This is a genomic window from Streptomyces sp. NPDC052101 (assembly GCF_040680235.1).
Classification (GTDB): Bacteria; Actinomycetota; Actinomycetes; order Streptomycetales; family Streptomycetaceae; genus Streptomyces.
This window is the reverse complement of sequence record NZ_JBFAWH010000006.1, coordinates 1-56,389: the sequence shown is the minus strand read 5'-3', so window position 1 is coordinate 56,389 and position 56,389 is coordinate 1. Positions and strand designations below refer to the sequence as shown.

Here is a 56,389-nt window from a genome sequence, read left to right as displayed (position 1 = left end):
GGAATTCCTTGCCGTTCGGGCCGTGATTTCGGTGGTCCTTCTCGCCTGCCGCCCGTCCGAGTGGCCCGGCTCACCACGCCAAACTGACGCGATCGGGAGGTTCGGCCGTCCTGCTACCCTGCGGAGGCGTCCGACTACGTCGCGTGAGGGAGCCCGTCCATGACCGTGCCCGACTCGTTCGACCAGACCTCATCCGGCTACAGCCTGCGGCGCGCCTACTGGCTCGCCCGCGCCGCCGATCTCGCCTACAAGGACCGCGCCACCATCGAGGCCCAGGCCGCGAACTGGGGCTTCGGCACCGTGCGGCACCACGAGACCCGGTTCACCCCGCCGTTCCCGCTGCAGGACACCCAGGCGTACACGATGGCCGGCGACCGGATGATCGTCACCGCGTTCCGCGGCACCGAACCCGCGCAGATCAAGGACTGGCTCTCCGACGCCACGACCCCGCCCAGCCCCGGGCCCGGCGGCAACGGGTATGTCCACCACGGCTTCGCCGAGGCCCTGCGCTCGGTGTACCCGGAGGTCGCCGACACCCTTGCGGAACTGCGCACCGACGGCCAGAGCGTCTACTTCACCGGGCACAGCCTCGGCGGCGCCCTCGCCATGCTGGCCGGCGCCCGGATGTATCTGGAGGACCCGCACCTGGCCGCGGACGGCGTGTACACCTACGGCCAGCCGCGCACCTGCGACCGGCTGCTCGCCGACGCTTTCCACCAGGGATTCGGCGGCCGTATGTACCGCTTCGTCAACAACAACGACATCGTCCCCCAGCTGCCGCCCGAGCCCGTCTTCACCCATGTCCGGGCGCTGCGCTACATCGACTCGGGCGGCAGGCTGCACGAGAGCATGCCCATGTTCTCGGCCCTCGCGGACCGGGCCAAGGGGCTGACCGCCGACGCCTTCGCGCCCGCCTCCGACGGCATCCGCGACCACTTCATGCACAACTATCTGGCCGCCCTGGAGAAGAACCTCGGCTGAGCGCCCCGCGCCGGTACGGAAATCATTGGTGAATGGCAATTCACTCGGTAGGGTGAATCGCCATTCACCACGCAGCCGTGCCGCCGACAGGAGCGCCGATGGACCAGCCCGCCCCGATACCCAGGCCACCCGCCGTCACCTCCCGACTGCGGGACCGGCTCACCATCCCGGTGCTGGCGTCGGGCGGCATCCTCATGGCGGTCATGCAGACCGTCGTCGTCCCCCTGCTGCCGGACCTGCCCCGGCTCACCGGCGCCTCCGCCGCGACCGTCTCCTGGACGGTCACCGCCACCCTGCTCTCCGGCGCCGTCCTCACCCCGGTGCTCGGCCGGGCCGGCGACATGTACGGCAAGCGGCGGGTGCTCATCTGCGCGCTCGCCCTGATGACCATCGGCTCGGTGCTGTGCGCACTGACCTCGGACATCGGCGTGCTCATCGCCGCCCGCGCACTCCAGGGCGCCGCCGCCTCCGTCGTCCCGCTGTCGATCAGCATCCTGCGCGACGAACTGCCGCCGCAGCGGCGCGGCTCGGCGGTGGCGCTGATGAGTTCCACCGTCGGCATCGGCGCGGCCCTCGGCTTGCCGCTCGCCGCGCTGGTCGTCCAGTACGCCGACTGGCACACCATGTTCTGGCTGACCGGCGCCCTGGGCGCGCTGGGCGTCGCGGCGACCTGGTGGGCGGTCAAGGAGTCGACGGTACGCGAGCCCGGCCGCTTCGACGTGCTCGGCGCGCTGGGTCTCGCCGCCGGTCTGGTCTGCCTGCTGCTGGGCGTGTCGCAGGGCGGCACCTGGGGCTGGGGGAGCGCACGGGTGCTCGGGCTGTTCCTGGGGGGCGCCGTGGTCCTCGCCGGCTGGTGGTGGCAGCAACTGCGCGCCGAACGGCCGCTGGTCGACCTGCGGTTGGTCTCCCGGCCACGGGTGGGCCTGTCGCATGTGGCGGCCCTGCTGACCGGGTTTGCCTTCTACGCCAACTCGCTGGTCACCGCCCAGCTGGTGCAGGCGCCGAAGGCCACCGGCTACGGCCTCGGCCTGTCGATCGTGGCCACCGGTCTGTGCCTGCTGCCCGGTGGCGTGACCATGCTGCTGCTCTCACCGCTGTCGGCCCGTATCTCGGCCGCGCGCGGCCCGCGGATCACGCTCGCGCTGGGCGCCGCCGTCATCGCCTGCGGCTACGCGCTCCGCATCGCCGACAGTCGCGACCTGTGGATGATCATCCTGGGCGCCACCGTCGTGGCGACCGGGACCACGCTCGCCTACTCGGCGCTGCCGACGCTCATCCTGCGGGCCGTCCCGGCCGCGCAGACCGCCTCCGCGAACGGCGTCAACGTCCTCATGCGCACCATCGGCCAGGCCGCCTCCAGCGCCGCCGTCGCCGCCGTCCTCGTCCACCACAGCAGCCCGGTCGGCGGCATCCCGGTCCCCACCCTGCACGGCTACCAGCTCGCCTTCGCGACGGCGGGCGCCGTCGCCCTCGCCGCCTGCGCCGCCGCCCTGTCCATCCCCGGCGACGGCAGCTCGGACGGCACCCGCCGCGCCGAGGGCACCGCCCGGGACGCCCGCGACGAGGAGATGGAGGGAGCATGAGGGGTGTGAGCACTCCACCCGCACCGAGCCTGTCCGCCCGCCGCGACGCCGAGGCCACCAAGGCGGCCATTCTCACCGCGGCCCGCCACCTCCTCGCCCGGCACGCGCACGCCGACATCACGCTGAAGGCGGTCGCCGAACGCGCCGGTGTCAGCCCGCCGCTGATCGTGAAGTACTTCGGCAACAAGGACGCCCTGTTCGCCCGTGTCATGTCCTTCGACACCGACGCGGACGCCTTGCTGGACGCACCGCTCGCCGGCCTCGGCCGCCACATGGTCCGGCACGTCGTGTCCAGCCAGCGCGAGCGCGGCGCCGACCCGCTGCTGCGCATCGCCTTCGCCCCGCTGCACGGCGACCACGGCGACATCCTGCGCGCCAACTTCCGCGCCCAGGTGACCGATCGCCTCGCCACCCGGCTCACCGGCCCCGACGCGGGCCTGCGCGCCGAACTCGCCGTCGCCGCGCTCGTCGGCCTCGGCGTGATGTACGGCATCGCACGCGGCCCGCGCCTGCGGGAGGCCGGTATCGATGCCATCGCCGACCGCTACGGGCCGCTCGTCCAGGCCCAGTTGACCCCCGGCGGCTGACTCAGCGAGCCTCGTCCGGCCCGGTCAGCAGGGACTGCGCGGCCCTGCGGAAGGCCGCGAGCAGACGGCCGTCGTCGTCGGCCCGGGTCGCCAGGGCGACCTGGCTCGGCGCGACACCGAGCAGCGGGATCGTGGTCAGGCCGGGACGGATGTGAACGCCGGGAACGCCCGCCGTGATCGCCAACACCTGCCCCGAGGCCACGAGTTCGAACTTGTCCTCGAAGCCGTCGACGTACGGACCGTCGGGGGCCGGGCGCCCGTCGGGGCGCGGGTCGATGCGCCAGAACGCGTCCCGGAGCCGGTCCCCGACCCGGGGGAGCGGCTCGTCGGCGATGTCGTCCAGGGTGACCGACTCCTGGCCGGCCAGCCGGTGGCCGGCCGGGACGACGACGACCCGCGGCTCGTCGTAGAGGACCGTCACCCGCAGGCCCTCGGCCGGGATCGGCAGCCGGGCCACGAACGCGTCCATGCGGTGGTCGAGCAGTGCCTCGCGCACCTCCTGCCAGCGCAGATGAAGGGTCCGCACATCGGCGTCCGGAAACCCGCGCCGCAGCTCGCGCACGGCCGGGGTGACGTAGACGCCGGTGGCGTACCCGATGGTGATCCGGCTGGGCTCGGCGGCGGCACGGGCCGCGGCGGCCGCCTGGGCCGCGGCGCGCAGCAGGTCCCTGGCCCGCGGCAGAAAGGCCTCGCCCGCCCCGGTGAGCCGGGTGCCCCGCGGGGTGCGGTCCAGCAGCCGGGCGCCGAGCACCTGCTCCAGCCGTCGCACCTGACGGCTGAGGGAGGGCTGGGTGATGTGCAGAGCGGTGGCGGCGCGCCCGAAGTGCCGGTGCTCGGCGACGACGGTGAAGTACCGAACCAGCCTCAGATCGAGGTCGGGAGTGCCTGCCGGGGCGTCCATCGTGCCAGCGTACGTCCCCCGCCGACCTGGTGTGATGCCTCAGGCGTATCACCTTGTGCGAAACAGGCTTTGGACGCGGTCGGCCGGGCGGACCGACGATGGAATCACTTCCACCCAGCATCACAGGAGCGCCTCACCATGCGTGTTTTCGTCACCGGTGCGACCGGGTTCATCGGCTCCGCCGTCGTCCCCGAACTGATCCGCGCGGGCCACCGGGTCGTCGGACTCGCCCGCTCGGACGACGGCGTGGCCGCCCTGGAGGCGGCCGGGGCCGAGACCCACTGCGGCAGCCTGGACGACCCGGAGGGCCTGGCCCGCGCGGCGGCGCAGGCCGACGGCGTCATCCATCTCGCCACCAAGCACAGCGGCACCGACGCCCATGCCGCGGGCGCCGCCGACCTGCGGGCCATCGAGGCGATGGGCGCCGCGCTCGCGGGTTCCGGCCGGCCCTTCGTGGTCACGTCGGGCACGCTGATCGCCGCGGCGGGCCGCCTCGTCACCGAGGAGGACGGACCGGCCCCGGGCACCCACCGGACCGCCTCCGAGGAGGCGGCCGTCGCGCTGGCCGCAGACGGTGTGCGGTCCTCGCTGGTCCGGCTCGCCCCGAGCGTGCACGGCCGCGGCGACCAAGGCTTTGTGCCGCGCCTGATCGCGATCGCACGCGAGAAGGGCGTGGCGGCCTGTGTCGGTGACGGTGCCAACTGCTGGCCGGGACTCCACCGGTACGACGCCGCCCGCCTGTTCCGGCTGGCCCTGGAGCGGGCACCCGCCGGCAGCAGGCTGCACGGGACGGACGAGGAAGGGGTGCCCTTGCGCGCCATCGCCGAGGTGATCGGCCGGCACCTGGACGTGCCCGTCACCGGGATCCCGCCCGAGCGGGCCCACGAGCACTTCGGCTTCCTCGGCCGGTGGGTCGCGGTCGACAACCCCACGTCGAGCGCGCTGACCCGCAAGCTGCTCGGCTGGGAGCCGCGTGAGCCGGGACTGCTCGCGGACCTGGACGAGGGCCATTGCTTCCAGGTCTAGTGCCCCGGCAGGCAGCGGTCAGCGCAGCAGGCGGTCCAGGAAAGCGTTACCGAACACCCGGTGCGGATCCAGGCGGTCGAGAACGGCGACCGCCCGCGTCCACACCTCCCGGCCGAAGGTAGCGGGCACGGCCGTGCCGAGCACCTCCGCGTCGCTCCAGGCGGCGTCCGCCGTGTACCCCCAGCCCTTGGACCACTCCACACGGGCGAGGGCGTGCCCGCCGTCGTAGCTGTCCAGCAGGAACCGCTCCAGCTCGCGCAGGAACTGCCCGGCGTACGGCGTGCCGGGCAGGGTCAGTACGTCCAGCCACACCGCCGTGTCCCACTCGGGACGGTCCGCGCGCGGCCGCAGCGCGGACAGCAGCGGTGCCTCGGCGCCCGGCACCCCGGCGTCGGCCGGGTCGTCGAGACCGGTGACCCGGATCTCCACCGAGCCGTTGACCGGGAAACGGCCCCGTGCCGCGTACGCGGCCAGCAGCTCCCGGTAGTACCGCGTGAACTCGTGCACCACCCGCTGCACTCCGGCCCGGGTGGTGTGCACCGCGTACCCGTTCGCGGTCACCCGCAGGGTGGTCGGCCGCAGATACAGCAGCGTGTTCTTCGACGGTCCCCACAGGTCGGCGGAGTCCGTGGCCGCGAGCCCCAGGGAGGCCACGGTGAGCTGCGCGGCACCGAGTTCCAGCGCCAGGTACCAGGCCGCGCCCGTCACCAGCCGCCCCGCCAGATCGGCCACGGGCTCCGGCACGCGGTCGGAGAAGGGGTAGTTGTACGGCGCGGTGACCTGTCGCGAGCGGGCCGGCCGGACCGGCGCGACGCTCCACTCCTTCAGCCACGGGAACTCGGTGAAGGCGAACCAGATCGCCTCGACGCGGCCCGAACGCCGCAGGAAGCCCTCCAGGGTGCGGCCGCCGGAGCCGGGCGCCGCGAACAGCTCGCCGGCGGGGATGTCGGTGCGGCTGACACAGCGCAGCCGGGTGTCGGGGCCGACCCGCAGCACCACTTCGGTGACGAACGTCCGGCCGAGATGCGTGAGCAGCGCGGCGCAGTCCGCCTCCGTACGGCGGAACGTCCGCAGCACATACGCCCGGCTGGCCGCGTCCCACACCACCGCCGTCAGCTCCAGTACCCGGTTGCTGAGCGAGCCGTACGTGCTTCCCGGCGGCGGACGTTCGCCGTCGGCCGGTACGGCGGTGCCGTGCGCGTCGATCGCCAGGGCGCCGCCGAGGGTCAGATCGCCCGGCGCGGGCGTCGCGGTGAGGCCCAGCCCGTGCCCCTCCAGGAACGTGAGCAGGGCCTCCAGGGTGACTCCGCTGCCGGCACGGACCGCCGAGTCCGACTCCAGCGTCAGCCCGGTCAGATGCGAGGCCGTGTCCACCAGCAGGACGCGGCTGTCCGCCCGCGTCCCCTCGGTGATCGTGAGCGGCGACCAGCCGTGGGAGCGTCCTCGCGCCCGGACCCGCCAGCCGGCCCGCCATGCCCAGTCGACCACGGCGAGCACCTGCTCCGGTCCCCTCGGCGCACAGGCCCACAGCCCGTCGGCGGTGATCGCACCCGCCCAGTTGCGGTACGCCGAGCGGTAGAGCGCCACCCGCGCCGGAAACCCGGGCAGTTCGGCCGCGGCCAGCGCCGGGTCGGCCGCGATCAGCACCGGTACGGCGGCCAGCGCGGCGGCCCCGCGCAGCAGACCGCGCCGGCTGAGCGGGTCCGAACTGCCGCCCACGGAAAGGAGGTTGTCCGACGAACGATCGATCACGGGGTCACGTTAGGAGGCGCCGCAGGGTTCTCCGCGTTCCATCGACGCATCTCACCCATGTGGGTGACAGACCTACAGGCCGCCCGCCGGAGCGGTCCGTTCCGCGTGCCCCGTCCCGGATGACAGACTGGCGCCATGGACGAACGCGCATTCCGCAGGTCGGGTCAGTGGGCATCGGTGGTCGGTCTCGGCACATGGCAGCTGGGCGCCGACTGGGGCGACGTGGACGACAAGGAGGCCCTGTCCGTCCTGGAGGCGGCGGCCGAGGCGGGGGTCACCTTCTTCGACACGGCCGACGTGTACGGCGACGGCCGCAGCGAGGAGACCATCGCCTCCTTCCTGCGCGGCCGGCCCGACCTGCATGTGCTGGTGGCGACCAAGATGGGCCGCCGCGTCGAGCAGATCCCCGCGAACTACGTCCTGGACAACTTCCGTACCTGGAACGACCGTTCACGCCGCAACCTCGGCGTCGACCGCATCGACCTGGTCCAGCTGCACTGCCCGCCCACGCCCGTCTACTCCACCGACGCGGTGTTCGACGCCCTGGACACCCTGGTCGAGGAGGAACGCATCGCGGCCTACGGCGTCAGCGTGGAGACCTGTGCCGAGGCGCTGACCGCGATCGCGCGGCCGAACGTGGCGAGCGTACAGATCATCCTCAACCCGTTCCGCATGAAGCCCCTGCGCGAGGTGCTGCCCGCCGCCCGCGAGGCCGGCGTCGGCATCATCGCGCGCGTGCCGCTCGCCTCCGGCCTGCTGTCCGGCAAGTACACCAAGGACACGGTGTTCGCCGCCAACGACCACCGCACCTTCAACCGGCACGGCGAGGCCTTCGACCAGGGCGAGACCTTCTCCGGCGTCGACTACGCGACCGGTGTCGAGGCCGCCGCCGAGTTCGCCGCGCTCGCCCCCGAGGGGTACACCCCGGCCCAGCTGGCGCTGCGCTGGATCGTCGAGCAGGACGGCGTGACCACGGTGATCCCCGGCGCCCGTACCCCGGAGCAGGCCCGCGCGAACGCGGCCGCAGCCAAGCTGCCGCCGCTGCCTCAGGAGACCTTCACCGCGATCCGCGAGCTGTACGAGCGGCGGATCGAGAGCCAGGTCGTGCACCGCTGGTAGGCGCCTGGACGCGCGTCGTTTGAACGAACGGCCCGACGGTTACACGCAATCGCATGACGGAGGACGGACGGCGCAGGGGGCGCAACGAGACCGAGGAGGAGCGGGCCGACCGGATGTGGGTCGAACTCATCCAGGAGGTCCGCGTCGCCCAGACGGGTGTGCAGATCCTCTTCGGCTTCCTGCTGACCGTCGTCTTCCAGCAGAAGTACGCCCAGCTCGCCGCCGCCGACCAGGCCATCTACATCGGGACCGTCGTCCTCGGCGCCTGCGCGACCGGAGCCCTCGTCGGACCGGTGTCCCTGCACCGCCTGGTCTCCGGCCGCCGGGTGAAGCCGCAGGCGGTGCGGCTGGCGTCCCGGATGACGTTCGCCGGACTGGTCCTGCTCCTGATGACGATGGCCTCGGCCCTGCTGCTGATCCTGCGGGTGGCCACGCACAGCGGCTATGTGCCCTATCTGGTGGCGGCCGTCGTCGTCTGGTACCTGGTCTGCTGGTACGGCCTGCCCCTGTGGGCCCGGCGCCACCACACCCGGCCGGAGGACCGGGCCGAGCCCCCGGGGCCGGCCGGCGGCGCCGCCGGCCAGGGTCACGCCTAGACGGAGCGACTCCGGAAAGGCGACCACGCCGCCGAACCCGGCGTGAGGAGTACGGCTGTTCAGCCGGCGGCGAGGATCTCGGCCAACAGCTCGTCGACGGGGAAGCGTTCCCGGCCCGGCGGCACGACCCGGTGGGTCTCCCGCAGGAACGCGGCGACGGCTGGCGCCCAGGCGAACACCACCGCGTGGTGCCGGCTGCCGTCCGGCCGGGCGAGGCCGAGGAACTCCATGCGCAGCTCGTGCCACGCACCGGTCGAGGCCGGCCGCAGCCGCACGTCCCCGGCGCCGACCGGCCGCAGCAGACCGTCGCGGAGCATCTCCCGGTCCAGCCGCCAGCAGGCCAGCACATGCCCGTCGTGACCGAAGACGGCGGTGACGGCGAACGGGTCGGCGGCGTCGTAGCCGAGATGGGCGAACACGGGGCAGCGGCCGGTGCCTTCGGCACGCAGCTCCACCAGCAGGGTCGTGTGCACGAACGACTTCATGCGAGGGCCTCCGGCAACGATCGGCTCACGACCCTCTAGTACCCCGTGTCGCCCGGAAAGCTCACTCCTGCGACTGATTCCGGCCGGTTCCGCGCAGTGCGGTCAGGCAGCTGCCGATGGCGTGCTGGAGTTCCTCCAGCCGCTGGACCATGTCGTCCTCGTAGAAGTCCTGGGCGTCGTCGAAGGTCAGCTCCTCGAACGCCTTGGTCGCCTTCTGCAGGCTGCTGTAGAACTTCGTACGCCGCTCCTGGACGCGCAGTTCAGGATCGGCCTCCACGGCCTCCACGACGAGCGACTTCATGGTGTCGTAGGCCTCGGCGGCCCACTCGCCGGTGTCCTCGCCGTCCTCCAGCTCGTCGATCAGCGACAGATGGCGCTCGGCCTCGTCGCGCAGCTCGGCCGGGGCCTCGACGGTCTGCCCGGCCGGGGTCCTGATCTGCCCGGACTCGGCGATCTGCCGGACGTAGCCGATCCGGTCGGCGGCCCGGCTCTCGGTCGCGACGGCCTTCTTCAGGTCGTCGGTCCGTACGACGTCGCGCGCCAGCTCCGCCTGCAGCTCGGGGTCCTCCCGCACCCGGTCCAGCAGGGCGGCGCGGGCCGCGCGGGCGGTCGAGGGGTCGGCGAGGATCGCGGCGCGCAGCGCGGTCGGGTTCTCGGCGACCTCCAGCGCCTTGGTGGGGCGGATGCCCTCGGCCTCGGCGGCCTCGGCGATCGCGGTGCCGCGCTCGGAGGTCGCGCTGTTGCGGGAGACGTAGTAACTCAGCCACACGTCCGCGTCCGGCAGGTCGATCTCCTGGCCCGGCTCAAGGGCCTCGAAGTGCGGCACGAGCCCGTCGTCGGCGGCCCGGTCCCAGGCCTTGTAGTAGCGCATGACCCGTTCCGGGGAGCAGCCGGCCAGCTCGGCGAACTCCTTCGCGGACACCTTCGGCGTCTCACCGGCGGCCTGTCCGCCGGGCCGCACACTGCGGGCCACCATCAGCGCGAAGGCCCAGCTTCCGGTGCGCGCGTAGCCGCCGAAGGCACGGGCGTCGCGCGCCACCGGCTCGGACAGCGGCGGCGCGGCCGGGGCGGACGTCTCGGACGGGTCGATGACCAGGGTCACGGATGACTCTCCTGCGAAGATGCTCAAGGGACCGCACCCGGAAGCGGGCGCGGACAGGAAAGCCTATCCGGGCCCTGGGCCGGTCCCCGTCAGTTCTCCGGCGCCCGGAACGTCTGCAGGAACGTCGTCAGCGCCAGCCGGTTCGCGGCGTCGTCCCAGGCCGCGGCCGGGGTGGTGAAACGCAGGGAGAAGGCGTCGCCGCCGCCGAGCAGGAAGCCGCGCCCGAAGGTGTGCACCCGCGCGTCCCCCGTCCCGGCCAGCCACTGAAGGTCGGCGGCCCGGTGACCCTGGTACATGGTGGCCCGGACGGCGCCGACGCGCTGGTAGCCGGACAGCCGCCGCAGATCCGGTTCGACGTCGTCCTGCCAGACCGCGACCGGGTCCGGGCCCACGTGCTCGCTGTGCGTGACGGCAAGCGTGGGGGAGGCGCCGCCCTGACCGAGGGTGATGCGGTAGGCCCCGGGGACGCGGGAGGTGGTCAGCCGCTTCCAGCCGTCGGGCAGGGCGACGGAGAAGCCCTCCGGGGCGGTGTAGCGCCGGTAGCCGGCCGGCAGGGCGGACGTGGCGGAGGCGGTCGGCGTAGGGCTCGCGGAGGGCGTCGCGGTGCTGCCGCCGCGCCGGCCGGCGGACGTGGCCGGGGCGCCCGGGTGGTCCGGCGCCTGCGCGGTGCCGGTGCCCGGCAGCAGATGAGCCGCGGCGAGGACGGCCGCGGCAACGGTGAGCACGGCCAGTGCGGTACCGGCCGCCAGGGCCGGCCTGCTCCGCCCGCGCCCGGCGAGCCGCACCCCCTGGTACGCGCCGCGCAGCCGGGGTGCCGGGGCCGGCCGCCGGTCGGCGTCGCTGTCCCCGTCGAGGGCCCGGATCAGCGCGTCGCGGACCACCGGCCGGGACAACCGCTCCCGCGAGTTCTTCCGCAGCAGCCCCTGCACGGCCTGGGTGAGCGGGCCCGCGCGCAGCGGAGTGCGCAGCGGCAGCCGGTCCACGGCCTTCAGGGTGGCGTCGGGCCGGCCCCGGTCCCGGAACGGCGGCCGGCCCTCCACCATCGTGTACAGCAGCGCGCCCAGCGCCCACAGATCGGCGGCCGGCCCCAGGCGCTCGTCGCGGGCCTGCTCCGGCGAGGCGTACGACGGAGCCGTCAGCCGCGGCACCAGGGTCGCGCCGGCCAGCCCGAACCCGGTGACGACGACCGGGCCGCTGTCCCGCACGAAGACCTGGCCGGGGCTCAGCTCGCCGTGGGTGATGCCCTCGTCGTGCGCGGCGCGCAGCACGTCGAGCAGCTCCAGACCGATCCGGGCCGCCCGTACCGCGTTGAACGCGCCCTCGCGGTCGAGGAGTTCGGTGAGGGGCGTGCCGTCGATCCACTCGGTGACCGTCCACAGGGCGCCGGCCTCCACCACCGCGTCGACGACCGCGGCGACCTGGCCGGGACACAGCAGCCGCATGGTCTCGCAGGTCCGCACGACGCGGGCCGTGACCCGACGCGCGGCGTCGTCCGCGCAGGACTCCGGCAGGGCGGTCTGGGCCACCAGCCGTGGCTGCTCCGCCGTCACGTCCTCGGCGTACCACCACAGGCGGTTCGTCTCGCGGGCGAAGACCTCCAGGAGCCGGTACCGTCCGGCCACCAACTCGTGTGCGGAGACGTGCGCCTTGACCATGGTCATCCCTCGCTGAGAACCCCTGTTGCGTGTCTCACAGGGGTACGCGGCGCAGGCCGGGGTGTGTTCAAAGAATCCGTGACTCGGGCGCCGTTCCTGCCTTTCATTCAATTCTTCGAAAGGGCTTGCGAGTTTGGGATGGCCGCACCCGGCTGTCGTTCGACCTGCGGGTAACCGAGGGTAATTCCCGGGTGCGGCCCGGTCTCACAGCAGTCCGAACCGCTCGGCCCAGCCGGTCAGTTCGCCCGGCGTCGTATTGCCGCCGCACACCACGAGGCCGATCCGGGCGCCGTCGCCGACCCGTGCCGCCACCTGCCGGGCGGCCGGCAGCAGACAGCCCGCGGCCGGCTCGGCCCAGACCTTGGCGTGCTCGGCGAGGTCCAGGCAGCCCTGCACCGCGTCCCGGTCCGGGACCACCAGCACCTCCTCGACCAGCGCGGACACATGGTCGTACGTCAGCTGGGACACGGCGGGCGCGCTGAGCGTGGTGACCACGGACGACAGGGGCACCTGCACCGGGCCGCCCGCCTTCAGCGCGGCGGACATGGCCTCGGCGCCGGCGGTCTCCACGCCCCACACGCGCACCCCGGGCCGCCTGGCCGCGAGGGCCACCGCGATCCCGGCGATCAGCCCGCCGCCCCCGATGCTGACGACGACGTCCGTGAGGTCCTCCGCGTCCTCGGCCAACTCCAGCCCGACCGTGCCCTGTCCGGCGATCACCACCGGGTCGTCGAACGGGTGGACCAGGGTCAGCCCCTCGTCCCGCAGCCGTGTCACCAGCTGGAACGCACTGTCCATACCGTCGGTCAGCCGTACCGAGGCCCCCGCCTCCCCGGCGAGCGCGACGGAACGCGCGGACGCGGTACGGGGCATGACCACGGTCGCCTTCACATCGAGGGCCGCGGCCATCACCGCGAGGGCGATCCCGTGGTTGCCGCCGCTGACCGCGACCACGCCCGCCGCCCGCTCGGCCTCGCTGAGCGACAGCAGCTTCGCCGTCGCCCCGCGCGCCTTGAACGAGCCGGTGCGCTGGAGCAGTTCGAGCTTGGTGGTGACCGGGACGCCGAGCAGCGCGGTCAGCCCCGGGCTCGCCACGGTGGGCGTCCGCACGACATGCCCGGCGATCCGCTCCGCCGCCGCTTCGATCTCCCTGATGCCGATCAAGGTGCTTCACCCTTCCGGCGCGGGGGGTGAGAGCCGCGCCGATCGCACCCTGACCCGTGCGGACCGCCGGGGTCAACACGGTTTCACCGGGTGACCGCAAGATCACAACTCCCGGTCCACCAGATGGTCCAGCAACCGGAACAGGTCCCCGGCGGAGTCGCCGGCCAGCGGCGCCCGTGCGAGCAGCGCCCGGGCGGCGGCCGTGTGCGCCCGCGCCTCGGCCAGCGCCGCCGTACGGCCGCCCTCCGCCTCGACCAGCGCGGCGGCCTCCGCGGCGCGCTCCGGTGAGCCGAGCAGCTCGGGCAGCCCACCGGCCCGCGGCGAGCCGAGCGCGGCCAGCACGGGATACGTCATCTTGCGCTCCCGCAGATCGCCGCCCACGGGCTTACCGGTGACGGCCGGGTCGCCCCACAGGCCCAGCACGTCGTCGACCAGCTGGAAGGCGACCCCGAGATGCCGTCCGGCCCGGTCCAGCGCGCGGGCCGTGGGCTCATCCGCCCCGCCGAGCACGGCGCCCAGCGCGGCCGCGCAGCCCAGCAGCGCGCCGGTCTTGCCCTCGGCCATCGACCGGTACTCCTCGGGCGTCACCCGCTCCGGGCCGCTGCACGGGCGGGTGGCGAACAGCAGGTCGTCGGCCTGCCCGCGCACCAGGTCGGCGAGGGCCGTCGACAGCAGCCGTACGGCGCCGGCCCCCTGCGGTGTGGCGGCGAGGATCTCCACCGCCAGCGCGAACAGGGCGTCGCCGGCGAGCACCGCGGGGCCCGTGCCGTACACCTTCCACACGGCGGGGCGGCGGCGCCTGGTCGGGTCGCCGTCCATGATGTCGTCGTGCAGCAGCGAGAAGGCATGGACCAGTTCCACCGCCACCGCCGCCGGGACGCCGGCCCGCCCGTCGGCGCCCGCCGCCTCGGCGCCGAGCACCGCCAGCGCCTGCCGTACGCCCTTGCCGCCCGGTGCGGCGGCGGGCGCCCCGCCGACCTCGCACCAGCCGAAGGAGTACCCGGCCATCTCGGCCACCCACGGATGCAGCCGCTCCACCGCCTCCCGCAGCGCCGGACGCACCAGGTCACGGCAGCGGGCGAGGACCTCGGACGCCGAGGGCGGGGCCTGCACCGCGGTCATCGGACGATCTCCGCCGCGAGGCCGAACTCCTCCAGGGCCCGGGCCACCATCTCGCGGGAGTGTTTCAGCCCGCTCCGCTCCAGCGTCCGTGCCAGATCAGCGAGTTCGGCCGCGGTCTCGGCGCGGTCCCGGCCCAGCTGCGCCCGCGACTTGGCGAGGCCCAGCCGGGCCAGCGCCTCGCCGCGCGGCTCGCTCATCACGCGGAACTCCTCCAGCGCCTGCTCGTACAGCTCCCGCGCCTCGGCGTAACGTTCCGCCCGGTACAGGACGTTGCCGCGCATCTTGTGGTTGTAGGCGAGCGCGCTGGTGAGGTTCATCGCCCGGCAGCCGGCCTCCGCCCGCGACAGCAGCTCCAGCGCGCCCTCGGTGTCCTTGTCGCGCACCGAGAGGATGTCGGCGAGTCCGCGCAGCGCCCAGGCGTACCCGCGCCGGTCCTCGGCCTGCTCGGCTATCTGTGCCGCCTCCTCGAACAGCGCGTACGCCCGGTCGTGGTCGCCGGTGTTGCGGTGCATCTGCGCGATGCCCTCCAGCGCCCATACGGTGTGCCGGGCCTCACCGCGCCTGCGCGCCTCGGCCAGCAGCTGTTCGTGCAGCCGGCCGACCGCCGCGTAGTCGCCCTGGATCCGGCCGGTCTCCGCGAGGCCGGCCAGCGAGTAGCCGCGGACGACGATGTCCCCGCCGCGCTCGCCGAGTTCGGCCGCGAGCCCGAGCAGCCGCCAGGCCAGTGGGAAGGCCCCGCGCTGCCGGGCGAGGGTGCCGCCGCTCCACAGGGCCCACGCCATCGCGGCGGTGTCGTCGGCGGCGCGGGCGGCGCGGTAGCTGGCCTTCCAGGCCCGGTCCGCGTCGCCCACGTGGCCGAGCCGCCGGTGCGCCTCGGCGACGGCGAGACCGCAACGGGCGGCCTCGGCGGGGCGCCCGGACCGCTCGGCCTCGCGCAGCTTCTCGGTGCCCTCCGCCAGCACATCGACCAGCGAGGAGTTCACGGACAGGGTGGTCAGGGCGCCCTGGTACTCCGGGGCGAAAGCCTTGCCGTACATGCGTGCCTTTCTATACACCATGTGTATACATCGCGTGTATAGGGTGTGGGAAATTCGCCCCGGCCGAAGCGACCGGGGCGTGTCGGTCTGTTGCCGATCAAGACGCAGGCACGGCGAGCGGGGTTGCCCGTGCGGCGTGGATCACACGCTGCGAGGGTTCAGTGCTGCTGTGCCTTCTGCGGGGTCAGCTCACTCGGCCGCACCACGACGAAGCCCTCGCCCTGGAGCATCAGCTGCACGGTCTCCCCCGAACCGCCGCGCAGCATCGAGCCGATGGACTGGGAGCGGTGCAGCGAGGTCTGCAGATGCGCGGTCCAGCCGACCGCCGCGTCGGTGTCGACGTACACCGGGGACTGCGCGGAGACCGGGATGACCAGCGGATTGCCCTCGCAGACCAGACCGAGCCGGCCCTGCCCGGTGAACACGCTGTTGAACAGTCCGCCGCCGGCGATGCCCGACCCCTTCACCGTCCTGATCTCGTACGACAGCGAGGCGTCGAAGCACAGCACGTTGCGGCCGTTGACCGTGAACTGGTCGCCGGGCTCGACCTCGACGATGAAGCAGTTCTGCGCCTCGTGCGCGAACCAGGCCTCGCCCTCGCCGCGCACCGCCATCAAAGGCAGCCCCTCACCGGTGACCGCGCGCTTCAGCATGCCGCCGACGCCCTGCCCCTTGCGCTCGAACCTGAGGCTGCCGCGGTGGGCGACCATCGCGCCCTGACGCGCGTACATCTCGCCGTTCACGGCGTACCTGATGCACTTGGCGTTCTCGACGGACATGCCCGGCTCCACGGCCGGCCGCACCACGTGCGCACTGGAAAAGAGGTCACCCTTCATGCGGGGCATGGTGACCCGGAGGCGGCCGTTCCGACAAGATCACGGAGCGTGCCCGGTCAGCCACCGAACAGCTGGGCCCAGTAGGTGCCCGCCCGGCCGCCGCCCGCGAAACCGACACCTATGTGACCGAAGTCCCGCTTGAGGATGTTGGCGCGGTGGCCGGGGCTGTTCATCCAGCCGTCCACGACCTCGGCGGGGGAGCGCTGGCCGCAGGCGATGTTCTCGCCGATGGCGCGCAGCCGGGATCCTGCGGCAGCCGCCCGGTCCCAGGGCTGGGAGCCGTCGGGGCAGGTGTGGTCGTAGAAGTCACGGGCCACCATGTCCGCGCAGTGCGCCTGCGCGGCGACCGTGAGCAGCGGGTCCACCGCCAGCGGCGGCAGACCGGCCCGGCCCCGCTCGGCGTTGGTGAGCGCGACCACCTCGGCGGCTGTGCACGACAGCGCGTCCGGGGTGAGCGGAGCGGCCCACAGCGCGATCCAGTACCGGTCGCCGCCGTCGGCGTGCGCCAGGGCGGCGTGCCGGAACGCCGGGTCGAGCACGGTGCGCCGGGACCGGTCCGAGCCCAGGCAGTACTCCACGAATTCGGCCGGCGAGCGGGGCCCGGACACGAGATGCTCGCCCACCGTGACATACGTGTATCCGGCGGCGCTGATCCGCTGGTGCACCGAGACGCCGTCCCGCCCCTCGGCACCGAGCCGCCCGGCGTCCGCCATGGCCCGGGCATGGGCGCGCGCGGCGGAGCCGAGCCGCGGATCGAGACCGACGGCCGCCGAACCGGCCTGCGCACGGGCGGAGTTGACCAGACGCAGAAACTCCTCCGCCCAGCCGTCCGCGCGCCGGCCGGACGACGGGCGCGACCGGGGCACGGTCGCCGGAGCGGCCGCGACGGACGCCGTCTGCCCGCCGTCGTCCGTGACATCGACCCCGAAGTCCCGGGCGAGCCCGGCCAGCCCGTCCGCGTACCCCTGGCCGACCGCCCGCAGCTTCCAGCCGGTGCCCGGCCGCAGATACAGCTCGGCGAGCAGCAGCACGGTCTCCGGGCCGGGGCGCGGCGGCGTGAACCGGGCCACCGGTCGCCCGGAGCCGTCCGTGACCTCCAGCAGGGGAGCGGGCAGCCGCCCGAGCGGTGTCCCGGGCTCGGTCGCGCTCACCACGACCGTGACCCGGCAGCCCCCACCGCGCAGCCGGGCCGGATCCACGGCCAGACCGTCACCGCGCAGCCGGACCCCCGGCGCCTGAGGCTGGTTGTAGAACACGAAGTCGGCATCGGACCCGACCCTGCCGTCCGCACCCCCGACGAGAGCGGACACGTCGAAGGGCCCGCTCACCCGCATCAGCACCACGCCGACGGGCAGCGCCACATTGCCCCCGGGCATCAGCTCGCTCGTCACACAACGAACAACGCCCGGCACATGGAAGAAGGTTCCGCTGGCGAAGGGGCGCGGGGAACTGCGCGAGCCCCCAGCCACCCGCAAACCGGCAACGGCGATCACCCCCTACCCCTTGCCCCCCTTCTTGCCGCAGAACACCGGTTCCAGCGCCGCCGCCAACGCCTTGGACACCTTCGCGTTGTTGGACGTGTTGGCGACGGCCGTAAGACTCCGCGCCCCGTCCTTCGTGGCGAAGGCATACGTCGAGTACCCCTGCACCACCCCCGTGTGCCCGTACACGGCCACTCCGCACGACAGCTCCCGCCGCCGCAGTCCGAGCCCGTACGCCGTCGTGGCGTCGACCCGGTTGAACCGCTCCATCTCACCGAGCCGCGCGGCGGACAGCAGCTTGCCGCCGAGCAGCGCACGGTAGAAGACGTCGAGGTCCCGCGCGCTGGAGATGATCGCCCCCGCGCTCTGCGCCCATGACACCGTCTGGTCGGTGGCGTCGACCAGCGGGTTGCCGGCCCGGTCCGGCGTGAGGTAGCCACGGGCGTACCGGCCCGGAATCGCGGTCGAGGGATGGACGTAGAACGTGTCCCGCAGCTTCAGCGGCCTGAAGATGCGGTTCTGGTACTCGGTCCGCACGGAGTGCCCGGTGAGCTTCTCGATGAGCATGCCGGCCACCACGAAGTTGGTGTTGGAGTAGGAGTACGCGGCGCCCGGCGCGTTGGTGCGGGGCTTTTGCAGTGAGAGGGCGACCAACTGGCGGTAGGTGAAGACCTTGTGCCGCACCGCCTCGAAGCCGGACACGCTGTCGGCGAACATGTCGTCGGTGTAGTCGTACAGGCCGCTGCGGTGGCTCAGCACCTGGCGGACGGTGATCCGGTCGTCCGGCAGCAGCCCTGGCAGATAGCGGTCGACCGGCGCGTCGAGCGCCAGCCGGTGCTCGTCGGCGAGTTGCAGCAGGACGACGGCCGAGAAGGTCTTGGTGACACTGCCGACGCGGAACCGGTCGGCGGCGGAGACGGCCCGCCGGGTGCGCCGGTCGGCGACTCCGCGGGTCACCTTGTACGTCCGGTTGTACGTCTTGCCGCGGTCGTCGATCCGGGCCAGGGCGCCCGGCGCACCGTCCTTCACCGCGGACTGCAGTGCCGCGGCGAGTCCTTGGGTGTCGGGCGCCGCGAGCGCCGCCGCCGGGGCGGCCGCCGCTCCTGTCGCGGCCCGCGCCGGGACCGCGAGGACCGACAGCGCGACCGCTCCGAGGACCGCGCCCCTCCGCACCGTTGCCGAGACCATCCGGAACCCACTTTCAGTGATATGAGAGATCGGTCACATTCCGGCCCTGGAACCTAGGGGATGGGGTCAACGTCTCCACAGCCGACACACAGTTGGTCAGTAAGTGATCACTCTGTGGCGCGCATATGTAAAGGATTGACCTAGAAGGTCGCGAAATCGATCATTCCGTCTTTACGTGCACATGACGGATCCGTAAGGGTTACGCCTCGGGGGCCCGACCAGTCCCTGTGACGCACAACCGCGTCACGTCTCAAGGCGGTTGGTGATCCCTGCTGCCTTCGAACGAAGGAACCCTGATCCTTGCGTAGACCGCACATACGCAGCGTCGCCGTCGCCATCGCGGTGACAACCGCTGCCACGGGCCTGGCCGGTACGGCTTTCGCCGGTCCCAGCACGGGGGTGGAGCGGTCCTCGGCCTCCACCGCCACGAACACCACCGCGGTGGTGGAGGCGGCGAGCACCGCAGCCTTCGCCCACGCCTCGGCGACCGGCGTCTCCCAGGGCGACGAGCTGCACGCGCAGGACGTGATGCTCGACCCCGAGGGCGCCCGGCACGTCCGGTTCGTCCGCACGCACGACGGCATGCCGGTGCTCGGCGGTGACCTCGTCGTCCACCTCGACCAGAAGCTGGCGTACACGGGCGTGACCCGCGCCGCCGACCACGCCGTCAAGCCGGCCACCACGCAGGCCAAGCTGACCGCGGACCAGGCCGCCGCCAAGGCGGCCGAGGCCGCCAAGGGCGACGCGGGCAGCGCCCAGCTCGTCGTCGACGCGCGCGGTGGCTCCGCCGCCCTGGCCTACCAGGTGACGGTGACCGACCAGCAGGGCACCAACACCGTCGTCGTCGACGCCGTCACCGGCAAGGTGCGCAGCAACACCCCCGACAGCGACGAGTTCCTGTCGCCGAAGCTCCTCGCCGACCTGCGCAAGCACGGCGAGACGCTCGACCCGGCCACCGGCTCCGCCGCCCCCGACGCCGGCCTGCTCGGCAACGGCATCTCCGGCGCCACGGGCTACCCGTCGGCGGCGAAGGGCACCGGCAAGACGCTCTTCGTGGGCAGCGTCGGCCTGACCACCACGCAGACCTCGCGCGGCCACTACCAGCTCAAGGACCCGAGCCGGTACGGCACCGAGACGCGTGACGCCAAGGGCAAGACCACCGAGAAGTTCAGCGCGGGCACGGCGTTCACCGGCACGACCAACGTGTGGGGCAACGGCACCACCAGCAACCGGGCCAGCGCCGCCGCGGACGCCCAGTACGGCATCACGAAGACCCTGGACTTCTACAAGTCCACCTTCGGGCGCAAGGGCATCGCCAACAACAGCAAGGCAGCCCAGGGCATGGTCCACTGGGGCAACAAGGTCGCCAACGCCTTCTGGGACCCGACCTGCAACTGCATGCTGTACGGCGACGGTGACGGCCAGACCTTCAAGAAGCCGCTCGTCGTCCTCGACGTCACCGGCCACGAGCTGACCCACGGCGTGGTCGACGCGACCGCGAAGCTGGAGCCGACCTACGTCGACTCCAACGGCAACCAGTACGGTGAGCCGGGCGCGCTGAACGAGTCGCTCGCGGATGTCTTCGGCTCGAACGTCGAGTTCTACGCCAACAACCCCAAGGACACGCCGGACTACCTGATCGGCGAGAAGCTGGGCCTGGCGCAGAAGTTCCTGCGCCGTCTCGACCACCCGTCGCTCGACAAGCTCGAGGGCACGATCGACTACTGGTCGAAGGACACGTACTACACCGAGGTGCACGCCGGTTCGGGTGTCTCCTCGCACGCCTACTACCTCCTCGCGGAGGGCAGCGGCAAGAAGACGATCAACGGTGTCGCCTACGACTCGCCGACCTACGGCCACTCCACGGTCAAGGGCATCGGCCGCGCCAAGGCCACCGCGATCTTCTACCGTGCGCTCACCCGTTACATGGTCTCCACGACCGACTTCCACGACGCGCGCGTCGCGACGCTGAAGGCGGCCAAGGACCTCTACGGAGCGAACAGCACCGAGTACAAGACGGTGGACAAGGCGTGGGCCGCGGTGAACGTCACCGCCGCCAACACGCCGACCGGTCACTGACGGACGGTCACGCCACAGGATGCCCCGCCTCGCGCGGGGCATCCGCATGTCCGGAACCACGCGCCGTGCCACTGGCGCCGCCGGGGCACAAGCCCCACCGAGGTGCGCATCCGCGGCTTCGGCGGGACCATGACCACCGTGGAGTACGCAGGCACGTCCCGGACGGTCCGCAGGCGACCCTTCGGGTCCGTCACGCTCCGGGACCCCGCCCGGTGAACGGCCGGATCGGACGCGGTTGCCGCCTCGCCGCCGCCCTGCTCACGGCCGTGGCATGTCAGCCCGCGCCCGCCCGCGCGGCCGCCCCGCCCCCGTCCGCCGAGCGGGCCTCCGGGGTCGTCACCTGGGCGGCGAGCGCCGAGCGCCTGGGCGAGGGCACCGCAGGCCGGGGCTACCGGATGATCGTGCACATCAGCGCCGGCGGCACAGGCCTGCGCATCCGTGTCACCAACGCCTTCGGCGACCGGCCGCTCACCCTGGACAGCGGCTACGCCGGCCTGCGGGCCCGGGGCGCCGCACTGCGCCCGGGCAGCAACCGGCGGCTCACCTTCGGCGGCGCCCGCACCGTCACCGTGCCCGCGGGCGCCGCCGCCTGGAGCGACCCGCTGCCCGGCAGCTGGCCGGCCGGCACCGACCTGGCCGTCAGCCTGCACACCCCGGGCGCGACCGGTCCGGCGACCGGCCACCGGCTGGCGCTGCAGACGTCGTACACCGGCAAGGGCGACCACACCGGCGAGGAGAACGCCCGCAACTGGGGCCGGACGACCGGCTCCTGGTGGTACCTCGACGCCGTGTCCGTACGGACGACGCGCACGGACAGCGGGGCCGTGGTCGCGCTGGGCGACTCCCTCACCGACGGCCGGCGCTCCACCGCCGACCGCAACCACCGCTGGCCCGACTACCTCGCCCGGCGCCTGACCGCGTCCGGCACGGACATCAAGGGCGTCGCCGACGAAGGCATCTCCGGCAACGAGGTCCTCGCGGACGGCGCCGGGCAGAGCGCACTCGACCGGCTGGACCGCGACGTCCTGTCCCAGCCCGGTGTACGCACCGTGTTCCTCTTCGAGGGGGTGAACGACATCAAGGCGCACACCGGCATCACCGCGGCCCGGCTGATCGCCGGATACCAGGAGATCGCACGGCAGGTGCACCGCGCCGGTGAGTGCCTGGATGTCGCGACGGTCGGCCCGTTCAAGGGCTGGCCCGAATGGGATCCGGCCGCCGAATCGGTCCGTCAGCAGGTCAACCGGTTCCTGCGCACCAGCCGGGACTTCGATGCCGTCACCGACTTCGACCGCGTCCTGCGCAGCCCGCACCACCCCGAGCGGCTCCTGCCGTCCTTCGACAGCGGCGACCATCTGCACCCCGACGACAAGGGAATGCGGGCGCTGGCCGACGCCGTCGACCCGGACCACCTGGAGTGCGCCCGCTGAGCCCGCGCCCGCGCAGCTCACCCCGCCCCGGTCACCCCGACCCGGCCGGCTCCGGCGCGATCAGGCCCTCGCGGTAGGCGATCGCCACCGCTTCCGTACGGCTCGCGGCACCCAGCTTCGCCAGGATGTTGGAGACGTGCACGCTCGCCGTCTTGCCGCTGATGAACAGCTCCTCGCCGATCTGCCGGTTGCTGCGGCCCCGCGCCAGCAGCCGCAGCACATCCTGCTCCCGTGCGGTCAGCGGCGCGGCCCCGGCCGAGCCGGCGGCGCCGGTGGCGAGGCGGTCCCGGCGGGCCAGCGCGTCGATCCGCTCCAGCAGCGGTGCCGCGCCCAGCGCGGCCGCCGTCACCCTCGCCTCGCGCAGCTCGTCCGCCGCCTCCGCAGGCCGGTCGGCCGCCAGCAGCGCCTGCGCGTACCGCACCCGGCAGCGCGCCCGCTCGTACACCTCGCCGTACGAGAACGCGGCGACCGCCTTCTCCCAGGCCGCCGGATCCGGGCCGGACAGCGCGGTGGTCCACTCCGCCTCGGCGCGGGCCAGCCAGGCCTGGCCCTCGGGGCCCTGCGGACGCCCCTCCTCGTCCCGTGCGGCCGAGGCCCGGGCCTGCTCCACCAGCTCGGTGGCGGTGTCGCTCCAGCGGCGCACCGCCGGTGCGTCCCCGGCACGGCGCAGTTGCGCGATCCGGTCGGCGACCGCCGCGAGGCAGAGCGCGGCGAGCCGCACGGCGACGTCGGGCCGTCGCCCCGAGTCGTCGCTCAGCGCGCCGAGCGCCGCCCGCATCCCCTCCACTGCCGCCTCCGCGTCGCCGCGCAGCGCGGCGGCGTCGGTGCGGACGATGCCGGCGACCAGCGTGCCCATCCAGGTGAACGGGCCCTCCAGCAGCGCCTCGGCCCGCTCGGCCGCCCCGAGGTCGCCCCGCGCCACCGCCACATACAGCGCGGGGCCCGCCACGAAGGCGCCCGTGGCGGGCAGAGCGGCCGCGGCCTCGGCCGCCGCGCGCAGACAGTCGTCCCACCGGCCGAGCGTGTACAGCGCGAGCAGCTGGAGATACCGCATCTCCAGCGGATACGGCGAGGAGAGCAGACCGGTCCGGCGAGCCCGCTCCAGTGCCTCGCCCAGCAAGGGCAGGCACGCCTCCAGTTCGCCGGCCTCCAGCCGGCTGATGGCCTGGTTGAACAGGGCGCGCATCTCCACCGGACCGTGCCCGGCGGACCGCGCCAGCTCCCCGGCCTGCCGCAGCCTCTCCTGGCCTTCCGGGGAACGCCGGCCGCCTCCTTCGAGATTGGCCAGGGAGATCAGCAGATCGGCCCGGGCGTCGGCCATGCCCAGCTCCTCCGCGACGCGCAGGGCACGATGGGCGACGCCCAGGGCCGTCTCGTCCGCGCCGAGGTGACGGGCCGCCATCACATGGGTGGCCGCCGCCCACACCCAGGTACGCGACGGCGGCTCGGCGGGGATCAGCGCCAGCGCCTCGCTGCTGTACCGGAAGGCGGCCTGCAGCCGGTCCACCGTGAGCAGATTGCCGGCGAGGGTGTAGCGGATCCGGGCGGCGAGCGCGGAGTCGGCGTCCTGGCCGACCTCGGCGAGCGCGGCCCGGGTCAGCGACACCGCCCGATGGCCGTCCCCGGCCTGCGCGGCCGCGGCGGAGGCGCGCAGGGTCAGGGTGATGGGGGCGATCCCGTCGGCGGACGGCCGCGCCTCGGGCGGCACCGACGACCACAGGTCGAGCGATGTCTCCAGATGCCGCAGCTCCTCGGCCGGCGCACCCAGCCGCCGGGCGTGGTCGGCCGCCTCCAGACAGGCCGTGAGCGCCCCGGCCAGGTCATGGCTCTCCCGGGCGTGATGGGCGCGCTCGGCGGCGGTCTCCGGGGCGGGGCCGCGGGCGGCGAGCAGGCGGGCGTAGGCGCCGTGCAACCGGGACCGCTCGCCGGGCAGCAGGTCGGCGTAGACCGCCTCGCGCGTCAGGGCGTGCCGGAAGGCGTAGGTGTCGCCGTCGCCGGGGACGAGCAACTGCCGTCCGACGGCCTCGCGCAGTGCCGCCTCCAGTGCGTCCTCGGGGAGCCCGGCCGCCTCCAGCAGCACCTCGTGCTCCACCCGGCGCCCGGCCACGGCGGCGGTCCGCAGCACCTGCTGCGCGGTCTCGGGCAGCTGCTCGACACGGATGAGCAGCAGGTCCGCGAGCCCGCTGGGCACACCGCCGGCGTCCGCGCCGGCCGCCGCGAACAGCTCCTGCGCATAGAACGCGTTGCCCTCCGCGCGGGCCACGATGCCCCGTACGACGGCCTCGGGCAGCGGCCGGGCCGTGTGGTCGTCCAGCGCCCGCACCAGCCGCGCCACCTCCGGATCCGGCAGCGGCCGCAGTTCCAGTCGCTCCACGGCGGGCAGCCGGACCAGTTCGGCGAGCAGTGGGCGCAGGGGGTGGCGGCGGTGCAGATCGTCCGACCGGTACGAGGCAAGGAGCGCGAGCCGCCGGTCGGGGGCCCCGCCGCCCGGCCGGTGCAGCACGCCTCGGCTGAGCAGGAAGCGCAGCAGGTCCCGGGAGGACTGGTCGGCCCAGTGCAGGTCCTCCAGGACCAGCAGGAGCGGTGCCACGGCGGCCAGTTCGGCCAGCAGACCGGCGACGTCCTCGAACAGCCGCAGCCGCTCGTCCGGGCCGCGCGCCGGATCCGTGCCCGCACCCAGCAGCCGGTCCGCCGCCGGATGCGTGGCCAGCACGGACGCGAAACGTTCGTCGGCGGCGAGCACGCCGAGGATCTCCGTGAACGGCAGATACGGCAGGCCGACGTCCCCGAGGTCCACGCAGTGCCCCGTGACCACGGTCGTCCCCGCGCGCACCGCCCGCACCGCGATCTCGTCCAGCAGCCGCGTCTTGCCGACCCCCGCGTCCCCGCCGACCAGCACCGCCCGCGCCACCCCACCCCGGGCATGCTCCAGCACACCCATGAGCCGGGCTGTTTCCTCGTCCCGCCCGATCAACGGCGGCGCACTGAAGACGATCTGCGACACGCCCCCATCCTGACACGCTGCAGAACCCCCCGGGTCAGGAGGTGTTCCAGCAGGCGTTCAACCCCGCAACGTCTCCGCCCAGTTCTTAGGCACCCGCCCGGCCGGGCCGGGTACCGGCTGGTCCTCCGGATGGCTGGCCGGCGGCGCGAGGTCGGGACCCGAGGCGTACAGGTCATCCGTCGCGTAGTTCCAGAACCACTCCTCGCCCGGCTCGAAACTCCGGATCACCGGATGCCCAGTGGAGTGGTAGTGCGCGGTGGCGTGCTTCGCGGGGGAGTCGTCGCAGCAGCCGATGTGTCCGCACTGCGCGCACCGGCGCAGATGGAACCACCAGCCGCCGGCCTCCTCGCACTCCGCACAGCCGGTGCCGCTGGGCGGCACGCTCGCGTCGAACCCCTCGGTGAACCTCATACGGCCTCCTCCGCCTGCCCGATGGACGTGTCCGGCATCTCGGCGGTCAGCGGGAGCAGCACCTGGAAACGGGTGTCGCCGGGCACCGACTCCACACGCAGGGTGCCGTGGTGCTTGTTGACGACGATCCGCCAGGAGATGTCCAGGCCGAGCCCGGTGCCCTCGCCGACCGGTTTCGTGGTGAAGAACGGGTCGAAGATCCGGTCCTTGACCTCGGGCGGCACGCCGGGCCCGGTGTCCTTGAACTCCACCAGCAGCCGCTCGTGGTCGAGTCCGGTGCGCACGGCCAGCGTGCCGGTGCCGCCCGCGCTGTTGATGGCGGAGACCGCGTTGTCGATCAGGTTCGTCCACACCTGGTTCAGCTCCGCCGGATAGGCGGGCACCGGCGGGAGCGTGCGGTCGTACTCCTTCACGACCTCGATACCGGCGCCGATCTTGCCGGACAGCATCAGCAGCGTGCTGTCGAGGAGTTCGTGCACGTCCACCACCCGGTAGGGCGCCCGGTCCAGCTGCGAGTACTGCTTGGCCGCGTCGACGAGATGCGAGATACGGGTGGTGGAGTCCTCGATCTCGTTCATCAACAGCTCGGTCTCGATGGTGTAGTTGAGCCAGCCGATCGCACCGGCCAGGATCTCCTCGTCCACGGCCGTCGCGACCTGCTCCAGCCAGTCGACGTCGAGCCCGGCCTGCACGAAGGCCGGCGCCAGCTGCCAGGCGTGGCCGATGTCGTGGTCCTCCAGCCAGTCGGTGAGCAGGTCCTCCCGGTCGGCGGTCTCCAGCGGGCTGAGCGCCGGGGCCTTGGCGACCCGTTCGGCGGTGCGCTCCTGGATCTCGATCAGGCTCGCCAACTGGTCGCGGGAGAAGGGGCCTTCGGCGATCACGGCCAGCTTGTGCCGCATCTTCGCGACCCGCTCGCGGAGCGTGGCCGTGGCCCGTACGGCCGCCGCCGCGGGGTTGTTCAGCTCGTGCGTGAGCCCCGCCGACAGCGAGCCGAGCGCCAGCAGCCGCTCCCGCTGCCCGATCGTCGCCTGGGCGTTCTTCGCCCCGAAGAACAGGCCCTCCAGCAGATGCACGGCCATCGGGAACCACTCGGTCATGACGTCCGCGAAGATGTCCGCCGGCAGCACGAAGAACCGCGTCGGCTCCGTCACCCGCATCGAGTTGTTGTAGACCTGCCGCACCCGGTCGCCGAGGTAGGCCTGCATCGCGCCCGCGTACACCCCGCCCTGCGCGGTGCGGGTGACCTCCACGTCGTCACCGGCGACCCGGCGGGAGAGCACGACCGTGCCCTCGATCATCACGAAGAAGCAGGTGGCGGGGTCGCCCTCGGTGTACACCGGGCCGGGCTGGAACAGCTCGACCCGGCCTTCGCTGCACAACCGCCCGAGCTGCTCGGGGCTCAGCTTCTCGAAGAGGAACAGCGAGCCGATCTCCTTGGGGCTGCACGGCATGATCTGACCGCTCATGACTGCTCCAGATACCGGTGGACGAGCATCACGGCCATGGCTCCCTCGCCGACGGCGGACGCGACGCGCTTGGCGGAATCGGCGCGCGCGTCACCCGCCACGAACACGCCGGGAACGCTGGTCTCCAGGTGGTACGGCGGCCGGTCCAGCTCCCAGCCGGCCGGCAGCCGCCCGTCGACGGTCAGATCGGGCCCGGCGAGGATGAACCCGCGCTCGTCGCGCAGCACCGCCTCGCCCAGCCAGTCGGTCAGCGGGGCGGCACCGATGAACACGAACATCCAGTGCGCGTCGACCTGTTCGCAGTCCCCGGTCACCGTGTGACGCAGCGTCAGCTGCTCCAGGTGGTCCGCGCCGTGCGCCGCGTCGACGACCGTGTGCGGGCGCACCGAGATGTTGGGCGCCTCGTTGATCTGCTGGATCAGGTAGTACGACATCGAGGCCGACAGGTCGGGGCCGCGCACCAGCAGCGTCACCGACTTCGCGCCCCTGGACAGGTACATCGCGGCCTGGCCCGCCGAGTTGGCGCCGCCGACGATGTAGATGTCCTGCCCCTGGCAGCCCGCCGCCTCCGTCAGCGCCGAGCCGTAGAACACCCCGCGGCCGGTCATGTCGGTGCAGCCGGAGGCCTCCAGCTGCCGGTACTGCACGCCGGTCGCGAGGATCACGCTGTGCGCGGCGATCGCCGAGCCGTCCGCGAACCGTACGACCCGGGCGGCGCCGTTGACCTCCAGTCCCGTCACCTCGCGGGCGGTCAGGATCTCCGCGCCGAACTTGGCGGCCTGCCGGCGCGCCCGGTCGGTGAGCTGGGCGCCGGAGACCCCGTCGGGGAAGCCCAGATAGTTCTCGATCCGGGAACTCTGCCCGGCCTGGCCGCCGGTCGCCGACCGCTCGACGAGCACGGTCCGCAGGCCTTCCGAGGCCCCGTACACGGCCGCGCCGAGCCCCGCCGGCCCGCCGCCGATCACGATGAGGTCGTAGAAGTCGGCCGTCGGCGTCGTCGCCAGGCCCACCCGCGCCGCCAGCTCGGGCGCCTCCGGCTCCACCAGCGTGCCGCCGTCCGGGGTGATCACCAGCGGCAGCCGCTGCCCGTCCTGCCCGGCCGCCGCCAGCAGCCGCTGCCCCTCCGGCTCCTCCACCGAGTACCAGCGGTACGGCACCTGGTTGCGGGCCAGGAACTCGCGCACGTCCGACGACCGTGCCGACCAGCGGTGCCCGACGACCTTCGTGCTGGGCACGGGCCGGTAGGCGCTCGTGCGCCAGGCCTGCAGCAGATCGTCCAGGACCGGGTAGAGCTTCTCCTCCGGCGGGTCCCAGGGCTTGAGCAGATAGTGGTCCAGGTCGACCACGTTGATCGCGTCGATCGCCGCGTTGGTGTCCGCGTACGCGGTGAGCAGCACCCGCCGCGCCCCCGGATAGACGTCCAGTGCCTGTTCCAGGAACTCGATGCCGTTCATCTGCGGCATGCGGTAGTCCGCCAGGATCACCGCCACCAGGTCACCGCGCAGCTTCAGCTCGCGCAGCGCCTGCAGCGCGGACTCCCCGGACTCCGCGCGCACGATCCGGTACGACTCGCCGTAGCGCCGCCGCAGATCGCGGGCGACGGCACGGGAGACCCCCGGGTCGTCGTCCACGGTCAGGATGACGGTCCGCGCCGTCTCGGCGGCCTGTGCCATACGTCTCCCACCCCGAGCGTCCGGTTCCACGGGGCGGTGTCGTGGGGACCACCGCACCGGTTCGCAGCCATCGTATGTTCGATCGCCCGGGTTCGCTCCGGACGGAGCGGGCACCGTGATCAGGAACGGCGCTCCCCGGGGAGCCGGGCCACCGCGTCGGCCTCCGTGACACCGGCCAGTGTCCGCAGCGCGCCCAGGAAGCGCTCGGCGTCCGCGTCGGAGAGGGCTGCGGGTCGGCTACGACGAGATCCTGCGCGTGTGGGAGGAGGCCGACGGCCTTGCGGACATCGCGGACGCCTGGCTGTGGGACCACCTGATGCCGGTCGCCGGGCCGAAGGACGGCACGGTGCTGGAGGGCTGGACCCTGCTCGCCGCGCTGGCGGCACGCACCCGGCGGCTGCGGGTGGGCCTGCTGGTGACGAGCAACCGGATCCGTCCCCCCGCCGTCGTCGGCAAGATCGCCACCACGGTGGACGTCATCTCGGGCGGCCGGCTGATCACGGGCCTCGGCGTGGGCGGCACCCATCAGCCGCCGGGCGCCGGGGGCGTCGCCGGTGAGGACCCCGCCGTCGCCGAGTACGTCGCCTACGGCATCACCCTGGTCCCGCTCCTGCTGATCGGCGGCTGGGGCACCCGCACCCTGCGCCTGGTCGCCGAGCACGCCGACATCTGGAACATCCCCGTCCCGCCCCACACCTCCGTGGAACCCTCATCGAACGCGCCCGCGGCTGATCGCGGCCGGCTTCACGCACATCGTGCTCAGCCTGCGCGCCCCCTACCCCCTGGGGATCGTCCGACGCCTCGTGGACGAGATCGTCGCGCCCGTCCGCGCCGGTGTCCGATAGTGGGCAGCACCGGGCAAGGACGGACGACGACGAGGAGGCCCGCGATGACACGCCCGATCACGGCAGGGGTGGACGGCTCGCAGGAGAGCCTGGCAGCGCTGGACTGGGCCGGGCGGGAGGCCGTACGGCGCGGGCTGCCGCTGCGCGTGCTGCACGCCTGGCGCTACACCGAGTCGCTCGCCACCGCCGACCGGGACACCCAGCACGGATGGGTGTCGAAGGGCGTGACGGAGGCCGTGCGCGCGGTCTCCGAGCGGCATCCGGGGCTGGAGGTGAGCGTCGACGTGGTCGAGGGCGAGCCCGTGCATGCCCTGGCCCGCGCCGCGGCGCAGGCCGAGCTGCTGGTGCTGGGCTCGCGCGGACACGGCCCCGTCCTCGGGTTCCTGCTGGGTTCGGTAGGGCAGCAGGTGATCGCCGAGGCGACCCGTCCGGTGGTCCTGGTGCGCGCCGGGGACCGGCCTGCCGCGGAGGCCGCCGGGCGGGACGTCGTCGTCGGCCAGCACGGCGACCCGGAGGACAGTGCGGCCACCCTGCGGTTCGCCTTCGAGACCGCGGCGGCCCGCGGCGCCACCGTCCGGGCCGTACGGGCGTGGACGCTGCCGCCCGTCTTCGCCTACAGCCCCGGCTCGCTCAGGCTGCTGGACGACGCGGGCGGTCTGGAGCCGTTCGAGAAGCAGGCGCTGGCCGACGCGCTGCGGCCGTGGCGGGAGCGGTTTCCCGAGGTGCCGGTGGCCGAGCAGGTCGAGATGGGCAGCGCGGGCCAGGTGCTGCTGTCGGTGGCCGGCCGGGCCCAGCTGATGGTCGTCGGCCGCCGGGCGCACCGCAGTGCCGTGGGCGCCCGGATCGGCTCGGTCACGCACGGGATGCTGCACCACGCCGGCTGCCCGGTCGCGGTGGTCCCGCACGCGTGAGTCACTCGGTGTCGGTCGGCTCCAAGGCGGCCCGCGCCTGGGGCAGGACGTTGTCGATGTAGTCCTGGACGGCCGTGTCGAGGCCGATGTCGTGCTGGGCGTGCTCGGACAGGTACCAGCGGTGTTCGAGGAGCTGGTGGTAGATCTCGGCCGGGTCCACCGAGCCGCGCAGCTTCGGCGGAACCGCGCGCACCGTGGGCCGGAACACGTCCCGCACCCATCTGTGGGCCAGCACCTCCGGGCGGGCGGCGAGGGGATCGCCGGGCGCGTAGTCGTCCTGCGTGGCCATCCAGCTCTCCAGGTCGCCGAGCAGCCGCCGCGCCTGGTTCTCCTCGGTGTCCAGGCCGGTCAGCCGCAGCAACTGGCGCTGGTGGTGGCCGGCGTCGACGACCTTCGGCACGAAGGTGACGGTGTCGCCGCCCGAGGAGTGCTCGATCTGCATCTCGGCGACGTCGAAGCCGAGTTCGTTCAGGCGGCGGATCCGGCGTTCGATGTAGTGGTACTTGCCCGCCGGATACACCGAGGTGCGGGTCAGCTCCTGCCACAGCCCCTGGTACCGGGTGCAGATCTCGTGCCCGAACTCCACCGGGTCCACGGACGGGTGCAGCGCACCGGACGCCTCCAGGTCGAGCAGTTCGCCGCTGATGTTCACCCGGGCCAGATCAAGGTCGTACTCCCGCTGCCCCGGGCTCAGCCGGGGGTGCAGCTCCCCGGTCTCGGCGTCGACCAGATAGGCGGCGTAGGCGCCCGCGTCACGCCGGAAGAGGGTGTTGGACAGCGAGCAGTCGCCCCAGGCGAACCCGGCCAGGTGCAGCCGGACCAGCAGCACGGCGAGGGCGTCCATCAGCCGGTGCATGGTCGCCGGGCGCATGGTCGTCTCGAACATCGAGCGGTACGGCATCGAGCCCCGCAGATGCCGGGTGATCAGCACCGGCTCCAGCGGGGCGTCCGAGCTGTCGGTGCGCCCGGTGACCACCGCGAGCGGGTCGACGGCGGGGATGCCGAGCCGGTCGAGGTCGCGCAGCAGCCCGTACTCGCGCAGCGCGGGCCGCTCGGCCAGCTCCTTGACGGCGATCACCTCGTCACCGGCGTGCGCGTACCGCACGACGTGCCGCGAGATGCCCCTCGGGAGCGGCACGAGGTACTCCTCGGGCCACTTCTCCAGGGGCACGTCCCAGGGCAGGGCGAGCAGGAGCGCGGGATGCTCCGGGTTCGTGGCGCTGATCTGCAAGGCCATGGCACGAACCCTAAGGCTCCCTGCGGGTGTTCTAGGAGGCCCGGTCCCGGGCCTGCTCGGCCGCCGCACGCACCGAACCCCGGTGGACCGGCCCGTGACCGGGCAGCAGGGTGTCGGCGTCGAGCGCGCCGATCAGCTCCAGCGAGTCCACGACCCGGGCGCGCTCGTGGTGGAAGAAGTCGAGCAGTATCTGCGGGCCCTTGATCCGCGAGGTCGCGTGCCCGCTGACCAGCGCGTCGCCGGAGATCACGATGCCCGCCCCGGGGAGGTGATAGACGCAGTGGCCGTCGGTGTGGCCCGGGGTGTGCACGGGCACGGGGCGGCCGGGCAGGTCCAGCGGTCCCTCGGCCGGGAACGGCTCGGGCGCGGTGACGGGGTTGTGGTCGGTCCCGCCCACCCGGATCACATGCGCCGCCCAGGGCAGCACGCCCGGCCGCCAGGCGTTGCGCACCACGTCGCCGATGGTCGCCTGCTGCAGGAACTCCCGCCGCGCGTGCGGCACTTCGGCCGGGTGCAGATACACGGGGGTGCCGTGGGTCGCGCGCAGGTACTCGGCCGAGCCCAGATGGTCGTTGTGCGCGTGGGTGATCAGCACGGCGGCGACCGCCTCCGGTGAACTGCCGACTTCCGCCAGGGACGCGAGGACTCCCTGACGGTCGCCCGGATAGCCGGTGTCCACCAGGGTGACGGAGTCCCCGTCCTTCAGGATCACCCAGTTGACGTGGTTGCCGTGCACCAGAAAGGTGCCGTCGGCGACTTGGTGTACCTCTGCCCGCATGATCTCCCCGAGCCCTGTGCGGCTGACCGTCGGGGACAGCCAACCAGATGTGCCGGTGCCGCGCACCGGTGGGTCGCGTCAGTGCACGCCGTGCGGCCGGAACTGGATGCTGATGCGCGGCCCCGCGGCCCGGGCCGTCTTCGGCACGCAGTGCTCCCAGGTCCGCTGGCAGGAGCCGCCCATCACCATCAGATCGCCGTGTCCGAGCGGCCGCCGCACCGTCGTACCGCCTGCGCCCGCCGGACGCAGCAGCAGGTCCCGGGGCGCGCCGACGGACAGGATCGCGACCATCGTGTCCTCCCTGGCGCCCCGCCCGATCCGGTCCCCGTGCCAGGCCACGCTGTCCCGGCCGTCGCGATAGAAGCACAGCCCGGCGGTGGTGAACGGTTCGCCCAGTTCGTCGGCGTAGTGCCGGGTCAGGGCCGCACGGGCGTCGTCCAGCACCGGATGGGGGAGCGGGTCGTGTGCCGCGTAGAAGGCCAGCAGGCGCGGTACGGCCACCACGTTGTCGTACATCGTGCGGCGCTCCGCACGCCATGGCACGTCCGCCGCCAGCCTCTCGAACAGGGCGTCGGCCCCGCTCAGCCAGCCCGGCAGGACATCGATCCAGGCCCCGGCGCCCAGCTCGGTCCGGCGCAGCCCGTCGAGGGAGCCGAGCTGCAGCTCGTCGGTCTGGTCGAAGAGGGAGCCCTGAAGGTGCGTGGACATGGGTCCAGCCTACTCCTTAATCGAAAATACGTTCCCATGACGGGGGTCTTTTGATACATAGATGTATCGGATACATTTTCGTATCGAACGGAGGTGGCGGCGATGACGGCGCAGGACGCGGTGCGGCGGGTCACCAGGCGGCGGGCCCAAACACGGGCCAACCTGCTCGACGCCGCCTTCGCGGTGTTCGCCGCCAAGGGGTTCGGCCGTGTCTCCATCGAGGAGGTCTGCGAGGCCGCCGGCTACAGCAGGGGCGCCTTCTACTCGAACTTCGCCACGCTGGACGAGCTGTTCTTCGCGCTCTACCAGGACCGCGCCGACCTCATCGCCGCTCAGGTGGCCGACGCCCTCGCCCAGGAGGGGGGACCGGACCTCGACGTACCCGCCTCCGTGGACCGAGTCGCCGAAGTCCTGCTGCTCGATGTGGACTGGCTGCTGGTCAAGACCGACTTCCTGGTGCACGCGGCCCGCGAACCGGAGGTCGCCCGGGCCCTCCTCGACCACCGCGCCCGGCTTCGGGAGGCGATCGCCGACCGGCTGTCGAGGGCCCGTGGACACACCGCACTGCCGGCCCTGCTCGGCGATGTCGACGGCGCCGCACACGCGGTGGTCGCGGCCTACGACGGCGTCACCACCCAGCTGCTGCTGGACAAGGACGTCGACGCCGCCCGTACCTGGCTCAAGCAACTGCTCACCGCCCTGCTGACGGACGGCAGCGGCACGCCCGTATGAGTCGTAGAGGGAAGGACACAGTCACGATGGACGCGGACGTCATCGTCGTCGGAGCGGGCCTCGCCGGCCTGGTCGCGGCGCACGAAGCCACCAGCCGGGGGCGCCGGGTCGCCCTGGTCGACCAGGAGAACGCCGCCAACCTCGGCGGACAGGCGTTCTGGTCCTTCGGCGGGCTCTTCCTCGTCGACTCCCCCGAGCAGCGCCGCCTCGGCATCAAGGACTCCTTCGACCTCGCCTGGAACGACTGGCGGGGCAGCGCGCGATTCGACCGGCTCGACGACGAGGACTCCTGGGCGGTGCGCTGGGCCCGCGCCTACGTCGAGTTCGCGGCCGGCGAGAAGCGGTCCTGGCTGCGCGACCACCGCATCGAGCTGCTGCCGACCGTCGGCTGGGCCGAGCGCGGCGACCTCAGAGCCGGCGGGCATGGCAACTCCGTACCCCGCTTCCACATCGCCTGGGGCACCGGCACCGGTGTGGTCGAGCCGTTCGTGCGGTACGCCCGGCAGGCCGCCCGCGACGGGCTGCTCACCTTCTACCACCGCCATCAGGTCGACGAGCTGGTCATCGAGGACGGCGCGGCGCGCGGAGTGCGCGGCACCGTGCTGGCCGAGGACCGCTCCCCGCGCGGTGTCGCCTCCAGCCGCGACCGCGTCGGCGACTTCGAACTCACCGCCCAGGCGGTCGTCGTCACCACCGGCGGCATCGGCGCCAACCACGACATCGTCCGCCGCTACTGGCCCGAACGGCTCGGCACACCCCCGGCCGAGATGGTCACCGGCGTCCCGGCCTACGTCGACGGCCGGATGCTCGACATCAGCGCCGAGGCAGGCGTCCGCCTGGTCAACCGGGACCGCATGTGGCACTACACCGAGGGCCTGCGGAACTGGGACCCGATCTGGCCCGGCCACGGCATCCGCATCCTGCCCGGCCCGTCCTCGATCTGGCTGGACGCCCTCGGCCGCCGGCTGCCCGACCCCTGCCTGCCGGGGTACGACACCCTGGGCACCCTCGCACACCTGCGCACCACCGAGGACATCGCCGGATACGACCACTCCTGGTTCATCCTCACCCGGAAGATCATCGAGAAGGAGTTCGCGCTCTCCGGCTCGGAGCAGAACCCCGACATCACCGCCAAGGACCGCAAGGCCGTACTGCGTGACCGGCTGCTCGGCAAGGGAGCGCCCGCACCGGTGCAGGCCTTCGTCGACAAGGGCGTGGACTTCGTGACCGCGGGCAACCTGGAGCAGCTGGTCGGCAAGATGAACGCGCTGACCGACAAGCCGCTGCTGGACGCGGCCGAGGTGCGCCGCCAGATCGAGGCCCGCGACCTGCAGATCGCCAACCCCTACAGCAAGGACTCCCAGGTCCAGGGCATCCACAACGCCCGCCGCTACATCGGCGACCGGCTCGGCCGGGTCGCCGCCCCGCACCGCATCCTCGACCCGGCCGCGGGCCCGGTCATCGGCGTCCGGCTGCGGGTGCTGACCCGCAAGACCCTCGGCGGCATCCAGACCGACCTGGACTCCCGCGCCCTGGCCGCCGACGGCACGCCGATCGACGGGCTGTACGCGGCGGGCGAGGTGGCCGGCTTCGGCGGCGGCGGTGTGCACGGCTACAACGCGCTGGAGGGCACCTTCCTCGGCGGCTGCCTGTTCTCGGGGCGGGCCGCGGGCCGGCACGCGGCCCGGCACACGGGCTGACGGTCAGCCCGTCAGCAGCTCCAGCAGCACCTGTGCGTGGCTCTGCTCCGGCGTCTTCGACGAGGTCAGCAGGGTCACGCGCTTCTTGCGGGCCGTCCGGCGCAGGCCGTCGAGCAGTTCGGCGGCCTCGGGGGCGTCCAGCTCCGCCTCGTAACGCCGCCGGAACTCCTCGTACGAGCCGCCGCCGTGATACCACTTGCGCAGCTCGCCGGAGGGCGTGAGCCCCTTGAGCCACTCGTCGATGTGCGCCTCCTCCTTGGCGACGCCGCGCGGCCACAGCCGGTCGACCAGCACACGCAGGCCGTCGTCGGACTCGGGCGGTTCGTAGATCCGGCGCACACGCACACTCACGGTCGTCACTCCAGCTCGGGACGGCGGACGGTGCCGCGAGCGTACTGCGCCGGCCCTGGCCCGAACGGGGGCGACGCGACGAGACTTGACCTGATCGAGCGTGAACCCGGCGCACCGGCGCGCCTAGTCTGTCGGCCAGCCGATCATCAGTCACCCTCCGAGGAGCGCCCGTGACGCCGTCCCGCAGACAGCCCGCCCGGAGCCGGATAACCGTGCTGCGCCACAAGGCGGTCCTCGCCACCGTCCCCGTCGCGGTGGCGGCACTCATCGGCGCCGCCGGACCCACGGCGACGGGTGCGACCGGTACGGAGGGTGCGGCAGGCGCGGCGGGCGCGGGCGACCCCTACTTCCCGCTCAGCGGCAACGGCGGCTACCACGTCCGGCACTATGACCTGACGCTCGGCTACGACACCTCCTCCCGGCACCTCGACGGCAGGGCCGCCCTCACCGCCCGCGCCACCCAGAACCTCAGCCGCTTCGACCTCGACCTGACGGGCCTGAAGGTCACCGGCGTCACCGTCGACCGCGCCCCGGCCGCCTTCCGCCGCAAGGGCCAGGAACTCGTCGTCACCCCGCGCCACACCCTGCGCGCCGGCCGGGACTTCAGCGTCACCGTCACCTACAGCGGCACCCCGAAGCCGGTCACCGACCCCGACGGCAGCGCGGACGGCTGGATCCCCACCGACGACGGCGCGTTCGTCGCGGGCGAGCCGCAGGGCGCGATGACCTGGTTCCCGGCGAACGCCCACCCCAAGGACAAGTCGTCGTACGACATCACGATCACCGTCCCCCAGGGGCGCACGGCGGTCGCGGGCGGCGTCCTGCTCGGACAGCACACCGCACACGGTCACACGGCCTTCCACTGGCGCGAGACCCAGCCCATGGCCGCCTACCTGGCCACCGCCACCGTGGGAAAGTTCCAGATCGAGCAGTACACCACCCGCGACGGCATCCGCGTGTACAACGCCGTCGACCCACGCGAGGCGCCCGCGGCCGCGCCCGTGCTGAAGGAACTGCCGTCCGTCCTGGAGTGGGAGAGCAGGCTGTTCGGGCCGTACCCGTTCCGCTCCGCCGGGTCGATCGTCGACCACGCCCCGGACATCGGCTACGCCCTGGAGACCCAGACCCGGCCGCTGTACGACTCCGCGCCCGACATCAGCACCCTCGTCCACGAGAACGCCCACCAGTGGTTCGGCGACTCCGTCACGCTGACCGCCTGGAAGGACATCTGGCTCAACGAGGGCTTCGCCACCTACGCCGAGTGGCTGTACGCCGAGCAGCACGGCGGCGACAGCGCCCAGAAGACCTTCGCCGCCCTCTACGCCCGCCCGGCGAGCGACCCGCTGTGGGCCTACCCGCCCGGCGATCCGGGCAGCGGCGGGAACATCTTCGGCCCGCCCGTCTACGCCCGCGGCGCCATGACCCTGCACGAGCTGCGCAAGGCCGTCGGCGACCGGGACTTCTTCCGTGTCCTGCGCGCCTGGGCGACCGGAAACCGCGGCGGCCACGGTACGACGGCACAGTTCGAGCGGCTGGCCGAGCGGATCTCGGGGAAGCGGCTGGACGGGCTGTTCCGCACCTGGCTGTTCACGAAGGGCAAGCCGAACAGCGCCTGAACCCTGACCGGTTCCCAACAAGTGTCGGCCAGGGTCGACACACCGTGATCCCTCGCAGAACCGCGCTCCCGCTCCTCGCCTCCCTGCTGCTGCTCACCGCCTACGGCGCGCGGAGCCGAGGCGGTCGAGGCCGAGCAGGCACTACAGGGCATACCCAGCCTCGGCCCCGCCCGGTCGGCGGCGATCCCCGAGCGCTGCGGGCAGGCCGTCGTCGTCACCGGGCGCGGGGAGAACTCCCGGGTCTGCACGGTCGTCCGGTACGAACGCATCGCCATCGGCCGGCAGCCAGGCGCCGCTTGGCCCGCACTGCCCCAGTCTCGGCTCCGCTCGACCGGGACCCCATGACGCTGCACGGCTGGAGCGCCCACCACATGCTGGGTGACCTGCGCTCCCCGCACGCCGGTACCCTGCGGCTCACCGCGAGCCGCTGCGCGCCGCCGACCTGCTCGACCAGGTCGCCGCCGACGCCGCCTCGGTCGCTCTGCGCACCGAGACCGACGATCCGGCCTGGCTGGACGCGACCCGGTACGGATGCGGCAGGCCCTCGGGAACCTGGTCTCCAACGCGCTGCGGCACACCCCGGCCGACGGCACGGTCACGCTCGCCTTCCGCCGGGACGGCGCGGACGTCGTCCTGGCCGGGACCGACACCGGCACGGGGATCGCGTCGGAGGATCTGCCGTATGTCTTCGACCGGTTCTGGCGTGCCGAGAAGTCATGCAGCCGCCGCACCGGCGGCAGCGGGCCTGGGCCTGCCGATCGTGCGTCACCTGGTCGCCGCCCATGGCGGCAGGGCCGGCGCCGCGAGCGAGTCCGGCGCGGGCGCGGTCTTCAGGCTGCGGCTGCCCGCCGCGGAGCCGCCCGGCGACGCACCCTGACGGCCCGCGGGTGGGGGGTCGGGTCAGAGGGAGTGCGGCCGGAAGCGGGCGCGGCGGTGCAGCGCGCGGCGCTCCAGCTCGGTCGTACCGGCCCAGATGCCCATGCTCTGGCCCGTCCCCAACGCCCAGTCCAGGCACGGCTCCCGGACCGGGCAGTGCGCGCACACCGCCTTGGCCTGCTCGGTCTGCACCTGGGCGGGCCCGGTGGTTCCGACGGGGAAGAAGAGGTCGGGATCTTCGTCACGGCAGGCGGCGTGGTCGCGCCAGTGGTCCATCGAAGTCTCCTGGATCGGATGGAGTGGATCGGATGGAGCGGATCGGGTCGAAGTCGTCCGTGCCTGTCCTCTGCGTGGTCCGGGTTCGGGTGACCAGGGCGGCGCGGTGTGAAACGGCGCGTGCGGCAGGGGGACCGCGCGAGGGCCGCGATCCGGCCACCGGCGCGCGTACGGCGCGCAGGCGAGCCGTATACGCTCAACAGGCCGGGAAACGGGGCGAGATGGGCCATCGGGCCGCGGGCACCCGTGCCCGACCGGGCACCGGTGACGCGGAGCCGGAGAGGGAGGACCAGGCGGGACCGCCGTCCGCCGCGCCACTGCCCGGCCACCGTACTGCGCAGGTCCCCTCTGGTGGGGCGAAACGGATAAACCGTGACGGGGCCGTCAGCGGCGCAGCGCCTCGGCCGCCGTCGCCGTCACCGCCTCGGCCAGTGCCGCGAGCGCGGGGGAGTCGAGCTTCCACTGCTGCCAGTACAGCCTGACGTCCATCCACGCGTCGGGGGCGAGGCGCGCCAGCCGGCCCTGGGCGAGCAGCGGGTCCGCCTGGGCCTCCGGCACCATGCCCCAGCCGAGTCCCGCGGCGACCACGTCCAGGAAACCCTCCGAGGTGGGCACCTGGTGCCTGAGCGGGCCGGCCGAGCCACGCCCCAGCCGGCGCACGAAGGCGTCCTGGAAGTCGTCCTTGCGGTCGAAGGACACGACGGGGGCCAGGGGCAGTGCCTCCGGCAGTGGCCGCCCGCTCAGGTGGGTCTCGGTGAACTCCGGTGTGGCGACCGGCAGATAGCGCATCCGGCCGAGCGGCCGTGCGGTGCAGCCCGGCACCGGATCGGCGGCGGAGGTCACGGCCGCCATCACCAGGCCCTCGCGCAGCAGGGCCGCCGTGTGGTCCTCGTCCTCGCGGTGCAGTTCGTAGCAGAGTCCCGCCACCCGGGTCAGCGCCGGCAGGAACCAGGTCGCCAGGGAGTCCGCGTTCACCGCCACCGACACCCGCGTCGCCTCCCCGGCCCCGCTCAGCCCCAGCTCGCCCCGGGCGTCCCGCTCCAGCCGCGCGAGCTGCCGGGCGTAGCGCACGAGCACCGCGCCGGACTCCGTGGCCCGTACCGGTTTGGTGCGCTGCAGCAGCACCCGGCCGGTGCGCTGTTCGAGTGCCTTGACCCGCTGGCTGACCGCCGACGGCGTCACATGCAGGGCGGCCGCGGCGGCGTCGAAGGTGCCCTCGTCCACCACGGCGAGCAGCGTCCGTACCTGGTCCAGGGGAAGCTCCGTCATCACAAGCGCTAAGGATACGTAAGAATCTTTAGCTGGACTTGGGCATGCGGTGTTCCTAGCGTCGACGGCATGAACCACGCCCTGACCGCCGCGGCCGCCGGATTCGGCACCGGCCTCTCGCTGATCGTCGCCATCGGCGCCCAGAACGCCTTCGTCCTGCGGCAGGGGGTGCGCCGCGACGCGGTCCTCGCCGTGGTGGGCATCTGCGCCCTGTCCGACGCGGTGCTCATCGCGCTCGGCGTCGGCGGGGTCGGGGCGGTGGTGGTGGCGTGGCCGGGCGCGGTCCGGGCGGTCGGGCTCGTCGGGGGCGTCTTCCTGCTCTGCTACGGCGCCCTCGCCGCCCGCCGGGTGCTCAGACCGGGCGCCGCCGGACTGAGCGCGGCGGGGGAGGCCGCCGGCTCCCGGCGCCGGGCGGTGCTCACCTGTCTGGCGATGACCTGGCTCAATCCGCATGTCTACCTGGACACCGTGTTCCTGCTCGGCTCCCTCGCCGCCGACCAGGGCGCGCTGCGCTGGACCTTCGGACTCGGCGCCGCGCTCGCCAGCCTGTGCTGGTTCGCCGCGCTCGGCTTCGGCGCCCGGCTGCTCGGCCGCTACCTGGCCCGTCCGGCGGCCTGGCGGATGTTGGACGCGCTGGTGGCCGTCACCATGCTGGCGCTGGGGGCCACCCTCATGGCCGGATCCTGAGCACATCTGTTCGCCGAACAGGAGTTGCTGAGATAGTTAGGCTCTCGAAGCGAAAAGATGTAGCGAGCAACCTCTATCGGCAACAGGACACCCGTGGACACGAGCGAGAGCGGTACCACCGAACCCGACGCCGTCACGGACGTGGCGCCCCCGCCCCGGCGCGGCTGGCGCCGCTGGGCCATGGACACCCGTCCGCTGCGCATCCCCGCCTACCGGCGCCTGTGGTCCTCGACCATCGTCACCGCCGTCGGCAGCCAGCTCACCGCCGTCGCCGTGCCGAAGCAGATCTACGACATCACGCACTCCTCGGCCTGGGTCGGCTACGCGAGCCTGGCGGGCCTCGTGCCCATGGTGGCGTTCGCGCTGTGGGGCGGGGCGGTCGCCGACACCGTGGACCGCCGCAAGCTGCTGCTGGTCACCAACTCCGGCATCGCCGTGACCTCGCTGCTGTTCTGGGCGCAGGCCGTCACCGGGCTGGACTCGGTCGTCGTCCTCATGGTCCTGCTGGCGCTGCAGCAGGCGTTCTTCGGTCTCAACTCCCCGGCCCGCAACGCCTCCATCGCCCGGCTGGTCCCCGCCGAGGAACTGCCCGCCGCGGGCGCGCTCGGTTCCACCGTGATGCAGACCGGCCTGGTGGCGGGCCCGCTGCTCGCCGGTGTGCTGATCCCGGTCATCGGGCTGCCCGTCCTGTATCTCATCGACGCCCTGGCGCTGTGCGTGACGGTGTGGGCCGTCTTCCGGCTGCCCGCGCTGCCGCCGCTCGGCGACGGCCCCGCCCGCCGGGCCGGGGTGCGCGAGATAGCCGCCGGGTTCCGGTACATCTCCCGGCACAAGGTGCTGCTGCTGTCCTTCCTCGCCGACATCGTCGCCATGGTCCTCGGCATGCCGCGCGCCCTGTTCCCGCAGCTGGCCGCCCAGACCTACCATTCCTACGGCGAAGGGCTCGCGCTCGGCGTGCTGTTCGCCGGCATCCCGGTCGGCGCGGTGCTCGGCGGCCTGTTCTCCGGGGTGTTCTCGCGGGCCCGCCGGCACGGCTGGATGGTCATCGGCGCGGTCGTCGGCTGGGGCGTGGCCGTCGCCGGCCTCGGGCTGAGCGGCAACCTGTGGGTGGCCCTGGCCTTCCTCGCCGCGGCCGGTGTCGCCGACATGGTCTCGATGGTGTTTCGCGGTGCGATCCTGCTGTCGGCGGCGACCGACGAGATGCGCGGCCGGATGCAGGGCGTGTTCACGGTGGTCGTCGCGGGCGGGCCGCGCCTGGCCGACGTCCTGCACGGCACGGCCGGCTCGGTGTTCGGTCCCCGTGCCGCCGTGGCCGGCGGCGGCGCCCTGGTCGTCGTGGTGATGCTGGCCCTGGCCGCGGCCGTACCGGCACTGCGCCGCTACCGCATCTGAGCTACAGCAGGCCGGTGCGGCGCTGGATCGCGTACTGGTCCATCAGCTTGCCCCGGGTCGTCTCCAGGCGGTGGGCGAGGATCTCGGCCACCGTCCGCACCAGCGAGAGCCCGAGCAGCGGATCCTCCACGCTCAGTGCGAGCACGGAGGGCCCGTCGAACTCGTAGGCCCGTACGTTGCTGAACGCCGCGGCGCCGAAGTCCCACCGGTACGGCGGGAACAGCCAGGACCAGCCGAGCAGGTCACCCGCGCCGAGCGTGGCCACCGTCACCCGCTGCCGGGCGGTGACCTGCTGGTCCAGGTGCACCGCGCCCGACCGGATCACCCAGAACCGGTCGGCGGCGCCGCCCGCCTCGAAGATGCGCGTGTCCTCCGGGAACGAGACCTCCTCGGCCAGTTCCATCAGGCGCTCGCGCTGCGCCTGGGGCAGGGCGGTCAGCAGTTTTATCGCTTTGGTCATGGCGCGGGGCTCCTCGCCGGCAGCGGTTCGGGTGCTTTCCCTCAAGCCCATTTCAGCCGCTGCGGCTGCTCCGGGCACCTCGAAGGAGGCGGATTTCCTCGCCGGATCCCCGGTCCGCCGCCGGTTCCGGGCAGCAAAAAGCCCTGGCTGGACGGGGGAGACCAGCCAGGGCCGTATGCGGTGACGCCATGGGGGAGGAAGGACGGTTCCGGTCACCCCCGGCATCACGTATGTGTGAACGGTAAACCATCTGACGTACGTTTGGGTAACCAAAAGTGGGTCACGTGACCTGTTTCACGCCTTCCGCCTCCGCCGGTACCGTGCCCGGGCTGATGATCTCCTCCAGCACCCGCTCCACCGCCTCGAACGCCCGCGCCCGGACCGCGGCCTCCCACGCGCCGTCCGGATCCGTCGTCTTCATGCTCTGCGCACGCTCCCGCCAGACCAGCTCCTCCTCGGCCGCACGCTCCCGGCCACGCTGGATGCGCCGCAGCAACTCGTCCGCGTCCACCACATTGGTCATACCCCTCGGGTACCCGCGACGCCCCGGGTGATGACACCGGCACCCATGGTGTTTGAGCGCGCCCGAAGGGGTCAGCCGAGAAGGAAGAGAGAGGCGAGTAATCCGGGCATCGCTCAAGGAGGAAGGCATGCGCGTCAGGCACCGGACCAGCTCCTCCGCAGCCCTGCGGGAACCGCCCCACCAGCTACCCACCCGGCCGGCCGACGCGCGCAGAGCGGTGCGGCGCGTGGTGGCCGAGCGATGCCGGGCCCGCGCCGTCCCCTGCCGGGCCGAGGCCATGGAAGACGTCCTGCTGGTCGTCTCGGAGCTGACGACCAACGCCATCCTGCACGGCGGCGGCATCACCGGCTTCGACGTCGACGTCGACTCCGCCGGCGTACGCGTGTCGGTGAGCGACCGCAGCGCCGCGATACCCGTGACCGTCCCGCCCGTCGACGAGCGCGGTCACGCCCGGCCCGGCGGCCGCGGCTGGCCCATCGTGTGCCGGCTGGCACAGGACGTGCGGGTCGCCGAACTGCCCTGCGGCGGCAAGCGCATCACGGCCGTCGTACCGCTGCGCTGAAGCCTCCCGGAAGTTCCCCCGCGGTGTTTGCCCCTCCGCGGCGAGGGGCAGGCGGACCCTCGTGCTTCGGACCGGAGGCGCGCGCCCGGCGGGAGCAGTACGACCGCCGGGGTCCCCTTCCGGCGGACCGGGCGGATCACCCGCGGCCCACCCCGACCTCACCGTTCGGGCAGGCCCCGGAACCCAGTTCCGGCCCCGTGCCCTGAAACCACGTTCAGGAGCGATTCCGCATGCTGACCGACCAGTCGACACGCCGTCCCGGAACGTCCGCCACGACCGCCGACGCCGCACCCGCGCGCCGGACCCATGATGACGCCCCCGACACCGCGGAGCTGTTCGCCCGGCTGGCGAACCTGCACGACGGCCCCGGGCGCGACGCCGTACGCGATGAACTCGTCGCCGCCTGGCTGCCCATGGCGCACCGGATCGCCGGCCGCTTCCGCGACCGGGGCGAGTCCGCCGAGGACCTGCGGCAGGTGGCCGCGCTCGGGCTGGTGAAGGCCGTCGACCGGTTCGACCCGTCCCGCGGGGCCTTCGAGAGCTACGCCGTACCGACCGTCACCGGCGAGATCAAACGGCACTTCCGGGACCGGATGTGGGCCCTCAGGGTGCCGCGCCGCATTCAGGAACTGCGCAACCGGGTGCGCATCGCGCGCCGCGAACTCGCCCAGCACCCGGGCAGCCCCGAACCCACCGTCACCGACATGGCCGCCCACACCGGCCTCACCGAGGAGGAGGTCGCCGCGGGCCTGGAGGCACTGGAGAGCTACAGCACCCTGTCCCTGGACGCCGAACTGTCCACCGGGGACGACGGCTACAGCCTCGCCGACACCCTCGGCGCGGCCGACGCCTCCTACGACGTCGTGGTCGACCGCGAGGCCGCCAAGGAGGGGCTGCGCCGCCTGCCCGAGCGCGAGCGTGCCATCCTCTACATGCGGTTCTTCGAGGACATGACGCAGAGCCGCATCGCCGACCGGCTGGGCATCTCCCAGATGCACGTCTCCCGGCTGATCAGCCGCAGCTGCGCCCGCGTCCGTGACGAGGCGATGGGCCGGCGCGCGGGCGGCGCCGGCCCGGCCTGAGAGCGCGGCCGACGGGCCGTCACTTCCTGGGCCGGTCCGCCCCGCTGGTGATGCCCAGCGGCCGGGCCAGGCCGAAGACCGCCTCGTCCAGGCGCTGCAGATGGCGCAGCACCCGGTCGGTGACCCGGCCGTAGCGCGGGGTGCGCAGGGTGCCCGGCCCCAGCATCGAGGCGATGCTGGAGCCCCGCTCGATCTCCGCCGTGGCGCGCGGGTCGGCGACATGCGCGGCGATCGCCTCGATGTTGTGCACGATCCGCGCGCACGCCCCGCGCAGCCGGGGATCCGCCGCGATCGACGGATGCGTCGGCAGCAGCTCGGCCGTCGCCGCGAGCGAACGCCCGTGGTAGGCGCAGGTCTCCAGCAGCGCCACCACATACCGGGCGGTGTCCCGGCGGGCCCGCAGCGGGGCGATCGGGTGGGTCAACGGCTCGGTGGCCGCGCGCAGGTCGGCCAGCGCCTGGTCCAGATCGCGGGCCTGCTCCACCAGATCGTCGCCCGCCCCGCCACTCAACTGCTCGACGGCGGCCCGCGTGACATCGGCGAGCCGGTTCAGCACCTCGACGAGAAGCTCGTTGGTACGGCGGTCGGTGTGGATCGGCAGCACCAGCGCCGCCGCGATCACCCCGCAGGCCGCGCCGAGCGCCGTCTCCTCCACCCGCAGCACCAGCACCGCCAGGCTGTAGGTGTTCAGCAGCGTGTACAGCAGCCCCAGCATCGCCGTGACGAAGAACGACATCAGCGTGTACGACAGGGGCGCCGAGTAGAACATCGCGAAGATGAACACCAGCACCAGCGCGAACGCCGTCCAGGTGTGGTGCCCGACCAGCCCGGCGAGCCCGATGCCGGCCACCACACCGAGCACCGTGCCCAGCAGCCGCCGGTAGCCCTTGACCAGGATCTCGCCGGTGGAGGCGGTGTTGAGGAAAACGATCCAGCAGGTCAGCACCGCCCAGTACCAGCGCTGACTGGACAGCAGCTCGCCACCCGCGATGGCCAGCGCGGAACCCACGGCCACCTGGACCGCGGCCCGCGTCGTGGGCCGGCTGAGCCCGGTCGGCTCCGGCGCCTCGGTCTCGGCCTCCTCGCCCGCCTCGATCGCGGCGTCCTCCGCGTCCAGCTCCTCGCGCGAGCGGGCCGTCGCCGGGCTGTCGTCCGACTCGTCCTGCGGTCCGTCGAGGGCCAGCCGCAGACCCAGGGCCGCGCGGGCGGCCTCGCCGAGGCCGCGGAAGACGTCCTGCACGGCCGGAGCGGCCGCAGGCAGGTTCTCCTCCTCGCGGTAGCCGAGCAGCCGGTTGCGCACCTGGGCGAGCGCGGTGCCCCGGGCCTCACCGACCGGCCGCAGCATCAGCACCCGCAGCGCCTGCAGGTCCCTATGCAGCGCCGCCGTCGCCTCGTCCCGCACCGGCAGCTCACCGCCGGACGGCAGCGGGGCGCCCGGCAGATGGAGGGTCAGGGTGTTGGTCCGCTCGGCGCTGCGCGCGGTGAGCAGCAGCAGGCCGAGCCGCTCGGAGGCGATCTCGGCGTCGGCGATCCGGCGCTGCAGCAGCCGGGCCGTCGCCTCGTCGGAGGTGCCTTCCTCCAGTTGCCCCTGGATCAGCAACGCCGTCTCGTGCAGCCGCGCGGTGGCGGTGCGCAGATCCTGCAGGACCTTCTCCACCTCACCGGGGCCCGCGTCCAGCAGCTCGGCCTGGACGGCGATCAACTGGGCGAGCCGGGCACGGAACGCCCGCCGCAACCGGTCCAGGGTGCCGGCCGGGGTCTGCGGCAGCAGTACGAAGCGGGCGGTGGCGCTGCACGCGAACGCCACACAGATGACCCCGTACAGCGCGGGCAGCGTGGCGGCGGTCGCGTGCACGAACAGCGAGAGGAAGTAGATCTGAAAGCCGATCAGGCCCAGCGCCGTGCCGCGGTCGCCGAACCGCCGGCCGTAGACCGCGCAGAAGATGAGGACGACGAAGAACAGGTCCCCGACGACGACCCGCTGGTTCAGCAGCGCGCCCAGCGACACCGAGGCCAAGGCCACCGGCAGGCCGAGCCCGAGCGTCACGGCCTGCTGCGCGCGCTGCTTGTCGCGGACGGCGAAGGTCGACACCATCGCCGCCATGGCACCGGCGACCAGCTGGGGCACCGGCACCCGCACAGCGGCCAGGACAGCCAGGGTGAGCGCGATCGCGGTGACCGTGCGCAGACCGGCGGTGAGCCTGAGCAGCCCGGGATCGGACGCCGCCAGCCGGTCCCGCATCCGTACCCGCCCAGGCCGTCCCGCTGTGCTCACGCCGCCGCGCTCTCTCCCGTGCCGGAATCCGATCTACGGCCCAGCATCGCACGACAGCCCGGGCCACCTGCCCTCGGCCGGCACAGTGATCAGCGGCCCTCAGCGGTCCGTGTCACATCACGGGCTCCCCGCGCCCTCCGCCCGGGCCCGCACCTGTTCCGGTGTCAGATACGAGTCGGTGAACTCGAAGTCCTTCAGCCGGGCGGGCTTGCGGGCCTGGAAGCCGGTGCGGACGAAATCGTCGCCCGCGACCGCGTTCAGCAGCCAGTTCGTCATCACCCGGGTCTTGGCGACGTTGGTGCGCAGCGCCGACCAGTGGTACCCGCGGGCCACCGCCTGGGCCGACACCCCGCGCAGCTCGACGCCGAGCGGCTTGGACACCGCGTCCTTGCCGCCGAGGTCGACGACGAGACCCAGGTCGCGGTGCACATACGGCTGCAGCGGCTGACCCCGCAGGGTCGCGATGACATTGTCGGCGACCTTCTTGCCCTGGCGCATGGCATGCTGCGCGGTCGGCGGGCAGACCGCCCCCTCCTCGCTCTTCGCCAGGTCCGGTACGGCGGCCGAGTCGCCGAGCGAGAACACCCCGTCGTAGCCGGGCAGGGTCATCTCCGGGGTGACCACCAGCCGGCCCCGGGCCGTCTCGGCACCGAGCGTGCCGATCAGCGGGCTCGCCACCACACCGGCCGTCCAGATCAGCGTGTGCGTCGGCACCACCCGGCCGTCGGTGAAGGTGACCTCCTCCGCCCCCGCCTTCTCGATCGACACGCCCAGCGACACCTCGATACCGCGCCGCCGCAGGATCTCCTGCGCGCTGCGGCCGAGTTTGTCGCCCAGCTCCGGCATCAGCTTGGGCGCGATGTCGATCAGATGCCACCTGATCAGGCCGGGGTCCAGACGCGGGTAGCGCGTGACGGCCGCGTGGGTCAGCCGTTGCAGACAGGCGGCGGTCTCGGTGCCGGCGTATCCGCCGCCGACCACCACGAACTGCAGCCGCGCGGCCCGCTCGACCGGGTCGTCGCTGGCGTCGGCGAGGTCCAGCTGGGTGATGACGTGGTCGCGGATGTAGGCGGCCTCGGCGAGGGTCTTCATCCCGAAGGCGTTGTCGGTCAGCCCCGGGATGTCGAAGGTGCGGGTCACGCTGCCGGGGGCCAGCACGAGGTAGTCGTAGGGCTCGTTGACGATCTTGTCGGTGATGGTGCGGACGACGCACACCTTGGCCTTCAGATCCACCCCGATCGCGCCGCCGGGCAGGATCCGGGTGCGGTACTTCTTGCTGCGGCGCAGGCTCAGGGCGATCGACTGCGGTGTGAGCACACCGGAGGCGACCTGGGGCAGCAGGGGCAGATACAACTGGTAGGAGTACGGCGTCACCAGGGTGACGTCAGCTTCGGCGGGAGCGAGCTTCCGCTCCAGGCGGCGGACGCACTCGACTCCGGCGAAGCCTGCGCCAACCACCAGGATCCTGGGTCGTGTCACGGCGTTCATCCCTCTCTGCGGCTCCAGGCGGTCCGACTCGACGCCGTTCGCTTGCCCTGGATCGATGCGCACCACCCTCGATCCCACCGTGGCCCGAGCCGTTCCGCCAGCTGGGGGCGGCAGGCAGACGAACGCGTGGGCACCAGCATGCCCCCGCTCGGGGTGGAGTAACCGGCCATCGCACATTTACGCGTCGTACGCGCACCCGGCGTACCCGTGGCGTGACCGGCGCGGCGCGGGGCGTCACCAGGGGAGGAACACATGGATGTCCTTGCCCTCGTCGTGGACGATGACGCTGACCTGAGTGCACAGCGTGTGCACCAGATGCCAGCCGATGCCGCCGCCGCCCGCACGCGGACGGAAGGGCCGCGGCTTCGGCCTGGCCGTGCTCGTGTCCCGCATCGTCACATGGACACCGTCGAAGGTGCGGCGCATCCGCAGCCCGAACGGCCCGGGCGCGTACTGGATCGCGTTGGCGGCCAGCTCCGTCACGACCAGCAGGATGTCGTCCCAGTATTCGTGTGCGGCCGGCGGCGACCGGGTGGCGAGCGTGCCCAGGAACTCCTCCGCGGCCAGCCGTGCCTCCGTGACGTTGCACAGCTCACCGGCGAAGGAGAAGGTGCGCTCGAACCTGTCCTCCGTAGGCGGTGTGTCGTTTCCGCGCGGCTCCCGTGCCATCTGGCATTCCCGTGTCCCGGCCGGTCGAAGGCCCGGGCGGACCCCCGGCCGGGACGGTCGTCGGTGCTGATCCGTTCTGCCCCAGTCGAGTTCCCGCAACGGTACGGGCTATCCGTGCGCCCCGGTCGCAGGCCGTACGACCGCATCCGACGGGCGCCGGACGTCAGCGGAAGACGTCGTCCGGCTCGTCCCAGTCGGCCGGCTCCTGCCGGACCCGCGCGGCCCGGGACCGCGCCTGGTACATCGCGTCGATCTCGGCGGCACAGTGGCGCACGATCGCGTCCCGGCGCAGTTTCATCGACGGGGTGAGCAGTCCGTTGTCCGCGGCGAACGGCTCCGGCAGGACGCGGTAGACCCGGATGGACTCGGCGCGGGACACGGCGCTGTTCGCGGAGGCGACGGCTCGCGCGATCTCCTCCCGCAGCGCGTTCTCCTCCCGGGTCTCCCGGCCGGGGCTGTCGCCCTGGAGCGCCATGCCGGCCCGCCAGTGCGCGAGGAACTCCGGGTCCAGGGTGATCAGTGCGCCGACACAGGGCCGGTCGTCACCGATGACGACCGCCTGGTGGACGAGCGGATGCATGCGCAGCCGCTGCTCCAGCGGGGCCGGGGCGACGCTCTTGCCGCCGCTGGTGACGATGATGTCCTTCTTCCGGCCGGTGATCGTCAGATAGCCCTCGGAGTCCACCTGCCCGATGTCCCCGGTGGCCAGCCAGCCGCCGCGCAGCACGGCCCGAGTCGCCGGCTCGTCCCCGACATAGCCCTGGAACACCGACGGACCGCGCACCAGGACCTCCCCGTCGTCGGCCACCTGGACCTCGGTGCCCGGCAGCGGCCGGCCCACGGTCCCGGACTTCGCCCGGCCGAGCGGCTGCATGGTGATCCCTCCGCAGGACTCGGTGAGGCCGTAGCCGTCGTTGATGACGACCCCGATGCCCTCGTAGAACAGGGTCAGTTCACGGCTGAGCGAGGAACCGCCCGAGGTGCCGCGCACCACCCGCCCGCCGAGCGCCGCACGCAGCCTGCGGTACACCGTCCGCTCGAACAGCGCGTGCTGCAGCCTGAGTTCGAGCCCGGGCCCCGGCCCGGTGCCCAGGCGGTGGCGTTCCTCGGCCGCGGCGAAGTCCCGCGCGGTCTGCGCGGCCCGCTCGAACAGGGCACCCCGGCCCGTCTGCTGCGCGGTGCGCAGGAACCTCTTGTACAGCTTCTCGAACAGCGACGGCACGCCGTACAGATACGTCGGCCTGAACGTGCCCAGCGCCGACGCCAGCGTCGCCTCGGTCGGCTCCGGTTCGTGTGCCATCAGGACCCCGCCCCGCACACACATCAGCATGATCATGATGCCGTACACATGGGAGAACGGCAGGAACGCCAGCACGGACGGCTGCTGACCCGGCGGCGCCGCGGTGTGCGCCCAGCCGGCCAGCAGCGTGTCGCAGGGGTAGGCGAGGCCGCGGTGGCTCAGTGCGCAGCCCTGGGGGCGGCCGGAGGTGCCGGAGGTGTAGACGACCGCCGCCGTGGCGTCCGGCAGCACGATCCGCCGCAGCGACTCCACGGTGGTGTACGGCACCACCGCGCCCTGCCGGACCAGTTCGGGCACCGCGTCCGCGTCCAGCTGCCAGACGTGCCTGAGCCGCGGCAGCCCGGCACACACGGTGCCGACCGTCATGACGCCCTGCTCGTCCTCGACCACCACGGCCACACAGCCGGCGTCCCGCAGGATCCACTCGGCCTGGTCGCGCGAGGAGGCCGGATGGATCGGCACGACCTCCGCGCCCACCGCCCACAGCGCATGGCTGAACACGGTCCACTCGTAGCGGGTGCGGGACATCAGGGCCACCCGGTGGCCGGGCGAGATCCCGGCCGCGATCAGCCCCTTGGCCAGGTCCACCACCTCGTCCCGCAGCTCGACGGCCGTCACCTCCTGCCAGACGGTGGCCGCGGGATCCGCGCGGTGAGCGAGCACCGGCAGCGTGGGGTTGCGCTCCGCGGTGTCGAAGACGCTGTCGGCGAGGCCGCCGGTGAGCGGCGGGGCCACGGCGGGAGCGAGGGCGAGGTCGCGCATGCGCTGCTCCAGGGTGTACGGAGGGTCACACCGCCGATCGGCTCTGTGTCGGCGGTGCTCGAATGTAGCCGAGGTGAGCGCGTTCGGTGCGGGGAACGGGGAAGTCGTGATCAGCTGATGACGTGGGCGTGTCCTCGGGTCTCCGCGGAGCCGCGCTCAGAGCCGGGTCAGGGGCCGGGCGCTCAGCCCTGGGTGTGCCGCACGCACTCGGTGACGACCTCCCGCAGGCTGCCGGCCTGCTCCAGCAGCCGGCGCTGCTGATGAGCCCCGTTGCCCCGGCGCAGCAGCTCCGTGACGCCCTGCTCGGCGCGCTCGGTGTCCCCGCACGCGGTGAGGGCGTCCCCGGTGTACTCCAGCAGCGAGCGCAGCACCTCCGGTGCGGGGCGGGGCTGCAGGGTCACGGGGTCGAGCAGGTCCTGCTCCAGCCCCGACCGGGCCGCCTGCCAGGCGCCCAGCCGGAGCACGCTCACGCTGTGGTCCGGCGCCGGCCGGCCGGCCCGCCAGTCGCGCGCCGCCGTCTCCACCAGGGCGCGGGTCAGGGTGGCGACGAGCACGGCGGTCTCCGCGCACAGGCAAACGTCCGCCACCCGGATCTCCACGGTCGGGCAGTGGGCGGACAGGCGCGCGTCGAAGTAGGCCATCGCCTCGTCCAGGATGACGCCGGTGGCCATCATGTCCCGCACCCTGCGGTGGTAGCGCTCGGGGGAGACGAACAGCTCGGTCGGGCCGGCCGAGGGCCAGCGCTCCCAGACCCGGGTCCGATAGCTGGCGTAGCCGGTGTCGGCGCCCTGCCAGAACGGAGAATTGGCGCTGATCGCGACGAGCACCGGCAGCCAGGGACGCAGCCGGTCGAGCACCGCGACGCCCTCCTCGTCGGACTCCACTGCGACATGGACATGGCAGCCGCAGACCATCTGGTCGCGGGTGCCGACCCCGTACCGGTCGGCCAGCCACGCGTAGCGCTCGTTCACGGTGAGCAAGGGGCTGACCGGGAGCGGGGAGGTGGCGAGCGCCGCGACGGCGCAGCCGAACTGTCCGGCGTGCCGGGCCGCCTCCTTGCGGCAGCGCACGATCTCCTCGCCCAGGTCGGCCATGTGCGTCTGCGGATGCGTGGCGAACTCCAGCATCTGCCCGAACAGCTCCTTGTCGAACACGTCCTGCCCGGGATCGTCATGGGCGACCTGAGCGAGGACGGCGGCCGCCAGCGCCCTCGGGCCGCCGTTGTCCGGGTCGACCAGAAGGAGTTCCTCCTCCACACCGACGGTGCGCACGTGGTGCCACCCTTCCGCGTTCATGCCACGCGGGGCAGTCATGGGCCGGTGCGGCCCCGACTGCCCCGGGACGGGCCGTCGACACCTGCGGTTCAGCGCTCCGGCGCCAGCCAGACCGTGGCGAGCGGCGGAAGCGTCAGCCTCACTCCATTGTCCTCGGGTTTCAGCGGCCCGGCGCTGCCCACCCCGCTGCCGCCGTAGCGGACGTCGTCGGTGTTCAGCTCCTCCCGCCAGGCGGGGACGTGGTCCGGGACCCACAGCCGGTAGTCCTGCCGGACGACCGGGGAGAAGTTCGACACCGCGAGCAGGGGGGAGCCGTCGGCGGCGAAGCGCAGGAAGGCGAAGACGTTGTCGTCCGCCGCGTCGCACAGCACCCACCGGAAGCCGCCCGGATCGCTGTCCCGCTGCCACAGCGCCGGCGTCGCCCGGTACACGGTGTTCAGGTCCCGGACGAGATCCTGTACGCCCCGGTGGTCACCGGCCGAGTGGTAGTCGTCGTCGAGCAGCCACCACTCGGGACCGTGCGGCTCGGACCACTCGGCCCCCTGCGCAAACTCCTGCCCCATGAACAACAGCTGCTTGCCCGGATGGGCCCACATGAAGCCCAGATAGGCGCGGTGGTCGGCCCGCCGCTGCCACCAGTCGCCCGGCATCTTCGACACCAGGGCCCGCTTGCCGTGCACGACCTCGTCGTGGGAGATCGGCAGGACGTAGTTCTCGCTGTACGCGTAGACCATCGCGAAGGTCATCTCGTGGTGGTGGTACTTGCGGTGCACCGGCTCCTTCTGGATGTACTGCAGCGAGTCGTGCATCCAGCCCATGTTCCACTTCAGCCCGAAGCCGAGCCCGCCGCTGTCCGTCGGCCGGGTCACCCCGTCCCAGGCCGTGGACTCCTCGGCGATGGTCACCACGCCCGGGCAGCGCCGGTAGACGGTGGCGTTCATCTCCTGCAGGAAGGCGACCGCGTCCAGGTCCTCCCGCCCGCCGAAGACGTTCGGCTCCCACTGGCCGGAGTCCCGCGAGTAGTCGAGATAGAGCATGGAGGCGACGGCGTCCACGCGCAGCCCGTCGATATGGAACTCCTGGCACCAGTACACCGCGTTGGCGACGAGGAAGTTGCGCACCTCGGTCCGGCCGAAGTCGAACTCGTACGTCCCCCAGTCCGGGTGCTCGGCCCGCCGCCAGTCCCCGGGCTCGTACAGCGGATCCCCGTCGAACCGGGCCAGCGCCCAGTCGTCCTTGGGGAAGTGCGCCGGCACCCAGTCCATGATCACGCCGAGGCCGGCCCGGTGCAGCGCGTCCACCAGGAACCTGAAGTCGTCCGGGGAGCCGAGCCGGGGCGTCGGCGCGTAGTACGAGGTGACCTGATAGCCCCAGGAGCCGCTGAACGGATGCCCGGCGACCGGCATCAGCTCGACATGCGTGAAGCCCATCTCCTTGACATAGGCGGGCAGTTCGTCGGCCAGCTGCCGATACGTCAGTCCGGGCCGCCAGGACGGCAGATGCACCTCGTACACGGAGAACGGCGCCTGGTGCACGGGCGTGTCGCCCCGGTGCGCCATCCACTCCGCGTCGCCCCACTCGTACCGCGACACCTCGACGACCGACGCCGTGTCCGGTGGCACCTCCGTGCGCCGCGCCATCGGGTCGGCCTTGAGGAACCGATGGCCGTACCGTGAGGTGATCTCGAACTTGTACCGGGCGCCCTCACCGATCCCGGGCAGGAACAGCTCCCACACCCCGGACGCGCCGAGCGAGCGCATCGGGTACTGGGTGCCGTCCCAGTACGTGAAGTCCCCTGCCACCCGCACCCCTTGGGCGTTGGGCGCCCACACGGTGAAGCGGGTGCCGGTCACGCCCTGATGCGTCATCGGCTCGGCACCGAGCGCCTGCCACAGCTGCTCGTGCCTGCCCTCCCGGACCAGATGCAGGTCCAGCTCGCCGAGAGCCGGCAGGAAGCGGTACGGATCGTGCGCCTCCTGCTCGGCGTCGTCGTACGCCACCAGCAGCGTGTACGACGGGATCTCCGGGTAGGGCAGGACGGCCGCGAAGAGACCGTCGCCCTCCGACACGAGCGGATGGCGCACGCCCTCGACCACGACGCTCACCACCCGCGCGTTCGGGCGCAGCGCCCGGAACAGGATGCCGCCCGGCACCGGGTGGGCGCCCAGCAGGGCGTGCGGATCGTGGTGGGCGCCGCCGAGCAGCCGGCCGCGGTCGGCCGGGTCGAGAGGGAGCGCCGGGGCCGGTGCCGGGCCGGCGGTCTCGGGCAGCGAGGTGTCGCGCAGGGCCATGACGTCAGCCTCCCCACACGGCGAGCCGCTTGATCGCCGCCATCGGTACCGGCAGCCAGTCCGGCCGGTGTCTCGCCTCGTACAGCACCTCGTAGACCGCCCTGTCCGTCTCGTGCGCGCGCAGCAGCGCGTGCTTCTTCCGTGGATCCCAGCCGGCGCGGGCCGCGTAGCCCGCGCAGAACGCCTCCCGGCAGCGGCGCGCCCACTCGGGTCGCCAGGGGCGGCGCTGCCGGGCCGCGTAGTCGAAGGAGCGCAGCATCCCCGCCACGTCCCGCACCGGGGAGTGCGGGGCCTGCCGCTCGGCCAGCGGCCGGGACGGCTCGCCCTCGAAGTCGATGACGAACCAGTCGCGGCCGGCCCGCAGCACCTGCCCGAGGTGCAGATCACCGTGGATGCGCTGCGCGGGCGGCCCGGCGTCGCAGGTGGCGAGCGCCCCGAACGCGGCCCGCAGCCCCGGTACATAGGGCCGCAGCCCCGGTACGGCATGCGCGGCCGCGTCCAGCCGGGCGCACATCGCCCGCGCCGTACGGCCGTTCTCGCCCGGCCCGGCCGGGCCGAACGCCTCGGCGAGCGCCAGATGCACCTCGGCCATCGCCCGGCCCAGCTCGTCGGCCTCGGCGGTGAAGTCGTCGCCCGCGGCCAGCGCGCGCAGTGCCAGCGTCCAGCCGTCGGTCGCGTCCGGCAGGAACGGCTGCAGCACGCCCAGCGTGGCCGGCTGCGGGGCGGTCGTACCGAACCAGGCCACCGGCGCGGGCACCCGGGTGCACCCCTGAGCGGCCAGCGCGGCGGTCACCTCCAGGTCCGGGTTGACGCCCGGCTGGATACGGCGGAAGACCTTCAGGATGTACGCGTCGCCGTACACGATCGAGGAGTTGGACTGCTCGACGTCCAGCAGACGCGGCGGCAGACCGCCGGGCAGCTCGGCGGCCGGATCGGCCTCGAACCGCAGCGGCCCGGCCGAGCCGGGCCGCCGCAGCCGCTCCAGCAGAAGGTTCGCCGAGCGCGGGTCGTGGAGCGCGTCGTACACCGCTAGGCCGGCGAACGGTCCCTGTGCGGCCCGCCCGATGTACGCCCGCTCCAGCCGCGGGCTGTGCTGCTCGCGCAGCCCGAGCAGCAGCTGGTAGCAGTCGCCCGGCGGGTGGGTGCCGCCCGGCGTGGGCACGGGCGCGTGCGAGGCGTGCACCAGCAGATGCAGGCACCCCGGGAACAGCTCGGTGACGGACAGCACCGACAGATCGGTGACGGGCCGGTCCTTGCCCGCGAACCAGCGTTGCCCCGGCAGCCAGTGGCGCAGCAGCCCGCCCCACGAGGCCAGGGGTCCGTCACAGGTGGCCGCGGCTCTCGGGCGAACGGTGATGGTCTTCGGCATGACGCGTCCTTTCCTCGGCGCCCGTCGTCTCAGCGACGGCGGCCGATGCGGGATGCGACTCGGGTGAGCCGGAACCAGTAGAAGCCGTGGCCCTGCAGGGTCAGCAGGTAGGGCAGTTCACCGATGGCGGGAAAGCGGACCCCGCCGATCAGCTCGACCGGATGGCGTCCGTCATAGGCCCGCAGATCCAGCTCGGTGGGCTGTGCGAAGCGGGAGAAGTTGTGCACGCACAGCACCAGGTCGTCCTCGAACTCCCGGAGGAAGGCGAGGACCGCGGG

Annotated in this window: 47 protein-coding genes and 2 pseudogenes; 18 read left to right on the top strand and 31 right to left on the bottom strand. The window is 73.0% G+C overall.

Annotation, left to right across the window (positions count from 1 at the left end; translation table 11 throughout):
- The first annotated feature begins 159 nt into the window (after positions 1-159).
- The 3 genes from AB0L75_RS13595 (at position 160) to AB0L75_RS13585 (ending at position 3,151) form a co-directional block, all read left to right on the top strand.
- The gene (locus tag AB0L75_RS13595; protein ID WP_365179953.1) at positions 160-981 is read left to right on the top strand and encodes a lipase family protein; all 822 of its coding nucleotides are present in this window, start codon (positions 160-162) and stop codon (positions 979-981) included.
- Between the two features lie 98 nt (positions 982-1,079).
- Entirely contained in the window at positions 1,080-2,564 is a 1,485-nt protein-coding gene (locus tag AB0L75_RS13590; RefSeq protein WP_365179950.1) for an MFS transporter, read from the top strand.
- Positions 2,561-3,151, top strand: a complete 591-nt coding sequence (locus tag AB0L75_RS13585) for a TetR family transcriptional regulator (RefSeq protein WP_365179947.1) — start codon at positions 2,561-2,563, stop codon at positions 3,149-3,151. Before AB0L75_RS13590 ends, AB0L75_RS13585 begins: the two co-directional genes overlap by 4 nt.
- A 1-nt stretch (position 3,152) precedes the next feature.
- Here the strand turns inward: AB0L75_RS13585 and AB0L75_RS13580 are convergent, their stop codons facing one another.
- On the bottom strand, positions 3,153-4,052 hold the full coding sequence (locus tag AB0L75_RS13580) for a LysR family transcriptional regulator (protein WP_365179944.1): 900 nt from the start codon (positions 4,050-4,052) through the stop codon (positions 3,153-3,155).
- A 138-nt stretch (positions 4,053-4,190) separates the two neighbouring features.
- On the opposite strand from AB0L75_RS13580, the gene AB0L75_RS13575 reads away from it, so the two are divergent.
- A complete protein-coding gene (locus AB0L75_RS13575) occupies positions 4,191-5,078 on the top strand; it encodes an SDR family oxidoreductase (protein ID WP_365179941.1) in 888 nt (295 codons plus the stop codon).
- An 18-nt stretch (positions 5,079-5,096) separates the two neighbouring features.
- Here the strand turns inward: AB0L75_RS13575 and AB0L75_RS13570 are convergent, their stop codons facing one another.
- Positions 5,097-6,830, bottom strand: coding sequence for a cholesterol oxidase substrate-binding domain-containing protein (locus AB0L75_RS13570; protein WP_365179938.1), 1,734 nt, complete (start codon positions 6,828-6,830; stop codon positions 5,097-5,099).
- A gap of 135 nt (positions 6,831-6,965) precedes the next feature.
- On the opposite strand from AB0L75_RS13570, the gene AB0L75_RS13565 reads away from it, so the two are divergent.
- Both AB0L75_RS13565 and AB0L75_RS13560 read left to right on the top strand, forming a co-directional pair.
- A complete protein-coding gene (locus AB0L75_RS13565; RefSeq protein WP_365179935.1) occupies positions 6,966-7,949 on the top strand; it encodes an aldo/keto reductase in 984 nt (327 codons plus the stop codon).
- A 53-nt stretch (positions 7,950-8,002) separates the two neighbouring features.
- A complete protein-coding gene (locus AB0L75_RS13560) occupies positions 8,003-8,545 on the top strand; it encodes a DUF6328 family protein (protein WP_365179931.1) in 543 nt (180 codons plus the stop codon).
- Between the two features lie 59 nt (positions 8,546-8,604).
- Here the strand turns inward: AB0L75_RS13560 and AB0L75_RS13555 are convergent, their stop codons facing one another.
- The 9 genes from AB0L75_RS13555 to AB0L75_RS13515 form a co-directional block, all read right to left on the bottom strand.
- The gene (locus tag AB0L75_RS13555) at positions 8,605-9,030 is read right to left on the bottom strand and encodes an SsgA family sporulation/cell division regulator (RefSeq protein WP_365179928.1); all 426 of its coding nucleotides are present in this window, start codon (positions 9,028-9,030) and stop codon (positions 8,605-8,607) included.
- Between the two features lie 61 nt (positions 9,031-9,091).
- Positions 9,092-10,132: a hypothetical protein gene (locus AB0L75_RS13550; RefSeq protein ID WP_365179925.1), complete on the bottom strand. Its 1,041-nt coding sequence runs from the start codon at positions 10,130-10,132 to the stop codon at positions 9,092-9,094.
- 89 nt (positions 10,133-10,221) lie between these two features.
- Positions 10,222-11,793, bottom strand: a complete 1,572-nt coding sequence (locus tag AB0L75_RS13545; protein WP_365179922.1) for a protein kinase — start codon at positions 11,791-11,793, stop codon at positions 10,222-10,224.
- Positions 11,794-11,991: 198 nt separating this feature from the next.
- Positions 11,992-12,951, bottom strand: coding sequence for a threonine/serine dehydratase (locus tag AB0L75_RS13540; RefSeq protein WP_365179919.1), 960 nt, complete (start codon positions 12,949-12,951; stop codon positions 11,992-11,994).
- Positions 12,952-13,053: 102 nt separating this feature from the next.
- Positions 13,054-14,073 (bottom strand): polyprenyl synthetase family protein, encoded by a 1,020-nt coding sequence (locus AB0L75_RS13535; RefSeq protein ID WP_365179916.1) that lies wholly within the window; start codon positions 14,071-14,073, stop codon positions 13,054-13,056.
- Positions 14,070-15,110 (bottom strand): tetratricopeptide repeat protein, encoded by a 1,041-nt coding sequence (locus AB0L75_RS13530; protein WP_365179913.1) that lies wholly within the window; start codon positions 15,108-15,110, stop codon positions 14,070-14,072. The genes AB0L75_RS13535 and AB0L75_RS13530 overlap by 4 nt, the downstream gene beginning before the upstream one ends.
- A gap of 158 nt (positions 15,111-15,268) precedes the next feature.
- A complete protein-coding gene (locus AB0L75_RS13525) occupies positions 15,269-15,946 on the bottom strand; it encodes an AIM24 family protein (protein ID WP_365179910.1) in 678 nt (225 codons plus the stop codon).
- A 56-nt stretch (positions 15,947-16,002) separates the two neighbouring features.
- On the bottom strand, positions 16,003-17,322 hold the full coding sequence (locus AB0L75_RS13520; RefSeq protein WP_365179907.1) for a CAP domain-containing protein: 1,320 nt from the start codon (positions 17,320-17,322) through the stop codon (positions 16,003-16,005).
- Between the two features lie 120 nt (positions 17,323-17,442).
- Positions 17,443-18,615, bottom strand: a complete 1,173-nt coding sequence (locus tag AB0L75_RS13515) for a serine hydrolase domain-containing protein (protein WP_365179904.1) — start codon at positions 18,613-18,615, stop codon at positions 17,443-17,445.
- Between the two features lie 300 nt (positions 18,616-18,915).
- Between AB0L75_RS13515 and AB0L75_RS13510 the strand changes: the two genes are divergently transcribed.
- Both AB0L75_RS13510 and AB0L75_RS13505 read left to right on the top strand, forming a co-directional pair.
- Complete coding sequence (locus AB0L75_RS13510; protein ID WP_365179901.1) at positions 18,916-20,694, top strand: M4 family metallopeptidase; 1,779 nt, start codon at positions 18,916-18,918, stop codon at positions 20,692-20,694.
- Positions 20,695-20,906: 212 nt separating this feature from the next.
- On the top strand, positions 20,907-22,124 hold the full coding sequence (locus tag AB0L75_RS13505) for an SGNH/GDSL hydrolase family protein (protein WP_365179897.1): 1,218 nt from the start codon (positions 20,907-20,909) through the stop codon (positions 22,122-22,124).
- Positions 22,125-22,155: 31 nt separating this feature from the next.
- On the opposite strand, the gene AB0L75_RS13500 is transcribed toward AB0L75_RS13505, so the two are convergent.
- From AB0L75_RS13500 to AB0L75_RS13485, 4 genes are read right to left on the bottom strand one after another with little or no spacing between them, the layout of a single operon-like run.
- Positions 22,156-25,128: an AAA family ATPase gene (locus AB0L75_RS13500; protein ID WP_365179894.1), complete on the bottom strand. Its 2,973-nt coding sequence runs from the start codon at positions 25,126-25,128 to the stop codon at positions 22,156-22,158.
- A gap of 57 nt (positions 25,129-25,185) precedes the next feature.
- Complete coding sequence (locus AB0L75_RS13495; RefSeq protein ID WP_365179891.1) at positions 25,186-25,539, bottom strand: UBP-type zinc finger domain-containing protein; 354 nt, start codon at positions 25,537-25,539, stop codon at positions 25,186-25,188.
- Positions 25,536-27,005, bottom strand: a complete 1,470-nt coding sequence (locus tag AB0L75_RS13490; RefSeq protein WP_365179888.1) for an ATP-binding protein — start codon at positions 27,003-27,005, stop codon at positions 25,536-25,538. Before AB0L75_RS13490 ends, AB0L75_RS13495 begins: the two co-directional genes overlap by 4 nt.
- Positions 27,002-28,678 carry an FAD-dependent oxidoreductase gene (locus AB0L75_RS13485; protein WP_365179886.1) on the bottom strand — a complete coding sequence of 559 codons (1,677 nt, stop codon included), beginning with the start codon at positions 28,676-28,678 and terminating at the stop codon, positions 27,002-27,004. The genes AB0L75_RS13490 and AB0L75_RS13485 overlap by 4 nt, the downstream gene beginning before the upstream one ends.
- Positions 28,679-28,856: 178 nt before the next feature.
- Here AB0L75_RS13485 and AB0L75_RS13480 point away from each other — a divergent pair.
- Positions 28,857-29,165: pseudogene (locus AB0L75_RS13480) on the top strand (LLM class flavin-dependent oxidoreductase); the annotation flags it as partial.
- Positions 29,166-29,567: 402 nt separating this feature from the next.
- Positions 29,568-30,434 carry a universal stress protein gene (locus tag AB0L75_RS13475; RefSeq protein ID WP_365180616.1) on the top strand — a complete coding sequence of 289 codons (867 nt, stop codon included), beginning with the start codon at positions 29,568-29,570 and terminating at the stop codon, positions 30,432-30,434.
- A gap of 1 nt (position 30,435) precedes the next feature.
- On the opposite strand, the gene AB0L75_RS13470 is transcribed toward AB0L75_RS13475, so the two are convergent.
- The 3 genes from AB0L75_RS13470 to AB0L75_RS13460 form a co-directional block, all read right to left on the bottom strand.
- The gene (locus tag AB0L75_RS13470; protein WP_365179883.1) at positions 30,436-31,671 is read right to left on the bottom strand and encodes a DUF4032 domain-containing protein; all 1,236 of its coding nucleotides are present in this window, start codon (positions 31,669-31,671) and stop codon (positions 30,436-30,438) included.
- A 31-nt stretch (positions 31,672-31,702) separates the two neighbouring features.
- Positions 31,703-32,449, bottom strand: coding sequence for an MBL fold metallo-hydrolase (locus tag AB0L75_RS13465; protein ID WP_365179880.1), 747 nt, complete (start codon positions 32,447-32,449; stop codon positions 31,703-31,705).
- A gap of 78 nt (positions 32,450-32,527) precedes the next feature.
- Positions 32,528-33,157, bottom strand: a complete 630-nt coding sequence (locus tag AB0L75_RS13460) for an alpha-ketoglutarate-dependent dioxygenase AlkB (RefSeq protein ID WP_365179877.1) — start codon at positions 33,155-33,157, stop codon at positions 32,528-32,530.
- Positions 33,158-33,259: 102 nt separating this feature from the next.
- Here AB0L75_RS13460 and AB0L75_RS13455 point away from each other — a divergent pair, with 102 nt between their 5' ends.
- Positions 33,260-33,889 (top strand): TetR/AcrR family transcriptional regulator, encoded by a 630-nt coding sequence (locus tag AB0L75_RS13455; RefSeq protein ID WP_365179874.1) that lies wholly within the window; start codon positions 33,260-33,262, stop codon positions 33,887-33,889.
- 26 nt (positions 33,890-33,915) lie between these two features.
- Positions 33,916-35,589: an FAD-binding dehydrogenase gene (locus AB0L75_RS13450; RefSeq protein WP_365179871.1), complete on the top strand. Its 1,674-nt coding sequence runs from the start codon at positions 33,916-33,918 to the stop codon at positions 35,587-35,589.
- A 3-nt stretch (positions 35,590-35,592) separates the two neighbouring features.
- Here the strand turns inward: AB0L75_RS13450 and AB0L75_RS13445 are convergent, their stop codons facing one another.
- Positions 35,593-35,940, bottom strand: coding sequence for a DUF488 family protein (locus tag AB0L75_RS13445; protein WP_365179869.1), 348 nt, complete (start codon positions 35,938-35,940; stop codon positions 35,593-35,595).
- Between the two features lie 170 nt (positions 35,941-36,110).
- On the opposite strand from AB0L75_RS13445, the gene AB0L75_RS13440 reads away from it, so the two are divergent.
- Both AB0L75_RS13440 and AB0L75_RS13435 read left to right on the top strand, forming a co-directional pair.
- On the top strand, positions 36,111-37,556 hold the full coding sequence (locus AB0L75_RS13440) for a M1 family metallopeptidase (protein ID WP_365179866.1): 1,446 nt from the start codon (positions 36,111-36,113) through the stop codon (positions 37,554-37,556).
- A gap of 374 nt (positions 37,557-37,930) precedes the next feature.
- A pseudogene (locus AB0L75_RS13435) lies at positions 37,931-38,433 on the top strand (ATP-binding protein); the annotation flags it as partial.
- A gap of 23 nt (positions 38,434-38,456) precedes the next feature.
- On the opposite strand, the gene AB0L75_RS13430 reads toward AB0L75_RS13435, so the two are convergent.
- Positions 38,457-38,708, bottom strand: coding sequence for a WhiB family transcriptional regulator (locus AB0L75_RS13430; RefSeq protein WP_365179863.1), 252 nt, complete (start codon positions 38,706-38,708; stop codon positions 38,457-38,459).
- Positions 38,709-39,092: 384 nt separating this feature from the next.
- The gene (locus AB0L75_RS13425) at positions 39,093-39,980 is read right to left on the bottom strand and encodes a LysR family transcriptional regulator ArgP (RefSeq protein WP_365179860.1); all 888 of its coding nucleotides are present in this window, start codon (positions 39,978-39,980) and stop codon (positions 39,093-39,095) included.
- A gap of 66 nt (positions 39,981-40,046) precedes the next feature.
- Here AB0L75_RS13425 and AB0L75_RS13420 point away from each other — a divergent pair, with 66 nt between their 5' ends.
- Both AB0L75_RS13420 and AB0L75_RS13415 read left to right on the top strand, forming a co-directional pair.
- Positions 40,047-40,664 carry a LysE family transporter gene (locus tag AB0L75_RS13420; protein WP_365179857.1) on the top strand — a complete coding sequence of 206 codons (618 nt, stop codon included), beginning with the start codon at positions 40,047-40,049 and terminating at the stop codon, positions 40,662-40,664.
- Between the two features lie 93 nt (positions 40,665-40,757).
- Positions 40,758-42,056: an MFS transporter gene (locus tag AB0L75_RS13415; RefSeq protein WP_365179854.1), complete on the top strand. Its 1,299-nt coding sequence runs from the start codon at positions 40,758-40,760 to the stop codon at positions 42,054-42,056.
- A 1-nt stretch (position 42,057) separates the two neighbouring features.
- Here the strand turns inward: AB0L75_RS13415 and AB0L75_RS13410 are convergent, their stop codons facing one another.
- Both AB0L75_RS13410 and AB0L75_RS13405 read right to left on the bottom strand, forming a co-directional pair.
- A complete protein-coding gene (locus tag AB0L75_RS13410) occupies positions 42,058-42,516 on the bottom strand; it encodes a cyclic nucleotide-binding domain-containing protein (protein WP_365179852.1) in 459 nt (152 codons plus the stop codon).
- Positions 42,517-42,796: 280 nt separating this feature from the next.
- Positions 42,797-43,039, bottom strand: a complete 243-nt coding sequence (locus AB0L75_RS13405; protein WP_365179849.1) for a hypothetical protein — start codon at positions 43,037-43,039, stop codon at positions 42,797-42,799.
- 127 nt (positions 43,040-43,166) lie between these two features.
- Between AB0L75_RS13405 and AB0L75_RS13400 the strand changes: the two genes are divergently transcribed.
- A complete protein-coding gene (locus tag AB0L75_RS13400; RefSeq protein ID WP_365179846.1) occupies positions 43,167-43,601 on the top strand; it encodes an ATP-binding protein in 435 nt (144 codons plus the stop codon).
- A 230-nt stretch (positions 43,602-43,831) separates the two neighbouring features.
- Positions 43,832-44,683: a SigB/SigF/SigG family RNA polymerase sigma factor gene (locus AB0L75_RS13395; protein WP_365179843.1), complete on the top strand. Its 852-nt coding sequence runs from the start codon at positions 43,832-43,834 to the stop codon at positions 44,681-44,683.
- A 19-nt stretch (positions 44,684-44,702) separates the two neighbouring features.
- Here the strand turns inward: AB0L75_RS13395 and AB0L75_RS13390 are convergent, their stop codons facing one another.
- The 8 genes from AB0L75_RS13390 to AB0L75_RS13355 form a co-directional block, all read right to left on the bottom strand.
- The gene (locus tag AB0L75_RS13390; protein WP_365180613.1) at positions 44,703-46,925 is read right to left on the bottom strand and encodes an FUSC family protein; all 2,223 of its coding nucleotides are present in this window, start codon (positions 46,923-46,925) and stop codon (positions 44,703-44,705) included.
- Positions 46,926-47,075: 150 nt separating this feature from the next.
- The gene (locus tag AB0L75_RS13385) at positions 47,076-48,446 is read right to left on the bottom strand and encodes an NAD(P)/FAD-dependent oxidoreductase (protein ID WP_365179840.1); all 1,371 of its coding nucleotides are present in this window, start codon (positions 48,444-48,446) and stop codon (positions 47,076-47,078) included.
- 234 nt (positions 48,447-48,680) lie between these two features.
- A complete protein-coding gene (locus tag AB0L75_RS13380; protein ID WP_365179838.1) occupies positions 48,681-49,115 on the bottom strand; it encodes an ATP-binding protein in 435 nt (144 codons plus the stop codon).
- A 163-nt stretch (positions 49,116-49,278) separates the two neighbouring features.
- Positions 49,279-51,177 (bottom strand): AMP-dependent synthetase/ligase, encoded by a 1,899-nt coding sequence (locus tag AB0L75_RS13375; protein ID WP_365179835.1) that lies wholly within the window; start codon positions 51,175-51,177, stop codon positions 49,279-49,281.
- Positions 51,178-51,359: 182 nt separating this feature from the next.
- Entirely contained in the window at positions 51,360-52,448 is a 1,089-nt protein-coding gene (locus AB0L75_RS13370; protein ID WP_365179833.1) for a glutamate--cysteine ligase, read from the bottom strand.
- A 92-nt stretch (positions 52,449-52,540) separates the two neighbouring features.
- Entirely contained in the window at positions 52,541-54,742 is a 2,202-nt protein-coding gene (gene glgB / locus AB0L75_RS13365) for a 1,4-alpha-glucan branching enzyme (protein WP_365179830.1), read from the bottom strand.
- A 4-nt stretch (positions 54,743-54,746) separates the two neighbouring features.
- Positions 54,747-56,111 carry a maltokinase gene (locus AB0L75_RS13360; RefSeq protein WP_365179827.1) on the bottom strand — a complete coding sequence of 455 codons (1,365 nt, stop codon included), beginning with the start codon at positions 56,109-56,111 and terminating at the stop codon, positions 54,747-54,749.
- A 29-nt stretch (positions 56,112-56,140) separates the two neighbouring features.
- Positions 56,141-56,389: alpha-glucosidase C-terminal domain-containing protein (locus tag AB0L75_RS13355; RefSeq protein ID WP_365179824.1), on the bottom strand; the 249-nt coding region annotated here is incomplete at its 5' end.

Coding starts and splice junctions, on each gene's coding strand:
- AB0L75_RS13455 (WP_365179874.1), top strand. CDS start 33,260: ATGACGGCGCAGGACGCGGTGCGGCGGGTCACCAGGCGGCGGGCCCAA.
- AB0L75_RS13465 (WP_365179880.1), bottom strand. CDS start 32,449: ATGCGGGCAGAGGTACACCAAGTCGCCGACGGCACCTTTCTGGTGCAC.
- AB0L75_RS13470 (WP_365179883.1), bottom strand. CDS start 31,671: ATGGCCTTGCAGATCAGCGCCACGAACCCGGAGCATCCCGCGCTCCTG.
- AB0L75_RS13595 (WP_365179953.1), top strand. CDS start 160: ATGACCGTGCCCGACTCGTTCGACCAGACCTCATCCGGCTACAGCCTG.
- AB0L75_RS13515 (WP_365179904.1), bottom strand. CDS start 18,615: ATGGTCTCGGCAACGGTGCGGAGGGGCGCGGTCCTCGGAGCGGTCGCG.
- glgB (WP_365179830.1), bottom strand. CDS start 54,742: ATGGCCCTGCGCGACACCTCGCTGCCCGAGACCGCCGGCCCGGCACCG.
- AB0L75_RS13430 (WP_365179863.1), bottom strand. CDS start 38,708: ATGGACCACTGGCGCGACCACGCCGCCTGCCGTGACGAAGATCCCGAC.
- AB0L75_RS13390 (WP_365180613.1), bottom strand. CDS start 46,925: ATGCGGGACCGGCTGGCGGCGTCCGATCCCGGGCTGCTCAGGCTCACC.
- AB0L75_RS13400 (WP_365179846.1), top strand. CDS start 43,167: ATGCGCGTCAGGCACCGGACCAGCTCCTCCGCAGCCCTGCGGGAACCG.
- AB0L75_RS13530 (WP_365179913.1), bottom strand. CDS start 15,110: ATGTACGGCAAGGCTTTCGCCCCGGAGTACCAGGGCGCCCTGACCACC.
- AB0L75_RS13580 (WP_365179944.1), bottom strand. CDS start 4,052: ATGGACGCCCCGGCAGGCACTCCCGACCTCGATCTGAGGCTGGTTCGG.
- AB0L75_RS13590 (WP_365179950.1), top strand. CDS start 1,080: ATGGACCAGCCCGCCCCGATACCCAGGCCACCCGCCGTCACCTCCCGA.
- AB0L75_RS13495 (WP_365179891.1), bottom strand. CDS start 25,539: ATGAGGTTCACCGAGGGGTTCGACGCGAGCGTGCCGCCCAGCGGCACC.
- AB0L75_RS13560 (WP_365179931.1), top strand. CDS start 8,003: ATGACGGAGGACGGACGGCGCAGGGGGCGCAACGAGACCGAGGAGGAG.
- AB0L75_RS13520 (WP_365179907.1), bottom strand. CDS start 17,322: ATGCCCGGGGGCAATGTGGCGCTGCCCGTCGGCGTGGTGCTGATGCGG.
- AB0L75_RS13525 (WP_365179910.1), bottom strand. CDS start 15,946: ATGAAGGGTGACCTCTTTTCCAGTGCGCACGTGGTGCGGCCGGCCGTG.
- AB0L75_RS13575 (WP_365179941.1), top strand. CDS start 4,191: ATGCGTGTTTTCGTCACCGGTGCGACCGGGTTCATCGGCTCCGCCGTC.
- AB0L75_RS13475 (WP_365180616.1), top strand. CDS start 29,568: ATGACACGCCCGATCACGGCAGGGGTGGACGGCTCGCAGGAGAGCCTG.
- AB0L75_RS13395 (WP_365179843.1), top strand. CDS start 43,832: ATGCTGACCGACCAGTCGACACGCCGTCCCGGAACGTCCGCCACGACC.
- AB0L75_RS13535 (WP_365179916.1), bottom strand. CDS start 14,073: ATGACCGCGGTGCAGGCCCCGCCCTCGGCGTCCGAGGTCCTCGCCCGC.
- AB0L75_RS13405 (WP_365179849.1), bottom strand. CDS start 43,039: ATGACCAATGTGGTGGACGCGGACGAGTTGCTGCGGCGCATCCAGCGT.
- AB0L75_RS13420 (WP_365179857.1), top strand. CDS start 40,047: ATGAACCACGCCCTGACCGCCGCGGCCGCCGGATTCGGCACCGGCCTC.
- AB0L75_RS13585 (WP_365179947.1), top strand. CDS start 2,561: ATGAGGGGTGTGAGCACTCCACCCGCACCGAGCCTGTCCGCCCGCCGC.
- AB0L75_RS13450 (WP_365179871.1), top strand. CDS start 33,916: ATGGACGCGGACGTCATCGTCGTCGGAGCGGGCCTCGCCGGCCTGGTC.
- AB0L75_RS13485 (WP_365179886.1), bottom strand. CDS start 28,678: ATGGCACAGGCCGCCGAGACGGCGCGGACCGTCATCCTGACCGTGGAC.
- AB0L75_RS13490 (WP_365179888.1), bottom strand. CDS start 27,005: ATGAGCGGTCAGATCATGCCGTGCAGCCCCAAGGAGATCGGCTCGCTG.
- AB0L75_RS13460 (WP_365179877.1), bottom strand. CDS start 33,157: ATGTCCACGCACCTTCAGGGCTCCCTCTTCGACCAGACCGACGAGCTG.
- AB0L75_RS13380 (WP_365179838.1), bottom strand. CDS start 49,115: ATGGCACGGGAGCCGCGCGGAAACGACACACCGCCTACGGAGGACAGG.
- AB0L75_RS13410 (WP_365179852.1), bottom strand. CDS start 42,516: ATGACCAAAGCGATAAAACTGCTGACCGCCCTGCCCCAGGCGCAGCGC.
- AB0L75_RS13565 (WP_365179935.1), top strand. CDS start 6,966: ATGGACGAACGCGCATTCCGCAGGTCGGGTCAGTGGGCATCGGTGGTC.
- AB0L75_RS13360 (WP_365179827.1), bottom strand. CDS start 56,111: ATGCCGAAGACCATCACCGTTCGCCCGAGAGCCGCGGCCACCTGTGAC.
- AB0L75_RS13545 (WP_365179922.1), bottom strand. CDS start 11,793: ATGACCATGGTCAAGGCGCACGTCTCCGCACACGAGTTGGTGGCCGGA.
- AB0L75_RS13555 (WP_365179928.1), bottom strand. CDS start 9,030: ATGAAGTCGTTCGTGCACACGACCCTGCTGGTGGAGCTGCGTGCCGAA.
- AB0L75_RS13375 (WP_365179835.1), bottom strand. CDS start 51,177: ATGCGCGACCTCGCCCTCGCTCCCGCCGTGGCCCCGCCGCTCACCGGC.
- AB0L75_RS13385 (WP_365179840.1), bottom strand. CDS start 48,446: ATGAACGCCGTGACACGACCCAGGATCCTGGTGGTTGGCGCAGGCTTC.